Raw genomic sequence first — 56,427 nt, 5'->3', positions numbered from 1 at the left:
GGGCCCTGCTGGACCAGTCGTTGATCAGCGGAGTCGGCAACATCTACGCGGACGAGGCCCTTTGGCGGGCCCGCGTCCACTACGAACGCCCGACCGCGACCTTCACCCGCCCGCGCACCGCCGAACTCCTGGGCCACGCACGGGACGTGATGAACGCGGCCCTCTCGGTGGGCGGCACCAGCTTCGACAGCCTGTACGTCAACGTGAACGGGGAGTCGGGCTACTTCGACCGCTCGCTCGACGCCTACGGCCGCGAGGGCCTGCCGTGCCGGCGCTGCGGTACGCCGATGAAGCGCGAGGCGTGGATGAACCGGTCGAGCTACTTCTGCCCCAAGTGCCAGCGGGTACCGCGCGGTTAGGCGTCTAGAGGCCGGCGCGCGTCTCGTCGTAGCGCGTACGGGCCGTCATCACCTCGTCCATGCGGGCCTCCACGAAGTCGACGAGCCCCATCAGGCGTTCGGCGATGCCGTGTCCGAGCGGGGTGAGTTCGTAGTCCACGCGGGGCGGGTTCGTCGGCTGGGCCTCGCGGTGCACCAGGCCGTCGCGCTCCAGGGCGTGCAGGGTCTGCGAGAGCATCTTCTCGCTCACGCCGTCCACGCGCCGCCGCAGCTCGTTGAAGCGCAGCGAGCCCTCGTGCAGCGCGCACAGGGTGAGTCCGCCCCAGCGGCCCGTGACGTGCTCCAGGGTGACCCGGGACGGGCAGGCCCTCGCGAACACGCTGTACGGGAAGCTCTGCTCCTCCGTACGTTCCTGGGTGGTGTCCATTTCTTCAGCGTACGCGAACGCAGCGCTAACCAGAAGGGAGCACTAACCGTTGGTTAGCGCTCCCTGTCCGGGTCGGTCGGAGTCCTGGTCGGTCGGACTAGTACCCGAAGTCCTGCGTCCACCACGGGCCGCCGGTGCCGAAGTGCACACCGACACCCAGGGTCTTGAAGTCGCAGTTCAGGATGTTGGCCTTGTGGCCGGGGCTGTTCATCCAGGCGTCCATGACCGCGGCGGCGTCCGCCTGGCCGCGGGCGATGTTCTCGCCGCCGAGGTTGGTGATGCCGAGCTTCTCCGCGCGGTCCCACGGGGTGGCCCCGCTGGGGTCGGTGTGGTCGAAGAAGTCCTCGTCGGCCATCTGCTGGCTGAAGTTCTCGGCCAGCGTGGTCAGCGAGCTGTTGGCGGCCACCGGGCTGCATCCGGCGATGGCGCGCTGCTCGTTGACCAGCTTGAGCACCTCGGCCTCGGCGGCGGCCTGGGCGGAGACCGTGACCGGGGCGTCGGCGGACTGCGTGGGCGTCGGGGTGGCCTTCGCCGAGGGGGTCGAGGTCGTCGGCTCCTCGGTCGGGGTGGCCGCCGGCTTCTTCGCCGGGGCCTTGGTGGCGGGAGCCGTGGCGGACTTGGTCGGGGCCGCCGACGGCGAGGCCGGGCGGTCGGCGTCACGGCTCGTGGCCGAGCCGGAGTCGCGGGACTCCGCGCTGCCCGAGGTACCGCCCTGCTCGGTCGCCGAGTTGGACGGCGAACCGGCGGCCTGCACCTTGTCGCTGTTGCCACCGCCGCCGAGCTTGTAGTTGTCCAGTCCGGGCACCGCTCCCGTGGCGACCGCGACCGTGCCGATGGCGACGGCGGCGGAGACCCCGATCAGACCCGTCTTGACCGGCGTCACGCTCTTGCGCTTGCGACGGCGGCCCCGGCCCGGGCGTGAACCGTCACCACGGGAGGAGGCCCCCGCGGCCTCGGGGAAGACCACGGCGTAGTCCTCCTCGGTGGCGAAGAGATAGGCCTCGCTCCGCAGCCGGGAGTCGGACCGCAGCCGGCTCTCGGCCCGCAGCCGGGCCTCCGACTTCGGCGGGACCTCGTGCTCCGGCCGGGCGCCGGGGTTCACGCGGACCTGGCTCTCGGTGTGCACCTGGAAGTCCTGGGCCTGACGGCCGGGGTGGAACTCGGCCGGGCCCTCCGGGTGCAGATAGGGCGCCATGCCGATGGTCGAGCCGTCGGCGGCGCTCCAGCCGGAACCGTCGGCGCGGTCGTTCCAGTCGTACGAGTCGTGCGGGTCGTAGCCGCTCGTGTATGAGCCGTGCGTCTCTGTGACCCCCGTGGCGCGGCTCGTGGCGGCGCGGCCGGCGGCGGAGCGTCGGTGGCGTCCCATGTCCTTGCCTTTCGTCCTTGCGGTCAACTCGTCCGTGCGGTGACCCAGCTCACTCGATTGAGTGAGTTTCATATGAGATTCATTGGGGCGGACGGTACCGCATGGCGGGTGGGGAGCAAGTGTCCGGAGAGACATTGGCCGGTTAGGTTGCAGCCATGAGCGAGGATGTGCGGTTGGTCGCCTGGGTGCGAGGACGTGTGCAAGGTGTGGGTTTTCGGTGGTTTACCCGTGCCAAGGCCCTGGAGATCGGCGGCCTGAGTGGTTTTGCTCTCAATTTGGGCGACGGACGTGTGCAAGTGGTCGCGGAGGGCGCGCGCGAGGGCTGCGAAGGGCTCCTCGACTGGCTGCGCGGGCACGACACGCCCGGGCGCGTGGACGGCGTCACCGAGATCTGGGACACACCGCGCGGCGGCTACGACGGCTTCGCGATCCGCTGAGCACATTCTCCGAAAAGGTGTAAAGCGGCCCTGGCGGAAGCGGCGGGACATGCCGCCCGCACCTGCCCGAGGTGGAAAGCGCCTGGTGGTTGCCAAGAACGGTTCGCTCTGGCAGGCTCCGCAGCTAAGAATGATCGCCAGTCCCGTCAGGCCCCGCAGGAGCCGCAGCGCCGCCCGGTCAGGGCCGCGCAGCCCCGGGTTGCCCGCCAATACGGGGCGTGATCGTGTTGACCGTCAAACATTTTGGTGAGACGCTGAAAACCCCGCGCACCTTAGCTGTTTGGCATGGAAGAACAGCCAGAGCAACCCTCGAAGTGTGTCAAGCATCGCGGGTGCGATTCCCTCACGACCCACACCGCTTCGGTCGGTCACTCAGTGTGGAGGACCATCCATCATGGCAAAGGCGCTTCTCGGTTACGTCGGCGGCTCCGACCCGCGACTCCTCGCCGAGATGCGACGGCTCCAGCAGCGTGTCCAGGACCTGGAATCCGAACTCGTACGGATCCAGGAAGAGAACGACGCGCTGACGGCTGCCGCAACTCACGATTCGCTTCTTGAGCTCGACGCACGCCAGGCGGAGCCCGCGCTCACCTGATCACTGCACCGCATCATGACAAGCAGTGGTTGGGCGGCCTGTATCAACCGCTGAGTTGTCAGAGTTTGCAAGGGACGCTTCGGCGTCCCTTCTTTCTTTCCCCCGTAGGCCTCCACCCTCTTTAACGTTTGGTGTGCCCTGCACGTTCAATGACGAAACCGCGGGGAACCGGACGTTCATGGAGAGAGCGACCGGCGGAAGGTAGAGTCCAGCGGCGTGCACCTCAAGGCCCTGACCCTGCGGGGGTTCAAGTCGTTCGCCTCGGCGACCACGCTCCGGTTCGAGCCGGGCATCACGTGTGTCGTGGGACCGAACGGCTCGGGCAAGTCCAATGTGGTGGACGCGCTCAGCTGGGTCATGGGCGAACAGGGCGCCAAGTCGCTGCGCGGCGGCAAGATGGAGGACGTCATCTTCGCCGGCACCACCGGCCGCCCCCCACTGGGCCGCGCCGAGGTGTCCCTGACCATCGACAACTCCGACGGCGCGCTGCCCATCGAGTACGCCGAGGTCACCATCACGCGGATCATGTTCCGCAACGGCGGCAGCGAGTACCAGATCAACGGCGACACGTGTCGCCTCCTCGACATCCAGGAACTCCTCTCCGACTCCGGCATCGGCCGCGAGATGCACGTCATCGTCGGCCAGGGCCAGCTGGACTCCGTCCTGCACGCCGACCCCATGGGCCGCCGCGCCTTCATCGAGGAGGCGGCCGGCGTCCTCAAGCACCGCAAGCGCAAGGAGAAGGCGCTGCGGAAGCTGGACGCGATGCAGGCCAACCTCGCCCGCGTGCAGGACCTCACCGACGAACTCCGCCGCCAGCTCAAGCCCCTGGGCCGCCAGGCCGCGGTCGCCCGCAGGGCCGCCGTCATCCAGGCCGACCTGCGCGACGCCCGCCTCCGCCTGCTCGCCGACGATCTCGTACGACTGCGCCAGGCGCTGAACACCGAGATCGCCGACGAGGCCGCGCTGAAGGAGCGCAAGGAGGCCGCCGAACTGGAGCTGCGCAAGGCGCTCCAGCGCGAAGGCCTCCTGGAGGACGAGGTACGGCAGCTCACCCCGCGTCTCCAGCGCGCCCAGCAGACCTGGTACGAGCTGTCCCAGCTGGCCGAGCGGGTGCGCGGCACGGTCTCGCTGGCCGACGCGCGCGTCAAGAGCGCGACCTCGGCGCCCCCCGAGGAACGGCGCGGCCGTGACCCCGAGGACATGGAGCGCGAGGCCGCCCGTATCCGCGAGCAGGAGGCCGAGCTCGAAGCGGCCCTTGAGGCGGCCGAACACGCCCTGGAGGACACGGTCGCCCACCGCTCCGAACTGGAGCGCGAACTCACCGCCGAAGAACGGCGGTTGAAGGACGTGGCCCGCTCCATCGCCGACCGCCGCGAGGGCCTGGCCCGGCTCAACGGCCAGGTCAACGCGGCCCGTTCGCGCGCCGCCTCCGCCCAGGCCGAGATCGACCGCCTCGCCCTTGCCCGCGATGAGGCCCAGGAACGGGCCACGGCCGCACAGGAGGAGTACGAGACGCTCCAGGCCGAGGTCGACGGGCTCGACGCCGGCGACGAGGAACTCTCCGAGCGGCACCGGGCGGCCCGCGCCGCCCTGTCGGAGGCGGAGGCCGCCCAGTCCGCCGCCCGCGAGGCGTCCACGGCGGCGGAACGCCGGCGCGCCGCCACCCAGGCCCGCCGCGACGCACTGGCGCTGGGCCTGCGCCGCAAGGACGGCACCGGGATACTGCTGGGCGCCCGGGACAGACTCACGGGCCTGCTCGGCCCGGCGGCGGAACTCCTGACCGTGACCCCGGGCCACGAGGTCGCCCTCGCGGCGGCCTTCGGGGCGGCGGCCGACGCCATCGCCGTGACGACGCCGGGTGCCGCGGCGGACGCGATCCGCCTGCTGCGCAAGCAGGACGGGGGCCGGGCGGCCCTGCTGCTGGCCGCCGATTCCACTCCGCCCGCCGAGGCGCCTCAACGGGGCGCGGGGCAGCATCCGTTCGCGGCGGACCTGGTGCGCGCCCCCGCCGAGCTGATGCCCGCGGTCCGTCGCCTCCTGCGCGACGTCGTCGTAGTGGACACGCTCGAAGACGCCGAGCAACTCGTATATACGCACCCGGAGTTGACGGCTGTCACGGCCGAAGGGGATCTGCTGGGCGCGCACTTCGCGCACGGTGGTTCGGCCGGTGCTCCCAGTCTGCTCGAAGTGCAGGCCTCCGTGGACGAGGCCGCCGCCGAACTGGAGGAACTGGCGGTCCGCTGCGAGGAGTTGACCGCGGCGCAGCAGTCCGCGGCCGACCACCGCAAGGAATGTGCCGCGCTGGTCGAGGAGTTGGGGGAGCGGCGCCGTGCGGCCGAGCGCGAGAAGTCGGCCGTGGCGCAGCAGTTGGGGCGGCTCGCCGGGCAGGCGCGGGGGGCCGCAGGTGAGGCGGAACGGTCCGCCGCTGCCGCCGCGCGGGCACAGGACGCGCTCGACAAGGCCGTGGAAGAGGTCGAGATCCTGGCCGAACGGCTCGCTGTGGCCGAGGAGTTGCCCGTCGAGGAGGAGCCCGACACCTCCGTGCGGGACCGGCTGGCCGCCGACGGCGCCAACGCCCGGCAGACCGAGATGGAGGCGCGGCTCCAGGTCCGTACGCACGAGGAGCGGGTCAAGGGGCTTGCCGGGCGGGCCGATTCGCTGGACCGGGGGGCCAGGGCGGAGCGCGAGGCGCGGGCGCGGGCCGAGCAGCGGCTCGCGCGGCTGCGGCACGAGGCGGCCGTGGCGGAGGCGGTCGCCTTCGGGGCACGGCAGTTGCTCGCGCATGTCGAGGTGTCGCTGGGCCGTGCCGACGCGGAGCGGACCGCCGCCGACGCCGCCAAGGCGCGCCGCGAGCAGGAGTTGGCCGCCGCCCGCAACCAGGGGCGTGACCTCAAGGGCGAGCTCGACAAGCTGACCGACTCGGTGCACCGGGGCGAGGTGCTCGGCGCCGAGAAGCGGATGCGGATCGAGCAGCTGGAGACCAAGGCGCTGGAGGAGCTGGGGGTGGAGCCGGCCGGGCTGATCGAGGAGTACGGGCCGCATCAGCTCGTGCCGCCCTCGCTCGCCGCCGAGGGCGAGGTGCTGCCGGAGGACCCGGAGGACCCGCGCAACCAGCCCCGTACGTTCCACCGGGCCGAGCAGGAGAAGCGGCTCAAGTCCGCCGAACGGGCGTACCAGCAGCTGGGAAAGGTCAACCCGCTCGCGCTGGAGGAGTTCGCGGCGCTGGAGGAGCGGCACAAGTTCCTCAGCGAGCAGCTGGAGGACCTGAAGAAGACCCGCGCCGACCTGCTTCAAGTGGTGAAGGAGGTCGACGAGCGCGTCGAGCAGGTCTTCACTGAGGCGTACCGGGACACGGCCCTCCAGTTCGAGGGCGTCTTCAGCCGGCTGTTCCCCGGGGGCGAGGGCAGGCTGATCCTGACCGATCCCGACAACATGCTGACCACGGGTGTCGACGTCGAGGCCCGTCCGCCCGGCAAGAAGGTCAAGCGGCTCTCGCTGCTCTCCGGCGGTGAGCGGTCCCTGACCGCCGTGGCGCTGCTGGTGTCGATCTTCAAGGCGCGGCCCAGCCCGTTCTACGTGATGGACGAGGTCGAGGCCGCGCTCGACGACACCAACCTCCAGCGGCTGATCCGGATCATGCAGGAGCTCCAGGAGGCCTCGCAGCTGATCGTGATCACCCACCAGAAGCGCACGATGGAGGTCGCCGACGCGTTGTACGGCGTGTCGATGCAGGGTGACGGGGTGTCCAAGGTGATCTCTCAGCGGCTTCGCTAGCCAAGCTTCAACTCTTCAATAATTAACCGGGCTGTCGATCATTTTGATTTCATAACTTGAAGGCATAGTCTCGTGTGCGTTACAAGTACCTTCGAGTGGTGATCGGCCACGAGCTATGCGCCACTGGAAGGGTCGCCCCCCACCCGGCAGCGTTGCCGGTGGCCCGAGGAGTACACGTGACCGGCACAACGCAGGCGTCCCAGTCAGGAGCCCCGGCGGCTCATCCCGAACATCTCGGGCACGTCATCTTCATCGCGGCGGCCGCCGCGATGGGCGGCTTCCTCTTCGGCTACGACAGCTCCGTGATCAACGGCGCCGTCGAGGCGATCCGCAGCCGCTACGACATCGGCTCCGCCGCGCTCGCCCAGGTCATCGCGATCGCCCTGATCGGCTGTGCGATCGGTGCCGCGACCGCCGGCCGCATCGCCGACCGCATCGGCCGTATCCGCTGCATGCAGATCTCCGCCGTGCTGTTCACCATCTCCGCCGTCGGCTCGGCGCTGCCCTTCGCGCTCTGGGACCTCGCGTTCTGGCGGATCATCGGCGGCTTCGCCATCGGCATGGCCTCCGTCATCGGCCCCGCCTACATCGCCGAGGTCTCGCCGCCCGCCTACCGGGGCCGGCTCGGCTCCTTCCAGCAGGCCGCGATCGTCATCGGCATCGCGATCTCGCAGCTGGTCAACTGGGGCCTGCTCAACGCCGCCGACGGCGACCAGCGCGGGCAGCTCATGGGCCTGGAGGCCTGGCAGGTCATGCTCGGCGTGATGGTGATCCCGGCCGTCCTCTACGGCCTGCTCTCCTTCGCGATCCCCGAGTCCCCGCGCTTCCTGATCTCGGTGGGCAAGCTGGACCGCGCCCACACCGTGCTGCGCGAGGTCGAGGGCGACGACGTCGACCTGGACGCCCGGGTGGCCGAGATCGAGCACGCGATGAAGAGCGAGCACAAGTCGACCTTCAAGGACCTGCTCGGCGGGGGCGGCTTCTTCTTCAAGCCGATCGTCTGGGTCGGCATCGGCCTCTCGGCCTTCCAGCAGCTCGTCGGCATCAACGTCGCGTTCTACTACTCCTCGACGCTGTGGCAGTCGGTCGGCGTCGACCCCACGCAGTCGTTCTTCTACTCCTTCACCACGTCGATCGTGAACATCATCGGCACCGTGATCGCCATGATCTTCGTGGACCGTGTGGGCCGTAAGCCGCTGGCCCTCATCGGCTCGGTCGGCATGGTCGTCGGTCTCGCGCTGGAGGCCTGGGCCTTCTCCTACCACCTGGTCGACGGAAAGCTGCCCTCCGCGCAGGGCTGGACCGCGCTGATCGCGGCCCACGTCTTCGTCCTCTTCTTCGCCCTGTCCTGGGGTGTCGTGGTCTGGGTCTTCCTCGGCGAGATGTTCCCGAACCGGATCCGCGCCGCCGCCCTCGGTGTCGCCGCCTCCGCGCAGTGGATCGCCAACTGGGCCATCACCGCGAGCTTCCCGTCGCTGGCCGACTGGAACCTCTCCGCGACCTATGTGATCTACACGGTCTTCGCCGCGCTCTCCATCCCGTTCGTCCTGAAGTTCGTGCAGGAGACGAAGGGCAAGAAGCTGGAGGACATGGGCTGACCGCCCCCTCCCACAGACCCGGGGAGGCGGGCTCCATCCCCCGCCGCCCGCCTCCCCGAACCCCTCGCGTCCCTGGGCCGTGTCCGCGAAGTCCCGCCTGCCTCCGGGCGAACGACGGGACTTCGCGGACACGACCTACGGCGCCCAGCTCACCAGATGAGGACGCCGCCGCCGATCTCCCGGGCGCGCAGGGCGGCCGACTCGATGTTGTCGAGGCGGCTCCCCACGAGGTCGGACCGCTCCCCGGCCGCCGCGGCGACGGCGTCGAGATGCCCCCGCAGCAGCGCGACCTCGCGCAGGAACCCGGGCACCTCCGAGGCCTCGACGTACAGGTCGCCGGTGGCCAGCACGGGAAGATACGTGGCGCCGAGCGACCGTACGGCCGGCGAACCCCACACGGTCTCGCGCCAGTTCTCGAAGCCGGCCGAGTCGTTGCACCCCTCCGGAACGTCGAGCACGGTCCACTGGCCGTCCGCGTCACGCAGGAACACATCCACTGCCAAGGTCATGACCGCAGTGGACCACCGGTGGACCGGCCGGTCCACCGGTTACGGGTAAGAGTCACGCCGCGCTCAGTCCGCGAGCCTCGGCAGCACCCCCTCCGCGAACAGCCGCAGGCTGCGCCAGCCCTCCTCCACCGGCATCCCGCCCGCCAGCGGATGCAGTACGAGGTTGTCCAGGCCCAGCGCCACGCACTCGTCCGGCGTGAGGATGCGGTACACGCCCTCCGCGCGCAGCTCCGCCACGGTCGTGGCCCCCGACTTCACCGCCGAACGGATCTCCCCGGACTGCCACGACGCGTAGGTCCGCGCCTCGTGCAGGAAGTGCGCGCCGTACTCGGCCCAGGCCCGGTCCGGGTCCTCCGCGATGTGCAGCAGCGGTGTCTCGGCGCCCGGCATCATGGTCCAGCCCTCGGTGCCGTACTCGACGAGCCGGTCCTTGTAGTACGCCTCCAGGTCCGGCAGATGCGCGCTGGGGAAGAACGGCAGGCCCAGCCGGGCGGCCCGGCGCGCGGCGGCCTTGGAGGAACCGCCGACCAGCAGCAGGGGATGCGGATCGGAGAAGGGGCGCGGGGTGACCCGGACGGTACGGCCCCGGTACTCGAACGGGTCGCCGGACCACGCCTTCAGGACCGTCTCCAGCAACTCGTCCTGGAGCCTGCCGCGTTGCTTCCACTCCACGTCGAACTGGGCGTATTCCTCCGGGCGGTAGCCGATCCCGGCCACGGTCACCAGCCGGCCGCCGCTCAACAGGTCCAGTACGGCGATGTCTTCGGCCAGCCGGAGCGGGTCGTGCAGCGGCCCGATGACCGCCGAGACGGTCACCGCGATGTGCCGGGTCGCGCCGAAGACCGCGCCCGCGAAGGCGAACGGCGAGGGCAGCCAGTTGTTGGCGACGCCGTGGTGCTCCTCCGTCTGCACGGTGGTGATCCCGTGCTCGTCGGCGTACGCGGCCATCTCCAGGGCGGCCCGGTAGCGGGCGCTCAGCGAGGTGGGGGTGGCGCCGGGTTCGACGAGGTTGAAGCGGACGACCGAGACGGGCATGGGAGGTCCCCCTTCCGTGTGTGGTGGGGGACGTTAGCTGACGGTATGTCAGATGGCCATGGGCATGACCGCGACGGTTCGGGCCGGGAGCGGGGACGGCGACCACCCGGCCGCGCGCCCGCGCTGGGCCCCGGCGAGGCCCATGGCTGATACTGGGTGGGTTATGGAAACCGTCATCCTTGCTGTAGTCATCGCCGTGGTCGTGCTCGGTGCGCTCGGCGGGCTCGTCGTCGGCAGCCGGCGCAAGAAGCCGCTGCCCCCGCCGCCCACCTCCGTGCCCGACATCACCGCCCCGCCGGCCGAGCCGCACATCGGCGACGAGGCCGAGACGCCGCGCGACGAAGCGCGCCGGACGATAGAGGAGGTGGATCTTCCGGACGGTTCGGCCCCGGCCGCCGTCGAGGAACCCCCCGTACTGGAGGTCCCCGAGCCGACCGCCGGACGCCTCGTCCGGCTGCGCGCCCGGCTCTCCCGCTCGCAGAACGCGCTCGGGCAGGGGCTGCTCACCCTGCTCTCCCGCGAGCACCTCGACGAGGACACGTGGGAGGAGATCGAGGACACCCTCCTCACCGCCGACGTCGGCGTCGCACCGACCCAGGAACTCGTCGACGCGCTCCGCGAGCGGGTCAAGGTGCTCGGCACCCGGACCCCGCAGGAACTGCGCGCGCTGCTCCGCGAGGAACTGCTCAAGCTGGTCGGCACGGACGTCGACCGGACCGTGAAGACCGAGCCCGAGGACCGTAAGCCCGGCATCGTGATGGTCGTCGGGGTCAACGGCACGGGCAAGACCACGACCACCGGCAAGCTCGCCCGCGTCCTGGTCGCCGACGGCCGGACCGTCGTGCTCGGCGCGGCCGACACCTTCCGGGCCGCCGCCGCGGATCAGCTCCAGACCTGGGGCGAGCGGGTCGGCGCCCACACCGTGCGCGGGCCCGAGGCCGGCGACCCCGCCTCCGTCGCGTTCGACGCGGTCAAGGAGGGCAAGGAGATGGGGGTCGACGTCGTCCTCATCGACACGGCCGGGCGACTGCACACGAAGACCGGGCTCATGGACGAGCTCGGCAAGGTCAAGCGGGTCGTGGAGAAGCACGCGCCGCTAGACGAGGTGCTGCTCGTGCTCGACGCGACGACCGGGCAGAACGGCCTGGTGCAGGCGCGGGTGTTCGCCGAGGTCGTCGACATCACCGGCATCGTGCTGACCAAGCTGGACGGCACGGCCAAGGGCGGCATCGTGGTCGCGGTGCAGCGCGAACTCGGCGTACCGGTCAAGCTGATCGGTCTCGGCGAGGGCGCCGACGACCTGGCACCGTTCGAGCCGGAGGCGTTCGTTGACGCCCTTGTCGGAGACTGACCACCTACGAATTTTCGGAAGTGGTACGAGAAGTGCCCGCCCCCAAGGTGCAGTCGGGGACGGGCACTTCGTCATGTACGACCTGTGCCGCTAGGCGCGCGACCGGTGTGCCACATACGCCAGCGTGCCCAGCAGCAGCCGCGCGGCCGGTGGCCTCGTCGCCGAGTCCAGCGCGGGGGAGCGGAGCCAGCGGACCGGGCCCAGGCCGCCCCGGTCGGAGGGCGGGGCGGTGATGTGGCTGCCGGGACCCAGGCCCCGCAGGTCGAGCGAGGTGGGGTCGTCCCAGCCCATGCGGTAGAGGAGGGTGGGGAGTTCGGCGGCAGCGCCCGGGGCCACGAAGAACTGGGCGCGGTGGTCGGGGGTCGCCGCGACCGGGCCGAGCGGGAGGCCCATCCGCTCCAGGCGGGCGAGCGCGCGGCGGCCGGCGGGCTCGGCCACCTCGATCACGTCGAACGCGCGACCCACCGGCAGCATCACCGACGCGCCCGGCAACTCGGCCCAGGCCTCGGTGACTTCGTCCAGGGTCGCGCCGGCCCGCACCTCGGGCGCGAAGGCCAGCGGATGCGCGCCCGGCGTACGGCACGTGGTGTCGCCGCAGGAGCAGGCGCCGCCCGCGGCCCGTGCGCCCGCGACCACGTCCCAGCCCCACAGCCCGGTGAACTCGGCCACGGCCGTGCACTCCGAGGTGCGGGCGCGGCGGCGTGTGCCGGACCGGATGTCGCGGATGCCCCGGCTGCTGCCGATCGTGAAGCCCATGCCCCCTCCAACGGGTCCGACGCACCGGTGGTTACGAGACGGATGCGGATCGTCACTCTGCGTCCACGCCTACCCGGTGTCGCAGGATCCAGGCGGCGCTCAGGAGCGTCCCGGGTGGTGTGTTCAGTGGTACGCGCCCCTGCGTGCACCGCTGCGCCCACCTCCGGCCGTCCTATGTCAAGTGAATCGTGCGGAGGCAACCGTAGGTTCATTCGAAGGGGTGGCGAATGGTGGCGTTTCCCGGATCGCCGTGGCTGGACGGGTGATCGTAGGATTACTTTGAGTGCACAAGCCCCCGGGGCACATGCACTCGTGGGTATGCCGGAGGCAACTCGTCATCTCGTTCGAAGGGTGACAAGTGCGGGACGGGAAGCCGTATTTACCGGCATTCTGATAGGGCTTGGCGCACAGCGGCGACAAGTGGTTCCAGGGATGGGGGCGTTCCAGTGGGCGGCAACGGCGGAAGCGGGACGACCGCGGCCAGTACGGACAAGCGCCCCAATGAGCTGCTCGGCTCGTGGTTCGTGCGCAGCGGCTGGTCCAAGGGCGAGCTGGCGCGCCAAGTCAACCGCAGGGCCCGGCAGTTGGGGGCCAACCACATCTCCACGGACACCTCGCGCGTGCGCCGCTGGCTGGACGGCGAGAACCCGCGCGAACCGATCCCGAGGATCCTCTCGGAGCTGTTCTCCGAGCGCTTCGGCTGTGTCGTCTCGGTCGAGGACCTGGGACTGCGCGCCGCCCGCCAGGCGCCGTCCGTGTCCGGCGTCGACCTGCCCTGGACGGCCCCGCAGACAGTGGCCCTGCTCAGCGAGTTCTCGCGCAGCGACCTGATGCTGGCGCGGCGCGGCTTCCTCGGAACCTCGCTGGCCCTGTCCGCGGGGCCGACCCTCATCGAGCCCATGCAGCGCTGGCTGGTCCCCGGCACCGCGGCCCCCCGGCCGGAGCCCGAGCCCGTCGGCCCCGCCCGGCACGGCGGACGGCTCTCCAGGCCGGAGCTGGACCTGCTGGAGTCCACCACGGCGATGTTCCGCAAGTGGGACGCCCAGTGCGGCGGCGGCCTGCGCCGCAAGGCGGTCGTGGGCCAGCTGCACGAGGTGACCGACCTCCTCCAGGAGCCCCAACCCGAGTCCACCACCCGCAAGTTGTTCAAGGTCGCCGCCGAACTCGCCGAGCTGGCCGGGTGGATGTCGTACGACGTGGGCCTCCAGCCCACCGCGCAGAAGTACTTCGTCCTCGCCCTGCACGCGGCGAAGGAGGCGGGCGACAAGCCGCTCGGCTCGTACGTGCTGTCCAGCATGAGCCGGCAGATGATCCACCTGGGCAGGCCCGACGACGCGCTGGAGCTGATCCACCTCGCCCAGTACGGCAGCCGGGACTGCGCGAGCCCGCGCACCCAGTCGATGCTGTATGCGATGGAGGCCCGCGCCTACGCCAACATGGGGCAGCCCGGGAAGTGCAAGCGGGCCGTCCGGATGGCCGAGGACACCTTCGCCGACGTGCACGAGTGGGACGACCCGGACCCCGACTGGATCCGCTTCTTCTCCGAGGCCGAGCTGTACGGCGAGAACTCGCACTCCTACCGTGACCTCGCCTACGTCGCCGGCCGCAGCCCCGCCTACGCCTCGCTGGCCGAGCCCGTCATGCAGCGGGCGGTGGACCTCTTCGCCAAGGACGACGACCACAAGCGGTCGTACGCGCTCAATCTCATCGGGATGGCCACCGTGCACCTGTTGCAGCGGGAGCCGGAGCAGGGCGCGGTGCTCGCGGCCGAGGCGATGACCGTCGCGAAGAAGGTGCGCTCCGAGCGGGTGAACACCCGTATCCGCAAGACGATCGACACGGCGGTCCGCGACTTCGGCGAGCTGGCCGAGGTCATCGATCTCACCGACCGGCTCGCCATCGAGCTGCCGGAGACCGCCGAGGCGGTCTGACCACCCCGGACCCCGGCCGCGGCCGGCCTTCCCGAACAGCCCGACTCGGCTCCCCCATGCCAGGTCATCGGAAGGCCGACCGCGGCCGGTTTCATGCGCGTGTGCCGGCCGGGCGCGGCCGGTACGGCGGTGCGGGCCGGGCGCTCGCCGGACCGTCCGGCCCGCCGTGACTCGTATTCGAAAGACCGTCCGCGCGGTGGTGCGCGGCGCCGGTGGCGCGGCCGGAATCACCGACCCCGCCGACCGGCCCCCGGCCGGGCCCCGGAAGAGCGCCGAAGGGGCCCGGACCCCAAGCCCCGGCGCCCCCGCGCCGGACCGCCGCGCCCTCGGCCGCCGCCGGTTTCCCGCCGCCGGGGAAGGTTGCGCGGCGATAACGATCGCCCGGGCGGAGATCCGGCAGTTCATCGACGCGTAACACGTACGGCGCCTTCGTCACTCCGGCGAAACAACGAGGGGCTTCGACCGAAACCGCGCTGCGCCAATCTCATGGCGCATAACCGGACCCCCCGCCTTGACCGGACCGCATCCAGGCTTCGCCCGCACGGGGCCGTACAACCGACGAGGAGACGCCGATGGCATCAGCCGCCATCACGCTTGCCGCGGAGGCACCCAAACTGTCCTCCGCGAACACAGGCTTCATGCTCATCTGTTCCGCCCTGGTGTTGCTCATGACACCGGGACTCGCCTTCTTCTACGGCGGCATGGTCCGCGTCAAGAGCACCCTGAACATGCTGATGATGAGCTTCATCAGCATCGGGATCGTCACCATCCTGTGGGTGCTCTACGGCTTCTCGCTCGCCTTCGGCTCCAGCAACGGCTTCATCGGCTACGACTCCCACTGGCTGGGCATGAGCGATGTCGGCCTGACGGACCTGTGGCCCGGCTACACCATCCCGATCTTCGTCTTCATGGTCTTCCAGATGATGTTCGCCGTCATCACCCCGGCCCTGATAAGCGGTGCCATCGCCGACCGCGTGAAGTTCTCGGCCTGGTCCCTCTTCGTCGCCCTGTGGCTGACCGTCGTCTACGTCCCGGTCGCCCACTGGGTGTGGGGCGCCGACGGCTGGGCCTTCAAGCTCGGTGTGATCGACTTCGCCGGTGGTACCGCGGTCCACATCAACGCCGGTGCCGGCGCCCTCGGCGTCATCCTGGTCATCGGCAAGCGCGTCGGCTTCAAGCGTGACCCCATGCGCCCGCACAGCCTCCCGCTGGTCATGCTCGGTGCCGGTCTCCTGTGGTTCGGCTGGTTCGGCTTCAACGCCGGTTCCTGGCTCGGCAACGACGACGGCGTCGGCGCGCTGATGTTCGTCAACACCCAGGTCGCCACCGCCGCCGCCATGCTCGCCTGGCTCGCCTACGAGAAGATCCGCCACGGCGCCTTCACCACGCTCGGTGCCGCCTCCGGCGCCGTCGCCGGTCTGGTCGCCATCACCCCCTCGGGCGGCGCGATCTCCCCGCTCGGCGCCATCGCGGTCGGCGCCATCGCCGGTGTCGGCTGTGCCGCGGCCGTCGGCCTCAAGTACAAGTTCGGCTTCGACGACTCCCTCGACGTCGTCGGCGTCCACATGGTCGGCGGTATCCTCGGCTCCCTGCTCATCGGCTTCTTCGCCACCGGCAAGGGCCAGTCCACCGCGACCGGCGTCTTCTACGGCGACCACTCCTTCACCCAGCTGTGGAAGCAGTTCGCCGGTGTCGGCGCGGTCCTCGCCTACTCCCTGGTCGCCTCCGCGATCCTCGCCTTCCTCCTCGACAAGACCATCGGCATGCGGGTCACCGAGGACGAAGAGGTCGCCGGCATCGACCAGGCGGAGCACGCCGAGACCGCATACGACTTCAGCGGGGCCGGCGGCGGCCTCGGCAGCAGCTCCCTGGCCACCGCCACGGAGACGAAGAAGGTGGACGCATGAAGCTCATCACCGCCGTCGTGAAGCCCCACCGGCTCGACGAGATCAAGGAAGCCCTCCAGGCCTTCGGGGTCCACGGTCTGACGGTCACCGAAGCGAGCGGCTACGGTCGTCAGCGGGGACACACCGAGGTCTACCGGGGCGCCGAGTACACGGTCGACCTCGTCCCCAAGATCCGCATCGAGGTGCTCGCCGAGGACGACGACGCCGAGCAGCTGATCGACGTGATCGTCAAGGCCGCCCGCACCGGCAAGATCGGTGACGGCAAGGTCTGGTCCCTCCCGGTCGAGACGGCCGTCCGGGTCAGGACCGGCGAGCGCGGACCGGACGCGCTCTAAAAAGGAAACGAACAGGAGTCGCTGGGTGACGAGTACGGACGTGCGCAAGGATGCAGAGGACTCCGGACCCAGCGGCTACGCGGCGGCCCGGCTGCGCCTCCTCACCGAGGGGGCGCGGTCCGGGCCGCCGCGCCGTGCCGCCCTCGCCGAACTGACCGACGAATGGCTCACCGGCCTCTTCGCCGCCGGCAACGAAGCCCTCAAGGGCGTCTCCCTGGTGGCCGTCGGCGGCTACGGCCGCGGTGAACTCTCCCCGCGCAGCGACCTCGACCTGCTCCTGCTGCACGACGGCGGCGACTCCGGCGCGGTCGCCGCGCTCGCCGACCGCATCTGGTACCCGGTCTGGGACCTCGGCCTCGCCCTCGACCACTCCGTCCGCACCCCCGCCGAGGCCCGCAGGACCGCAGGCGAGGACCTCAAGGTCCAGCTCGGCCTGCTCGACGCCCGCCACATCGCCGGCGACCTCGGCCTGACCGCCTCCCTGCGCACCGCCGTCCTCGCCGACTGGCGCAACCAGGCCCCCAAACGCCTCCCCGAACTCCAGGAACTCTGCGCCGAACGCGCCGAGCGCCAGGGCGAGTTGCAGTACCTCCTCGAACCCGACCTCAAGGAGGCCCGCGGCGGCCTCCGCGACGCCACCGCGCTGCGCGCCGTAGCGGCCTCCTGGCTCGCCGACGCCCCGCGCGAGGGCCTCGCCGACGCCCGCCGCGCCCTCCTCGACGTCCGTGACGCCCTGCACCTCACCACCGGCCGCGCCACCGACCGGCTCGCCCTCCAGGAACAGGACCAGGTCGCCGCCGAACTCGGCCTGCTCGACGCGGACACCCTGCTGCGCCAGGTCTACGAGGCCGCCCGCGTCGTGTCGTACGCCAGTGACGTCACCTGGCGCGAGGTGGGCCGCGTGCTGCGGTCCCGTGCGGTACGGCCGAGGCTGCGCGCCATGCTCGGCGGGGGCGCCAAACCCGCCACCGAACGCTCCCCGCTCGCCGAAGGCGTCGTCGAGCAGGACGGCGAGGTGGTGCTCGCCCGCGCCGCCCGCCCCGAACGCGACCCCGTCCTGCCGCTGCGCGCCGCCGCTGCCGCCGCGCAGGCCGGACTCCCGCTCTCCCTGCACGCCGTACGGCGCATGGCGACCACCACCCGCCCGCTGCCCACGCCCTGGCCCGCCGAGGCCCGCGAACAGCTCGTGACGCTGCTCGGCTCCGGCCGGCCCACGGTCGAGGTGTGGGAGGCGCTGGAGGCGGAGGGCCTGATCACCCGCCTGCTGCCCGACTGGGAGCGGGTGCGCTGCCGGCCGCAGCGCAACGCCGTGCACATCTGGACCGTGGACCGGCACCTCATCGAAACCGCCGTCCGCGCCTCGGAGTTCACCCGCCGCGTCAGCCGCCCCGACCTCCTGCTGGTCGCCGCGCTGCTGCACGACATCGGCAAGGGCTGGCCCGGCGACCACTCGGTGGCCGGCGAGATCATCGCCAAGGACGTGGCCGCGCGCATCGGCTTCGACCGCGGGGACGTCGCCGTGCTCGCCACCCTCGTACGCCATCACCTCCTCCTCGTCGACACGGCCACCCGGCGCGACCTGGAGGACCCGGCGACGGTCCGCTCGGTCGCCGAGGCGGTCGGCACGACGGGCACGCTGGAGCTGCTGCACGCGCTGACCGAGGCGGACGCGCTCGCCACCGGACCGGCCGCCTGGTCGTCCTGGCGGTCCTCCCTCGTCACCGAACTGGTGAAGCGGGTCGCCGCCGTCCTCACCGGGGACGCCCCCGAGGAGCCCGAGGCGGGCGCGGCCACGGCGGAGCAGGAACGCCTCGCGATCGAGGCGGTGGCCACGGGCGGCCCGGTGCTGGCGCTGCGCGCGCAGACCGAACCCCCGTCCGAGGACGAACCCTCCGGCGACCCCGAACCCCTCGGCGTGGAACTCCTCATCGCCGTACCGGACCAGCCGGGCGTGCTCCCGGCGGTGGCGGGCGTCCTGGCGATGCACCGCCTGACGGTCCGCACGGCCGAACTGCGCGCGCTGGACCTCCCGGCCGGCGTGGACGGCTCGGTCCTGCTGCTCAACTGGCGGGTCGCCGCCGAGTACGGCTCCCTGCCCCAGGCGGCCCGGCTGCGCGCCGATCTGGTACGAGCCCTGGACGGCTCGCTGGACATCGCCGGACGGCTGGCGGAGCGGGACGCGGCATACCCGCGCCGCCGGGGCGTCGTGGCACCGGCGGCCCGCGTGACGGTCGCCCCGGCCGCCTCCCGGCACGCCACGGTCATCGAGGTCCGCGCCCACGACGCGCCCGGCCTCCTGCACCGGATCGGCCGGGCCCTGGACGAGGCGAAGGTACGGGTCCGGAGCATGCACGTCAGCACGCTCGGGTCGAACGCGGTGGACGCCTTCTATGTGACGGGTGCGGAGGGCGCGCCCCTGCCGGGCGACGAGGCCACCGCGGTCGCCCGCAAACTGGAGGAAACCCTGCGGGCCTGACCCGTGACCCGGTCTTGTGCGACCGGGATACCCTGGAGGGCGATTCCCCAACAGCCACCGACCCCGAGGACCGCGAGCGCCGTGTTCGATACTCTCTCTGATCGCCTCTCAGCCACTTTCAAGAACCTGCGCGGCAAGGGACGGCTCTCCGAGGCGGACATCGACGCCACCGCACGCGAGATCCGGATCGCCCTCCTCGAAGCGGACGTGGCCCTGCCGGTCGTCCGCGCGTTCATCAAGAGCGTCAAGGAGCGGGCCCTCGGTGCCGACGTCAACAAGGCGCTGAACCCGGCCCAGCAGGTCCTGAAGATCGTCAACGAGGAACTCGTCACGATCCTCGGCGGCGAGACCCGCAGGCTGCGCTTCGCCAAGAACCCGCCGACCGTGATCATGCTCGCGGGTCTCCAGGGCGCCGGCAAGACGACCCTCGCGGGCAAGCTCGGCAAGTGGCTCAAGGACCAGGGGCACTCGCCGCTGCTCGTCGCCGCCGACCTCCAGCGCCCCAACGCGGTGAACCAGCTGAGCGTCGTCGCCGAGCGCGCCGGTGTCGCGGTCTACGCGCCCGAGCCGGGCAACGGCGTCGGGGACCCGGTCAAGGTCTCCAAGGACTCCATCGAGTTCGCCAAGTCCAAGGTCCACGACATCGTGATCGTGGACACCGCGGGCCGCCTCGGCATCGACCAGGAGCTGATGCGGCAGGCCGCGGACATCCGGGACGCCGTGTCGCCGGACGAGATCCTCTTCGTCGTCGACGCCATGATCGGCCAGGACGCGGTCAACACCGCCGAGTCCTTCCGCGACGGCGTCGGCTTCGACGGCGTGGTGCTCTCCAAGCTCGACGGCGACGCCCGCGGCGGCGCGGCCCTGTCGATCGCCTCGGTCACCGGCAAGCCGATCATGTTCGCGTCGAACGGCGAGAAGCTGGAGGACTTCGACGCCTTCCACCCGGACCGGATGGCCTCCCGCATCCTCGACATGGGTGACCTGCTCACCCTGATCGAGCAGGCGGAGAAGACGTTCAGCCAAGAAGAGGCCGAGAAGATGGCCTCGAAGCTGGCGTCCAAGAAGGGCCAGGACTTCACCCTCGACGACTTCCTGTCCCAGATGGAGCAGGTCAGGAAGATGGGCAGCATCAGCAAGCTGCTCGGCATGCTGCCCGGGATGGGGCAGATCAAGGACCAGATCAACAACCTGGACGAGCGGGACGTCGACCGCACGGCCGCGATCATCAAGTCGATGACCCCGGCCGAGCGCGCCGAGCCGACCATCATCAACGGCTCGCGCCGCGCCCGTATCGCCAAGGGCTCCGGTGTCGAGGTCAGCGCCGTGAAGGGGCTGGTCGAGCGGTTCTTCGAGGCCCGCAAGATGATGTCCCGGATGGCTCAGGGCGGCGGGATGCCCGGCATGCCGGGGATGCCGGGCATGGGCGGCGGCCCGGGCCGTACGAAGAAGCAGCCCAAGCAGGCCAAGGGCAAGCAGCGTTCCGGCAACCCGATGAAGCGCAAGCAGCAGGAGCTGGAGGAGGCCCGCCGCCGCGAGGCCGGTGCCGCTCAGGGCGGCAACGCGTTCGGGCTGCCCGAGCAGGGCGGTCAGGACTTCGAGCTGCCGGACGAGTTCAAGAAGTTCATGGGCTGAGCCTTCACAGGGCCCACGCCCTGAGTTCACCCGCTGCGCATGCCAAGGGTCGGCCCATGTCGTAACGTCCCGATATGGCCAACCCTGCGCCGCCGCGCAAGTCCCCCGACCAGCCTTGGCGTACCGAAGGCACCCCTGACGAGCCCCCGAAGCCGTCGCCGGGCGGGAAGAAGATGCGCGGCGGCTGGTGGAGTCTGGTCCTGACCGCGCTGGTCGTGTACCTCGTCGCCAACCTCATCCTCTCCTTCTTCAACGAGGGCGACGAGCCGACGATCTCCTACACGGAGTTCAGCAAGCAGGTCGACGCGGGCAACGTCACCAAGATCTACGCCAAGGGCAACGCGATCCAGGGCCAGCTCAAGAAGGCCCAGGACAACCCGGACGGCGGCGGCAAGTACACCAAGTTCGACACCGAGCGGCCGACCTTCGCGGACGACCAGCTCTGGGAGGACCTGACCAAGCACGACGTCACGGTCACGGCGGAACCGGTCGTACAACACCGTAGTTTTCTGGCCAATCTCCTGATCTCGCTGGCCCCGATGCTGCTCCTGGTCGTCCTGTGGATCGTCATCGCGCGGCGGATGAGCTCGGGACTCGGCGGCGCGGGCGGCATGCTCGGCCGCAAGGCCCCGCCGAAACCCGTCGAGCTGGAGCCCGGCAAGCAGCGCACCACCTTCGAGGACGTCGCCGGCATCGACGAGGTCGAGGGCGAGCTGAACGACGTCGTCGACTTCCTCAAGAACCCCGACGACTACCGCAAGATGGGCGCCAAGATGCCCCGGGGCGTGCTCCTCGCGGGCCCGCCCGGCACCGGCAAGACACTGCTCGCGCGGGCGGTCGCGGGGGAGGCGGGGGTGCCGTTCTTCTCGGCCTCGGCCTCCGAGTTCATCGAGATGATCGTCGGTGTCGGCGCCTCCCGTGTGCGGGAACTCTTCGCGGAGGCCCGCAAGGTGGCCCCCTCGATCATCTTCATCGACGAGATCGACACCATCGGCCGCGCACGCGGCGGCGGTTCGGGAATGGGCGGTCACGACGAGCGCGAGCAGACCCTCAACCAGATCCTCACCGAGATGGACGGCTTCTCCGGCTCCGAGGGCGTCATCGTCATCGCGGCCACCAACCGCGCCGACGTCCTCGACCCGGCGCTCACCCGCCCCGGCCGCTTCGACCGGGTGGTCGTCGTCTCGCCGCCCGACCGCGGTGGCCGCGAGGCGATCCTGGAGATCCACACCCGGCAGATCCCGCTCGCGAAGGACGTGAACCTCGCCCAGGTCGCCCGCACGACCCCGGGCATGACCGGCGCGGAACTCGCCAACCTCGCCAACGAGGCCGCCCTCCTCGCCGTCAAGCGCAAGCAGAGCGAGGTCACGCAGTCCGACCTCTCGGAGGCCCTGGAGAAGGTCCAACTGGGCGCCGAACGCCCGCTGGTGATGCCCGAGGAGGAGCGCCGGCGCACCGCCTACCACGAGAGCGGCCACGCCCTCCTCGGCATGCTCCAGCCCGGCGCCGACCCGGTCCGCAAGATCACCATCGTCCCGCGCGGGAGGGCACTCGGCGTGACGCTCTCGACGCCGGACTCCGACAAGTACGCGTACACCGAGGAGTACCTGCGCGGCCGGATCATCGGCGCCCTCGGCGGCATGGCCGCGGAACAGGTCGTCTACGGAGTGATCACCACCGGCGCCGAGAGCGACCTCGAACAGGTCACCAACATCGCGCGCGGGATGGTCGCCCGCTGGGGCATGAGCGAGCGCGTCGGCCGCCTCTCCGCCCTCCCGAACGACGCCCAGCAGGCCTACGGCCTCGCCGCCGCGCCGCAGACCCTGGACGTGATCGACGGCGAGATGCGCCGCATCGTGGACGAGTGCTACGACGAGGCCTGCCGCAAACTCCGCGACCACCGCGGCCAGTTGGACGCGCTCGCCGAAGCCCTCCTGGAGAACGAGACGCTGGAGGAGACGGACGCGTACCGCATCGCGGGCGTCACACGCCTCTTCAAGGACGAGCCGTAGTCGTCCTCAGGTCGTACGCGCGATCACATACCGGAAGACGTTCGGCATCCATACCGTCCCGTCCTGCCGCCGATACGGATGCAGCGCTTCCGCCAACTCCTTCTCCACCTGCACCTGGTCGGTCGCCACGATCGCCGCGTCGAAGAGCCCCGTCGACAGCAGCCCTCGTACGGCGCTCTCCACATCGGCGTACCCGAAGGGGCACGACACCCGCCCGGAGCCGTCGGGCCGGAGCCCGGCGCGCTGGGCGACCTCCTCCAGGTCGTCGCGGAGGGCGGGGCGCCAACTGCCCGCGCCGCGCAGCGGATCCGCCATCCTGGCGGCCAGCCGCAGCACCGACGACGTGGCGCAGCGCTCCGGCGGACCCCAGCCGGCCAGGACCACCGGGGTGCTGTGTCCGGTCGACGGCACGGCGGACGCGAGCAGTTCACCCAGGCCCTCCGCGTCGCCCGCGAGACATCCGATGGGCTCGAAGGCGGTCACCAGGGTGTACGCGGCCGTCTCCGCGTCGGCCGCGTCCCTGGGAGAGCCGTAGACGAGCCGGGTGTGCGTGCGCGCGTGGGGCGACCACGGGTCCGGCAGCAGCCGTTCCCGGGCGAGGGCCAGCCGTTCGGGGGAGGAGCGCTCGACTCCGGTGACCGACGCGCCTCTGGAGGCCGCCATCAGCAGGGCGAGCCCGGAGCCGCAGCCGAGGCCGAGCAGCCGGGTGCCGGACCCCACTTCGAGTCGCTCGTAGACGGCTTCGTAGAGCGGTACCAGCATCCGCTCCTGGATCTCGGACCAGTCACGCGCGCGTGCACCCAGGTCCACACGGGGCGCGGGCCCCGTATGGGACAGGGGGTGCCGCACGAGCGTAGGTGTCATCGAAAGCGCCCCAATCCGCCGAGAGTTGTGGTCTTGCTGCCCGTTTCCGAGGCCCCCGTGATGTGCGCTCGCACTTCCCCCGTAAGCCAGCAAACTCCGCGCCCGCGACGGCGTCCAGAGGTTGTGGGGCCCGGCTTGTGGCTTCTCTGTGGGAGTGGCGAGAATTCACACGACGGCAACGTGGGCCCGTACCATCGCGCCATGGCGAAGGCACCCGTACTCACTCCCCGGGCGGACGATTTCCCCCGCTGGTACCAGGATCTGATCAGCAAGGCCGAGCTGGCCGACAACGGTCCGGTGCGCGGCTCCATGGTCATCCGACCGTACGGGTACGGCATCTGGGAGCGGATGCAGGCCGAGATGGACGCCCGGATCAAGGAGACGGGCACCGAGAACGCGTACTTCCCGCTGCTGATCCCGCAGTCCTACCTGGCTCGCGAGGCCGACCACGTGGAGGGCTTCGCGCCCGAGCTGGCCGTGGTCACGCACGGCGGCGGCAAGGAGCTGGAGGAGCCCGCGGTCGTCCGGCCCACCTCCGAGATGATCATCAACGAGTACTTCTCGAAGTGGGTGCAGAGCTACCGCGACCTGCCCCTGCTGATCAACCAGTGGGCGAACGTGGTCCGTTGGGAGCTGCGCCCCCGGCTCTTCCTCCGCACGAGCGAGTTCCTGTGGCAGGAGGGCCACACGGCGCACGCGACCTACGAGGAGGCGCGCGACTTCGCCGCGCACATCCACCGCGAGGTCTACCAGGACTTCATGGTGAACGTCCTCGCGATGGACGTCGTACCGGGCCGCAAGACGGAGAAGGAGCGGTTCGCGGGCGCGATCAACACCCTCACCCTGGAAGGGATGATGGGCGACGGCAAGGCGCTCCAGATGGCGACCAGCCACGAGCTGGGCCAGAACTTCGCCAAGGCCTTCAGCACGCAGTACCTCTCCAAGGAGGGCAAGCAGGAACTCGTCTGGCAGACCTCCTGGGGCTCCACCACCCGCATGATCGGCGCCCTGGTGATGATGCACGGCGACGACGACGGGCTCCGGGTGCCGCCGCGGCTGGCGCACATCCAGGCCGTCGTCCTCGCCATCAAGGGCGACGAGGCGGTTCTGGCCAAGGTCCGCGAGCTCGGGGCCCGGCTGAAGGCGGCGGGCGTCCGCGTCCGCGTCGACGACCGCACGGACATCCCCTTCGGGCGCCGGGCCGTCGACTGGGAGCTCAAGGGCGTACCGGTACGGATCGAGATCGGGCCCCGTGACCTGGAGAACGGCACCGCGATGCTGGCCCGCCGCATCCCGGGGGGCAAGGAGCCGGTGGCGATCGACTCCCTCGTGGAGCGGCTTCCCGTCATCCTTGAGGAGGACCAGGCGCTGCTGCTGACCCAGTCCCGCGAGCGGCGCGAGTCCCGCACCTCCGAGGTGTCCACGATCGCGGAGGCCGTCGAGGCCGTGACCGGCGGCGGCTGGGCGCGCATCCCCTGGGCGGCCCTCGGCGAAGAGGGTGAGGCCGAGCTGGCCGAGCACGCCGTGACCGTACGCTGTCTCGTCGGCGAGGACGGGTCGGTACCGGACGCCGACAAGGCACCCGGTAACGTCGCGATCGTCGCGCGCGCCTACTGAGGCGGCGGCCTCCGGCGGCAGAGCGACCGAAAGGCCTCTTGCGCAACGGCGGAGGACGGCTCCCCCGGCGCGCGGACAGCGTCTACGCGCCGGGTCGTACGGATGACTACGCACCACCTTGGTATGAGCTGTGAGGCTTCTCCGCAGATCAGCGCACCCGCCCTCGTCAGGACGCATCAGCGGCAACTGACGGGTACGTGCAAATTATTTGGGATGCCCCGGAATCGGAACACAGGGGCACTCCGGCTCGTTGTCATTACGTGAGCACGACACAGACACCACCTGTTCTCGCCGCAGAGCTGGCAGAGGCGTGGGCCGACATTCAGCGGTACCACCCCGAACTGCCCGATCTGGCCGCGCCCGAGTCCCTGATCGGAGAGTCGTCGTCCGCCTGCGGACACGAACTCTCCTTCGAGCGACTGCTCCATGAGGCAGTCCATGGCATCGCCGCCGCGCGCGGCGTGCGCGACACGTCCCGTGCCGGCCGGTACCACAACCGCAGATTCCTCGCGATCGCCGAGGAACTGGGTCTGGACCACCCCGACGAACCGCATCCCAGCAGCGGTTTCTCGCTGGTCCAGCTCAACCCCGAGGCCAAGCGGCGCTACCGGCCGACGATGGAGCGTCTCCAGCGCGCACTGAAGGCCCACACCGTCGCCACCTCGGCGGACACCTCCCGCACCTTCCGCGGCCCGGCCGCCCGGCACGGCTCGTCCGGTGGCGGGGTCCGCGTCAAGGCGGTGTGCGACTGCGGTCGTAACGTGCGGGTCGTCCCGTCGGTGCTGGCCCAGGCGCCGATCGTGTGCGGGGGCTGCGGCAAGCCCTTCCGCATCCCGGAGGTCGTGGGCGCGGCCTGAGGGCGCGGCTGCTCGTGGCAGCCGCATCCCGCAGGGCCGGGTTGCGTACACCCGCGCCGGTCACCTCCCGGCGCCGGGTGTCGCTTCCGCATGGCCGGGAGCATGCGGGGGCATGCTCCCCGGTCGGGCGAACCGCCAGGGTGTGGCACAATGGCTAGCTGTACTCGACAGCCGCACAGGAACCCTCTCGCCTCCGGCTGACGCGTCCATCGGGCACTCGGGTACCGCAACCCCACGCGGCCGTCCGCCGTGCCCAACCACGTCAAAACCAGGAGAACCCACTCCCGTGGCAGTCAAGATCAAGCTGAAGCGTCTGGGCAAGATCCGTTCGCCTCACTACCGCATCGTCGTCGCCGACTCCCGTACCCGCCGTGACGGCCGGGCCATCGAGGAGATCGGTCTGTACCACCCGGTGCAGAACCCCTCGCGCATCGAGGTCGACACCGACCGCGCGCAGTACTGGCTGGGTGTCGGCGCGCAGCCGACCGAGCCCGTCCTCGCCATCCTGAAGCTCACCGGCGACTGGCAGAAGTTCAAGGGCCTGCCGGCCCCGGCTCCGCTGCTCGTGGCCGAGCCGAAGGCCGCGCGCCCCGTCTTCGACGCCCTCGGTGGCGACGACTCGGGCAAGGGCGAGGCCATCACGCAGAAGAAGAAGGCTGAGAAGAAGGACGAGGCTGCCGCCGAGTCCGAGTCGACTGAGGCCTGAGCGTGCTTGAGGAGGCTCTTGAGCACCTCGTGAAGGGCATCGTCGACAACCCCGACGATGTGCAGGTCGCCTCGCGCGACCTGCGTCGCGGGCGCGTGCTGGAGGTCCGGGTGCACCCCGACGACCTCGGCAAGGTGATCGGCCGCAACGGCCGCACCGCTCGCGCGCTGCGCACCGTCGTGGGCGCCATCGGCGGCCGGGGCGTCCGCGTCGACCTCGTCGACGTGGACCACGTCCGCTGACGTTCATCGCGAACCGGCAGGGGCCGGGGAGGGCCTTCGGGCCGTCCCCGGCCCGTTGTCGTATGGGCCCGCGCTCGTCGCACCACCTCGTGCCCGTCGCACCACCTCGTCCCCGTCGTACTACAGGAGAGCAAGCACAGTGCAGCTGGTAGTCGCTCGCATCGGCCGTGCCCACGGCATCAAGGGCGAGGTCACCGTCGAGGTACGCACCGACGAGCCGGAACTCAGGCTCGCCCCCGGAGCCGTCCTGGCCACGGAACCCGCCGCCACCGGTCCCCTGACCATCGAGACCGGCCGGGTCCACAGCGGACGCCTCCTGCTGCGCTTCGCGGGCGTGAGCGACCGCACCGGCGCCGAGGCCCTGCGCAACACCCTCCTGATCGCCGAGGTCGACCCGGCGGAACTGCCCGAGGAGGAGGACGAGTACTACGACCACCAGCTCATGGACCTGGACGTCGTCACCCAGGACGGCACCGAGGTCGGCCGGATCACCGAGATCTCCCATCTGCCCTCCCAGGACCTCTTCATCGTCGAGCGTCCCGACGGCAGCGAGGTCATGATCCCGTTCGTCGAGTCGATCGTCGTCGAGATCGACCTTGAAGAACAGCGCGCGGTCATCGACCCGCCGCCCGGGCTGATCGACGACCGCGCGGAGATCGTGTCCTCCAAGGAGACCGACTCCGAGGAGGAGGCGTGATGCGGCTCGACGTCGTCACGATCTTCCCCGAGTACCTCGAACCGCTGAACGTCTCCCTCGTCGGCAAGGCACGCGCGCGTGGACAGCTGAATGTGCACGTGCATGATCTGCGCTCCTGGACGTACGACCGCCACAACACGGTCGACGACACCCCCTACGGCGGCGGCCCCGGCATGGTCATGAAGACCGAGCCCTGGGGCGACGCCCTGGACTCCGTTCTGGCCGACGGCTACGAGACGGGCTCCGGCACCCCCGCACTCGTCGTGCCCACGCCCAGCGGCCGGCCCTTCACCCAGGAACTCGCCGTCCAGCTCTCCGAGCGCCCCTGGCTGGTCTTCACACCCGCCCGCTACGAGGGCATCGACCGCCGGGTGATCGACGAGTACGCGACCCGGATGCCCGTCTACGAGGTGTCCATCGGCGACTACGTGCTCGCCGGCGGCGAAGCGGCCGTCCTGGTCGTCACGGAAGCCGTGGCCCGCCTCCTGCCGGGCGTCCTGGGCAACGCCGAGTCCCACCGCGACGACTCCTTCGCGCCCGGGGCCATGGCCAACCTCCTGGAGGGGCCGATCTACACCAAGCCGCCCGCCTGGCGCGGCCGGGAGATCCCGGACGTGCTGCTCAGCGGCCACCACAGCCGGATCGCCCGCTGGCGGCGCGACGAGGCGCTCAAGCGCACGGCCGCCCACCGGCCCGACCTGATCGAGCGCTGCGAACCCAAGGCCTTCGACAAGAAGGACCGCGAGATGCTCTCCATCCTGGGCTGGGCCCCGGACCCCGAGGGGGAGCCGTACGGCCGATTTTGGCGCAGGCCGGACGGCGTGGAAGAATAGACCGCTGTTGTGCGTCGTCCGGCGTGCGCCCCTGCCACAGGGGGACACGACGCCCGCCCCGGCACGGACAGCTTCCTTCCGAAAACCCAGCTCCCGCTGATGACCTGTGGCATCGGCGAAGAAAGCAGACGAAATGTCCCACCTGCTCGACATCGTCGACGGCGCCTCGCTGCGCACCGACATCCCGGCCTTCCGCCCGGGTGACACCGTCAACGTCCACGTCCGCGTCATCGAGGGCAGCCGCTCCCGTGTGCAGCAGTTCAAGGGCGTTGTCATCCGTCGCCAGGGCGCCGGTGTCCGCGAGACCTTCACGGTCCGCAAGGTCTCGTTCTCCGTCGGCGTCGAGCGCACCTTCCCGGTGCACACCCCGATCGTCGAGAAGATCGAGCTCGTGACCCGTGGTGACGTCCGCCGCGCCAAGCTCTACTACCTCCGTGACCTGCGCGGCAAGGCCGCGAAGATCAAGGAGAAGCGCGACAACTAGTCGCCCTACGGGGTTCTTATGGGGGCCGGATAATATCTGGCTCCGATGGACACCGAAGCACAGCCGACGGAGCGCGACCGCTCCTCCCGCCCTTCCCGCCCCGAGGACCCCTCGGACGCAGGAGGACCGGAGGAACGGTCGCGTTTCGCGTTGCTGTCGCGGTTCGTCGAGTGGCTGCCCGGCGGCCGGATCACCCTGACTGCCCTGATCTGTCTGGTGTTTCCGCTGCTGCTCAACACCTTCTTGGTCCAGCCTTTCCAGATTCCCAGCGGATCCATGGAATCCGGATTGAGGATCGGCGACCGCGTTCTCGTAAATAAGTTGGCGTACCGTTTTGGTGCCCGTCCGAGCCGCGGGGACATCGTTGTGTTCGACGGCACCGGCTACTTCGGGGACGCCGACTACATCAAGCGCGTTGTGGGTGTGGGGGGAGACCGCGTGGTCTGCTGCGACAAGAAGGGGAGGCTCCAGGTGAACGGGCGGTCGGTCGACGAGACGGCGTTCCTGTACCCCGGGGACTCCCCGTCCAGCGTCCCGTTCGACGTGGTCGTGCCCTCCGGCACCCTGTTCGTCCTCGGTGACCACCGCAGCGACTCAAGCGACTCCCGGGATCACCTGGGCGATCCGGGCGGAGGCATGATTCCCGTTGGTGACGTCATCGGACGGGCCGATTGGATCGTCTGGCCCGCCGGGCACTGGACCCACCTCGTCCGACCCGGTGCCTACGCGCGGGTACCCGCCGCGGACGGCGCCCATGGGTAACCGCGGCAAACCGCGCGGCGCGGCACCGGGCGGCAACTTCGGGAACGAGAACCTGCTGCCGACCGGCTTCCGGCGCGCGGGCGCGCTGGCCCCGGCCGGGGGCGCCGGCCGCAGCCGGGCCGACCGGCGCAAGTTGCAGCGCAAGGTCAAGCGGCGGCGCAGGCGCGGCGCGGTCCGTGAGATACCCCTCCTGGTGGGCGTCGCGGTCCTCATAGCCCTGGTCCTGAAGACCTTCCTCGTCCAGGCGTTCGTGATCCCGTCGGGCTCCATGGAGCAGACGATCCGGATCGGCGACCGGGTCCTGGTCGACAAGTTCACGCCATGGTTCGGCTCCGAGCCCAAGCGCGGCGACGTCGTCGTCTTCCACGACCCGGGCGGCTGGCTCGCGGACGAGCAGACCACCAAGAAGAACGACCCCGTGGTGATCAAGCAGGTCAAGGAAGGCCTCCAGTTCATCGGCCTGCTGCCGTCCGACAACGAGAAGGACCTCATCAAGCGGGTCATCGGCGTCGGCGGCGACCGCGTCAAGTGCTGCGACTCGCAAGGGCGGGTGACCGTCAACGGAGTCCCCTTGACCGAGGCCGACTACCTGTATCCCGGTAACGCGCCGTCCGAGACGCCGTTCGACATCACCGTCCCCAAGGGCCGGCTCTGGGTGATGGGCGACCACCGGGGCAACTCGGCCGACTCCCGGGCCCACCAGAACACCAGCTACGGCGGCACGGTGGCGCTCACCTCGGTGGTGGGGCGGGCCAAGGTGATCGCCTGGCCGATGGGCCACTGGACCAGCCTGAACGAACCTAAAACCTTCGCATCGGTTTCCAACTCCGTGTCGGGGACGACCGCCGGTCCCGAACTGTCGCATAGGGTTGCCCCGGTCGATCCGAACGGATCGGTCCAACTCCCGAGCCCTGCGGAACTCCCGCTCGTTATGGGAGTGGTGGGCCTGCGCCGAGGATGGGGCAGGCGGCGGCACAGAGTAAGGAGTTGGCGTGGGGGATGTGGCGGTTGGCGCACGGTCCGGACACGACGGCGAGGAGCACCAGGGACATCCCGTGGAAGCACCCGTCCCGGCCGCGGACAGCGCCGTGACCTCCGGGAGTGACGCCGGAGCGGACGAGGACGGTACGGCGGCGGGAGAGGCGACCCGCACCGAGGAGGTGGGGTCGGGCGACTCGGCCCCGCCGGTGAAGAAGCCGCGCTCCTTCTGGAAGGAGCTGCCGATCCTGATCGTCATCGCGCTCGTCCTGGCGCTGCTGATCAAGACCTTCCTGGTGCAGGCGTTCTCGATCCCCTCGGACTCGATGCAGAACACCCTCCAGCAGGGTGACCGCGTCCTGGTCGACAAGCTCACCCCGTGGTTCGGCTCCGAGCCGAAGCGCGGCGAGGTCGTCGTCTTCCACGACCCGGCCGACTGGCTGGCGGGTGAGCCGGCGGCGAACCCCAACGCCCTCCAGACGGTGCTCAGCTGGATCGGCCTGATGCCGTCCGCCCAGGAGAAGGACCTGATCAAGCGGGTCATCGGCGTCGGCGGCGACACGGTCTCGTGCAGTGGCACCGGCCCGCTGACGGTCAACGGCAAGGCGTTGAACGAGCCGTACGTCTACCCGGGCAACACCCCGTGCACCAACGACGACCAGGGCGGCCAGTTCACCGTCAAGGTCCCCAAGGGCGACATCTGGGTCATGGGCGACCACCGGCAGAACTCGCGGGACTCGCGATACAACCAGTCCGACAAGAACCACGGCATGGTCCCGGTCAAGGATGTCGTCGGCCGCGCGATCGTCAAGGCCTGGCCCATCAACCGCTGGGGCACGCTGCCGATCCCGGACACCTTCGACCAGACCGGCATCAACACCCGGGCGTCCGCGTCCCGGCTGCTCACGGCCGCACCGGAGGGCCTCGCGCTCGTCGGTGTGCTGCCGCTGGCGCTGTGGCGCCGCAGGCGGTCCGCCAAGGTCGGGTAAAGGCCTTGTAGAGCTTGTGACCCCGCTCCCGGAGGAAGGGCTGACCACCCTCGGTACCGCCGGGTAGGGTGCGGACCCATGGGTGGCGAGAGCGCAACACGTACGGCCCCGCGTACCGGCGGTGGCACTGGCAAGGGCCCGGTGGGCAGCCGGACCGGACAGCGGTTGTCCGGACTGGCCGTCGCACTGGGCCTTGTGCTGTTCCTCGGCGGATTCGGCTGGGGAGCGGTCGTCTACCGGCCGTACACGGTGCCCACCAGCTCGATGACACCGACCATCGACATGGGCGACCGGGTGCTGGCGCAGCGCATCGACGGCGGCGAGGTGCGCCGGGGCGATGTCGTCGTCTTCACGGACAAGTCGTGGGTGACGAACGCGCCCGTGGTCAAGCGCGTGGTGGCCGTCGGCGGCGACACCGTCTCCTGCTGCACGAACGGCAAGCTCGTCGTCAACGGCAAGGAGATCGACGAGGGTTACCTCAAGGGCGGCGCCGTCGAGGACAAGACGATCCCGACCGTGAAGGTCCCCAAGGGCCGGCTGTTCCTGCTCGGCGACGAGCGCCAGGGCTCCCTGGACTCCAGCGCCCACCTCACGGACGTCGCCAGCGGCACCGTCGCCAGCAGCGCCGTCAACGCCCGCGTGGACGCCGTCGTATGGCCCATGAAGGGCATGCTGAGCCGCCCGACCGGCTTCGAGGAACTCGGCTCCTTGTCCCACCCCGGTCCGCTGCGCACGATCGTCGCCCTGATCGTCGCGGGCGGGGTGCTCGTCCTCGGCGGCGGCGCCTACGGCCCCGTCGCCAAACTGCTGGCCGGCCGCCGCACCCGGACCCGGACGGAGCCCGCCGGTGCCCGCTGAGGCCACCGAGGAGGGCTCCTACGGAGACTCCTACGAGGGCGGGCTGCGCAGGGTCGCCCGGGTGATCCTCCTCGACCCGCAGGATCGCGTCCTGCTGCTGCACGGCCACGAGCCGGACGATCCGGCCGACGACTGGTGGTTCACGCCGGGCGGCGGCCTGGAGGGCGACGAGAGCCGCGAGGAGGCCGCGCTGCGGGAGCTCGCGGAGGAGACCGGGATCACCCGGGTGGAGCTCGGGCCGGTGCTGTGGACCCGGACCTGCTCCTTCCCGTTCGCGGGCCGCCGCTGGGACCAGGACGAGTGGTACTTCCTGGCCAGGACCTCCGTGACGGCCGAGGGGGTGCCCGGCGCCACGGCCCTCACCGAACTGGAGCGGCGCAGCGTCTCCGGAGCGCGTTGGTGGACGTGCCGGGAACTGGAGCGGGCGCATGAGACGGTGTACCCGACCAGACTCGCCGAGCTGCTCCGCAGGCTGATCGACGAAGGGCCCCCGGCCGGGCCGGTGACCCTTGACACGGAAATCGTCTAGGGGCGCACGGGACTGGCGCACAATGGTGGGATCGCACGGCTGAAGGGGAACATGCCATGAGCGCCGAGGACCTCGAAAAGTACGAGACCGAGATGGAGCTCAAGCTCTACCGGGAGTACCGCGATGTCGTCGGTCTGTTCAAATACGTGATCGAGACCGAACGGCGCTTCTACCTCACCAACGACTACGAGATGCAGGTGCACTCGGTCCAGGGCGAGGTGTTCTTCGAGGTGTCCATGGCGGATGCCTGGGTGTGGGACATGTATCGACCGGCCCGCTTCGTGAAGCAGGTCCGGGTCCTCACATTCAAGGACGTGAACATCGAGGAGCTGAACAAGAGCGATCTGGAGCTGCCGGGCGGCTGACGGCGGCTCCTCGCGGAGCACCCGTCGCTCGTGTGGGTGACGGAGTTCTCCACAACCACGGAACGGTCCACCAAGATCCACTCGGTGGGCCGTTCCGCGTGACGGTTGGCGCCGGAGGTGGTGCCGACATGAACGCACGCAGTGCACTCGGCAAGTACGGCGAGACGCTGGCCGCACGACGGCTGGTCGAGGCCGGGATGACGGTCCTGGAGCGCAACTGGCGCTGTGGCAGGACCGGCGAGATCGACATCGTGGCGCGGGACGGCGACGTCCTGGTGGTCTGCGAGGTCAAGACACGGCGGGCCGGTGCCTACGAGCACCCGATGGCCGCGGTGACCCCCGAGAAGGCGAAACGCCTGCGCGGCCTCGCCGCGTGCTGGATCCACGCCCACGGAGGGGCGCCACCGGGCGGGGTCCGCATCGACCTGGTGGGCGTGCTCCTGCCCGGCCGCGGCGCACCCGTCGTCGAGCACGCGCGGGGGGTGGTCTGACATGGCGTTCGCCCGTACGTGCTCGGTGGCGCTGGTGGGCGTCGAGGGCGTGGTCGTCGAGGTGCAGGCCGACCTCGAACCCGGAGTCGCCGCGTTCACCCTGGTGGGACTGCCCGACAAGAGCCTGACGGAGAGCAAGGACCGGGTGCGCGCCGCGGTCGTCAACTCAGGGGCGGCCTGGCCGCAGAAGAAGCTGACGGTGGGCCTGAGCCCGGCGTCCGTGCCCAAGAGCGGCAGCGGCTTCGACCTGGCCGTCGCCGCGGCGGTCCTCGGCGCGGCCGAACGGGTCGACCCCCGGGTGCTCGCCGACATCGTGATGATCGGGGAACTGGGACTCGACGGGAGGGTCCGCCCGGTCCGGGGGATCCTGCCCGCGGTGCTCGCGGCGGCGGAGTCGGGGTACGAGCAGGTGGTGGTGCCGGAGTGCGCCGCCGCCGAGGCGTCCCTCGTGCCCGGGGTGTCCGTGCTGGGCGTCCGCAGCCTGCGCCAGCTGATCGCCGTACTCGCGGACGAGCCCGTCCCCGACGAGGAACCGGACGAGCTGGGACGGCCCGATCCGCTCCTGGCCGGTCTGCGGGTGCCGGGCACCGGGGCCGCCACGGGCATGCACAGCGCGGGAGCGGCACATCACGACCCCGGTCACGACCTCGCCGACGTCGTCGGACAGGACGCGGCGCGCACGGCGGTGGAGATCTCCGCGGCGGGCGGACACCACCTCTTCCTCGAAGGGCCGCCGGGCGCGGGCAAGACGATGCTGGCGGAGCGGATGCCCGCGATCCTGCCCCGGCTCAGCCGGCAGGACTCACTGGAGGTCACGGCCGTCCACTCGGTGGCGGGCCTGCTGCCTCCCGGCAAACCCCTCATCGACGTCGCCCCCTACTGCGCCCCGCACCACTCGGCCACGATGCAGGCCCTGGTCGGGGGCGGACCCCACATGGCGCGGCCCGGAGCGGTGTCCCTGTCGCACCGCGGAATTCTCTTCCTCGACGAGACTCCGGAGTTCAGTGGCCAGGCCCTGGACGCGCTGCGGCAGCCACTGGAGTCGGGGTACGTGGTGATCGCCCGCAGCGCGGGCGTGGTGCGGTTCCCGGCGAGGTTCCAGATGGTCCTGGCGGCCAACCCGTGTCCCTGCGGCCGCTTCTCCCAGAAGGACGACTTCTGCGACTGCCCGCCCATGGCGATCCGCCGCTACCAGGCCCGCGTCTCCGGCCCCCTGCTCGACCGGGTGGACCTGCGGGTCACGGTGGACCGCGTCACCCGCGAAGAACTCGGCGCGTACGGGGCGCGCGGCGAGAGCACCGCTACCGTCGCGGACCGGGTGCGGGCCGCCAGGGAGCGGGCGGCGGCACGCCTCGCGGACACTCCCTGGCACACCAACAGCGAGGTCCCCGGCCGTGAACTGCGCAGCCGCTGGCACGCCGTGCGCGGGGCGATGGACGAGGCCGAACGCAGTCTGGAGCGGGGCGCGCTGACCGCGCGCGGGATCGACCGGGTCCTGCGGGTGGCCTGGACGGTCGCGGACCTCAAGGGCCACGACCGGCCCGACGAGACGGACGTGCTCCTCGCCCTGCAACTGCGCACCGGTGTCGCGCGCGGCGCGCTCAGCTCCACCCGGGTGCCGGTATGACCGCCCACGAGGACCCGGGCGACGAGGTCCACGCCCGCGCCTTCCTGGCCCGGGTCGTCGAACCGGGCGACGAGGTGGCCGGCCGGTGGATCCGTGAACTGGGCGCCGTCGAGGTGGCCCGGCGGCTGCGGGACGGGGGACCGCAGCTCGCCGGGGTCACCGACAAACGGTGGGCCGGAGCGTGCGCGCGGGCCGGGTCGGCCGAGCCGGGACGGGACCTGGAGGTCGCGCGGGAGGCCGGGGTGCGCTTCGTGTGCCCCGGCGACACCGAGTGGCCCGCTCAACTCGACGACCTCGGGGACGCGCGGCCCGTCGGACTGTGGGTGCGCGGTCGGCCCAGCCTGCGGATGTGGGCGCTCAAGTCGGTCGCCGTCGTCGGCGCCCGCGCCTGCACCGAGTACGGCGCCCACATGGCAGCCACCCTCGCCGCCGACCTCGCCGAGGACGGCTGGATCGTCGTGTCCGGCGGCGCCTACGGAGTCGACGGCGCCGCACATCGCGGCGCCCTCGGCGCGGGCGGTGCCACCGTCGCCGTGCTCGCCTGCGGAGTGGACCGGCCCTATCCGCGCGGCCACACCGAGTTGATCGGCAGGATCGCCGAACAGGGGCTCGTGGTGGGCGAGTTGCCACCCGGCGAGCATCCGACTCCGAGCAGGTTCATCCTCCGCAACCGGGTGATCGCCGCGCTCACCCGGGGCACCGTGGTGGTCGAGGCCGCGTATCGCAGCGGATCGCTCGTCACGGCCCGGGCGGCGCAGCGGCTGGGGCGCCACACCATGGGCGTGCCCGGCCCGGCCACCAGCGGACTGTCCGCCGGTGTGCACGAACTCCTGCGCGGCGACGCGGTGCTGGTCACCGATGCCGCCGAAGTCGTCGAACTGGTCGGCGGCATGGGCGAACTGGCCCCGGACCGGCGCGGACCGGTGCTCCCGCGCGACCTGTTGGAACCGGCCGCCCGCCGTGTCCTCGCCGCCCTCCCCGGCAACAGGACGGCGGCGGCAGGGGAGATCGCCCGGGGCGCGCAGACCACGGAGGACGACGCGGTCGCGAGACTGTACGAACTCCGAGCACTTGGTTACGTCGAACGACACGGCGACGGCTGGAAGTTGACACGCCAGGCGATGATCTCGGTCCGGCCCGGTCGGGGGCGCCGCTGACCGAGTGTGTTCGGCCGTCCGGGGGAACCCCGACACCCTTGGGAATTCCCGCAGTTGGCGCATTCCAGTGATCACACAGAGCGATCGGGGCGACCCTCCCGCGCACCCTGTCGAACGCGTCCGTGGCCGGTCCGGGCCCTTCCCTTCGCACACCGCGACGCCACAGTCACGCTACGCTCACGGGGATTCCGGCACAGACCGGCCAACAGGCTGGTAACTCCACACCACTCAGACAGCTCACCCAGGCAACCCCACTTCGCAGCAGAACGGCACAAGGCGACGAATGCCCCAGTACACCTCCGGGTCCGACCGGGCGGCGATCCCCCCAGCCGCCCGTGACGGTGGCAGCGTCCGGCCACCCGCTCCCTCGACGCTCGACGAGCTGTGGCGGTCGTACAAGACGACGGGTGATGAGCGGCTGCGTGAGCAGCTGATCCTGCACTACTCGCCGCTCGTGAAGTACGTCGCGGGACGGGTGAGCGTCGGACTGCCGCCCAATGTCGAGCAGGCGGACTTCGTGTCGTCGGGGGTGTTCGGACTGATCGACGCCATCGAGAAGTTCGACATCGAGCGGGAGATCAAGTTCGAGACGTACGCGATCACCCGCATCCGGGGCGCGATGATCGACGAGTTGCGTGCGCTGGACTGGATCCCGCGTTCGGTGCGGCAGAAGGCGCGGAACGTGGAGCGGGCGTACGCCACGCTGGAGGCGCGGCTCAGGCGCACCCCCAGCGAGGGCGAGGTGGCCGCCGAGATGGGCATCGCGGTGGAGGAACTCCACGCCGTTTTCAGCCAGTTGTCGCTGGCCAACGTGGTGGCGCTGGAGGAGCTGCTGCACGCCGGCGGCGAGGGCGGCGACCGGCTCAGCCTGATGGACACCCTGGAGGACACCGCCGCCGACAACCCGGTGGAGGTGGCGGAGGGACGGGAGCTGCGGCGGTTCCTGGCGCGGGCGATCAACACGTTGCCCGAGCGGGAGAAGACCGTCGTCACGCTCTACTACTACGAGGGCCTGACCCTCGCCGAGATCGGCAACGTGCTCGGGGTGACCGAGAGCCGGGTCAGCCAGATCCACACCAAGTCCGTGCTCCAGCTGCGCGCCAAACTGGCCAGTTTCGGCCGTTGAGCGAACGCCGTACCGCGTTCATGACCTCGCAGAATCGTGCCTGCATGGCCCGGGTCACTCCCGCCCGGGGTGGAGCGTCCGTAGAGTGGTTGACGTGCCAAGGATTCGAGCGGCCTCCGTGGCCGAGCACCGGTCGATGCAGCGAGCCGCCCTGCTGGACGCGGCTCGTTCCCTGCTGTCCGAGGGCGGGACGGAGGCGCTGACCTTCCCGGCCCTGGCCGAGCGGACGGGTCTCGCGCGGTCCTCCGTGTACGAGTACTTCCGCTCGCGGGCCGCCGTCGTTGAGGAACTCTGCGAGGTCGACTTCCCCGTCTGGGCGGCGGACGTGTCGGCGGCGATGGAGCGGGCGGACTCGGCGCAGGGCAAGGTCGAGGCGTACGTGCGCCAGCAGCTCGCCCTGGTCGGGGACCGGCGGCACCGGGCCGTCGTCGCCATCTCCGCGAGTGAACTGGACGCCGGGGCGCGGGAGAAGATCCGGGCCGCGCACGGCGGGCTGGTCGCGATGATCGTCGAGGCCCTGGCCGAGATGGGGCACGGAGAGCCGCGACTGGCGGCGATGCTGTTGCAGGGCGTTGTCGACGCGGCTGTGCGGCGGATCGAGCTGGGGGCCGCGGAGGACCCCTCGGTGATCACCGAGGCCGCGGTACGCATGGCCCTGCGGGGCGTGGAGGGCTGAGGGCCGGCGAGCGGGCCGGAGCGGGCCGGCTCCGCCCCCCTGCGGCGGAGCCGCACATCGACGCGGCCCGCCCCGCGCTCCTAAGGAGCGCCGAGCACCGGCAGCAACCGGGACGGCCCCCTGTTCAGCAGCCACGGCGGCAGCAGCTCCAGCGGGTCCAGGTACACCTCCCCTCTCAGCAGGCCCCAGTGCACGCACGACGTCGTACCGCAGTGCGAGCCGGTGAGCTCCACCGTCCCCACCACCCCGCCCGCCTCCACCTCGTCCCCCTTCTTCACCGACGCGGTCACCGGCTCGTAGGTCGTGCGGAGGTCGGTGCCCGTCAGTTCCACCGCGACCACGCCCCGCCCCGCCACCCGCCCCGCGAAGGACACCCGGCCCGGTGCCACCGCCCGCACCGGAGCGCCGGCCGGGGCCGCCAGGTCCACGCCCCGGTGGCCGCGGGCGTAGCGCGTCGCCGGGGGCTCCCAGCCTCGTAGGACCAAGGGGTGGGAGCCGACGGGCCAGGCGCGGGCGACGGCCGGGACCGAGGGGGCGGACGGGACGGACGGGGGCGGGACGCCCGGGTCGGGAGGGGCGTCGTCCGCCCGGGCCGCGCAGGTGAGGAGAACGAGGAAGAGGGCCAGTACCGAGGCGAGTGCCGTGTGCCGGTTTCGTCGTGTTCGCATGGCACAAACCGTGCCGTACCCGTGGCGATCATGGCCGGGACCTGTGGACCGACGAGGGCCTGTGGACAACGGCGTCACCCGGTACCTCGCGGGTCCCGTACACTTCCTTTGGCGATCCGGGTCACCGGGTCGACTTCGCACGCCCCGACATCCGGTCCTCCGTCGAGAGACGAAACCGATGTCAGCGCTCCTCGGTCCTCTGGGCACGCGCACGTGGGCGTCAGGCGCGAGTGCCGTCCCGGCACCCGCGGCACAACCGAGAAAATCAAGGAGAACGGCCATGGCCGTCGTCACGATGCGGGAGCTGCTGGAAAGCGGCGTCCACTTCGGTCACCAGACCCGTCGCTGGAACCCGAAGATGAAGCGCTTCATCTTCACCGAGCGCAACGGCATCTACATCATCGACCTGCTCCAGTCGCTGTCGTACATCGACCGCGCCTACGAGTTCGTCAAGGAGACCGTCGCCCACGGCGGCACGGTCATGTTCGTCGGCACGAAGAAGCAGGCGCAGGAGGCCATCGCCGAGCAGGCCACCCGCGTCGGCATGCCCTACGTCAACCAGCGCTGGCTGGGCGGCATGCTCACCAACTTCTCGACCGTCTACAAGCGCCTCCAGCGTCTGAAGGAGCTTGAGCAGATCGACTTCGAGGACGTCGCCGCGTCCGGTCTCACCAAGAAGGAGCTTCTCGTGCTCTCGCGCGAGAAGGCCAAGCTGGAGAAGACCCTCGGTGGTATCCGCGAGATGTCCAAGGTCCCCAGCGCCGTCTGGATCGTGGACACCAAGAAGGAGCACATCGCGGTCGGCGAGGCCCGGAAGCTCAACATCCCGGTCGTCGCCATCCTCGACACGAACTGCGACCCCGACGAGGTCGACTACAAGATCCCGGGCAACGACGACGCGATCCGCTCCGTCACCCTGCTCACCCGCGTGATCGCCGACGCCGTCGCCGAGGGCCTCATCAGCCGCTCCGGTGTCGCCGCCGAGGCCAAGGGTGACAAGGCCGCCGGCGAGCCGCTCGCCGCCTGGGAGCGCGACCTGCTCGAAGGCGAGAAGAAGGCCGACGAGGCCCCCGCCGCCGACGCCGAGGTCCAGGCCTCCGCCGAGACGGAGAAGGTCGCCGACGCCGAGCAGGCCGAGGCTCCGGTCGCCGTCGAGGAAGCCGCCGCCGAGGCGCCCGCCGCCGAGCAGGCCTGATCCTCCGGCCAACGGCCTGACCTTCCGGGCCAAAGGGCTGAGCCGAAGTGACGGCGGGTGGTGCCGACCGCGCCACCCGCCGTTCACTCGCAGCCCCTAGATCTTCGTAGCCCGTAGATCTTTGGCGGAAGCCCGCTCACCAGGGGGTCGCCGCCGACTTCGAGACTTCGAACTCCGAGAAGAGATTTCCAGATCATGGCGAACTACACCGCCGCCGACGTCAAGAAGCTCCGCGAGCTCACCGGCGCCGGCATGATGGACTGCAAGAAGGCGCTGGACGAGGCCGAGGGCAACGTCGAGAAGGCCGTCGAGGCGCTCCGTATCAAGGGCCAGAAGGGCGTCGCCAAGCGCGAGGGCCGCTCCGCCGAGAACGGCGCCGTGGTCTCCCTCATCGCCGACGACAACACCTCCGGTGTCCTGGTCGAGCTGAAGTGCGAGACGGACTTCGTCGCCAAGGGCGAGAAGTTCCAGGCCGTCGCCGGCCAGATCGCCCAGCACGTCGCCGCCACCGCCCCGGCCGACATCGAGGCGCTGCTCGCGTCCGAGATCGAGCCCGGCAAGACGGTCCAGGCATTCGTCGACGAGGCCAACGCGAACCTGGGCGAGAAGATCGTCCTCGACCGCTTCGCCCAGTACGCCGACGGCTACGTGTCCGCGTACATGCACCGCACGATGCCCGACCTGCCCCCGCAGATCGGTGTCCTCGTCGAGCTGGACAAGCCGAACGCCGAGGTCGCCCGCGGTGTCGCCCAGCACATCGCCGCCTTCGCGCCGAAGTACCTGGCCAAGGACGACGTGCCGGCCGAGGTCGTCGAGTCCGAGCGCCGCATCGCCGAGGAGACCACCCGCGCCGAGGGCAAGCCCGAGGCCGCGATCGCCAAGATCGTCGAGGGTCGCGTCAACGGCTTCTTCAAGGACGCGACGCTGCTCGGTCAGCCGTACGCGCTCGACCCCAAGAAGTCCGTCCAGAAGGTTCTGGACGAGGCGGGTGTCACCCTGAAGCGCTTCACGCGCATCAAGGTCGGCATCTGAGTCCGTACCGCGATCGACGCGCGGCGCCCGGTGGAATCCCGCTAGGGTCGTCAGCAGTCGGCCGGGTACGCCGTCGCGCACGCGCGCGTGGCGGACGACAGCAGATCTGACGAGGAGGCCATTGCCGAGCATGGGTTGCGACAGACACCCCACCGGCAGTGGCCTTCTTCGTGTGTGCGACCACGTAAAAGAGGCGAGAACGTCATGACCACCAAGCCCCAGAAGAGCGACGACGGCAAAGTACGCGGCCGGTTTCTGCTGAAGCTGTCCGGAGAGGCCTTCTCCGGAGGCGGTGGCCTGGGCGTCGACCCCGACGTGGTGCACAAGATCGCCCGCGAGATCGCGGCCGTCGTACGGGACGGCGCGGAGGTCGCCGTCGTCATCGGCGGCGGCAACTTCTTCCGCGGCGCCGAACTCCAGCAGCGCGGCATGGACCGGGCCCGCTCCGACTACATGGGCATGCTCGGCACGGTGATGAACTGCCTCGCCCTCCAGGACTTCCTGGAGAAGGAGGGCATCGACAGCCGCGTCCAGACCGCCATCACCATGGGCCAGGTCGCCGAGCCGTACATCCCGCTGCGCGCCGTGCGCCACCTGGAGAAGGGCCGTGTGGTCATCTTCGGCGCCGGTATGGGCATGCCGTACTTCTCCACCGACACCACCGCCGCCCAGCGCGCCCTGGAGATCAACGCCGAGGCGCTGCTGATGGGCAAGAACGGTGTCGACGGGGTCTACGACTCCGACCCGAAGACCAACCCCGCGGCCGTCAAGTTCGACTCGCTGAGCTACGGCGAGGTCATCACCCAGGACCTCAAGGTCGCCGACATGACCGCCATCACCCTGTGCCGCGACAACAAGCTTCCGATCCTGGTCTTCGAGCTTCTGGCGGAGGGCAATATCGCCCGCGCCGTCAAGGGTGAGAAGATCGGCACGCTTGTGGGTGACCAAGGCAGCCAGGGCTGATGACCCTGACCGGGGGATGGACAATGTCCTGCCGGTCGGGAACCGTGCAGGAAGAAGACGCGACGCAGCCGGCCGCCGACGCCGACACAGCACAGCAGCCGGGCCTACTCAAGACACGCAGGAGCAAGTGGTGATCGAAGAGACCCTCCTCGAAGCCGAGGAGAAGATGGAGAAGGCCGTCGTGGTCGCCAAGGAGGACTTCGCCGCGATCCGCACCGGCCGTGCGCACCCGGCGATGTTCAACAAGATCGTGGCCGACTATTACGGCGCACTGACACCGATCAACCAGCTGGCTTCGTTCTCCGTGCCGGAGCCGCGCATGGCCGTGGTGACCCCGTTCGACAAGAGCGCGCTGCGCAACATCGAGCAGGCGATCCGTGACTCGGACCTCGGCGTCAACCCGAGCAACGACGGCAACATCATCCGTGTGACGTTCCCGGAGCTGACCGGGGAGCGCCGCAAGGAGTACATCAAGGTCGCCAAGACCAAGGCCGAGGACTCCAAGATCTCGATCCGCTCCATCCGCCGCAAGGCCAAGGAAGCGATCGACAAGGCGATCAAGGACGGCGACATCGGCGAGGACGAGGGCCGTCGCGCGGAGAAGGAGCTCGACGACACCACGGCGAAGTACGTCGCCCAGGTGGACGAACTCCTCAAGCACAAGGAAGCGGAGCTGCTAGAGGTCTGATGAACGACTCTTCCTGGGGGGCACCGCCACAAGCCGGGTACTGGGGGCCGTCCGACGAGGGGCCTGTCCAGGGGGCTGCCCCGGCGGGTCCCACGTACGATGCGCCCAAGGCGCAGCAGACTCGCCCCATGCCCATCGTGCCCGACGAGCCCGCATACGGCGGACACCAGGATGACGACCGGGGGGCCGCTCGGCTGAGCGGCCCCTTGTTCCGCGACGAGACGTTCCGCGACGAGACGCGGCAGCCGCCGTACGACGTACGGCAGTCGCCGTCGTACGACCCGCGGACACCGACCTCTGACATGCCGCAGGCGCTCCCCTACGGGGTGGGGCCGCAGAATCCGGAGCCCATGCCCGACGTCCCGCCATCGGCGCCCGCCCCGCAGAAGAAGAGCGCGGGCCGGGACCTGGGTGCGGCCATAGGGGTCGGGGTCGGACTCGGCGCGGTGATCGCCGCGTCCCTGTTCGTCGTCAAGGCCGTGTTCGTCGGCGTGATAGCGGTCGCCGTCGTGGTGGGTCTGTGGGAGCTGACCTCGCGGCTTCAGGAGCGCAAGGGCATCAAGGCGCCCCTCGTGCCCCTCGCGGTCGGCGGTGCGGCGATGGTCGTCGCCGGTTACGTCCGGGGCCCTGAGGGCGCCTGGGTCGCCATGGCGCTCACGGCGCTCGCCGTCCTGGTCTGGCGGATGACGGAACCGCCGGAGGGCTACCTCAAGGACGTCACGGCGGGCGTCTTCGCGGCGTTCTACGTGCCGTTCCTGGCCACGTTCGTCGCCCTGATGCTCACCGCCGACGACGGCGCCTGGCGGGTGCTGACGTTCCTGCTGCTGACCGTCGTCAGCGACACCGGGGCGTACGCCATCGGCTGGCGCTTCGGCAGGCACAAGCTCGCCCCGCGCATCAGCCCCGGCAAGACCCGCGAGGGCCTGTTCGGGGCGGTGTCCTTCGCGATGGTGGCGGGCGCGCTGTGCATGCAGTTCCTGATCGACGACGGCAGCTGGTGGCAGGGCCTCGTCCTGGGCCTCGCGGTCGCGGCCAGCGCCACGCTGGGCGACCTCGGCGAGTCCATGATCAAGCGGGACCTCGGCATCAAGGACATGGGCACGCTGCTGCCGGGTCACGGCGGCATCATGGACCGGCTGGACTCCCTGCTGCCCACGGCTCCCGTGGTGTGGTTGATGTTCGTGCTGTTCGTCGGCTCCGGCTGACCGGCGGGGATACCCGCTGACCTGCGGTTTCGCGGAGGAGGGGCTCGTTGTCCACAGGGCGGCGAGTCCCTCTTCGTATGTCTGCGACACTGGTAGGGCCATGCCTAAGCCCGGAGAACTCACATTCGTCGCCCCGCGCGGAGCCCAGAAGCCGCCGCGGCACCTCGCCGATCTCACGCCCGCCGAGCGCAAGGAAGCCGTCGCGGCGGTCGGCGAGAAGCCGTTTCGCGCCAAGCAGCTCTCGCAGCACTACTTCGCGCGTCTCGCGCACGACCCGGAGCAGTGGACCGACATCCCCGCCGGTTCGCGCGCCAAGCTCCAGGAGGCGCTGCTCCCTGAGCTGATGACGGTCGTACGGCATCTGTCGACCGACCAGGACACCACCCGCAAGACGCTGTGGCGGCTGTTCGACGGGACGCTCGTCGAGTCCGTGCTGATGCGGTACCCGGACCGGGTCACCATGTGCATCAGCTCGCAGGCCGGCTGCGGGATGAACTGCCCGTTCTGCGCGACGGGCCAGGCCGGCCTCGACCGGAACCTCTCCACCGGTGAGATCGTGCACCAGATCGTGGACGGCATGCGCGCGCTGCGCGACGGCGAGATCCCGGGGGGTCCCGCCCGGCTCTCCAACATCGTCTTCATGGGCATGGGCGAGCCCCTCGCCAACTACAAGCGGGTCGTCCAGTCCATCCGTGCCCTCACCGACCCCGAGCCGGACGGCCTCGGCCTCTCGCAGCGCGGGATCACCGTCTCGACGGTCGGACTCGTGCCGGCGATCCACCGTTTCGCGGACGAGGGCTTCAAGTGCCGGCTCGCGATCTCGCTGCACGCGCCGGACGACGACCTGCGCGACACCCTGGTCCCCGTGAACACCCGGTGGAAGGTCCGCGAGGTCCTCGACGCCGGCTGGGAGTACGCGGCGAAGTCCGGGCGCCGGCTGTCCATCGAGTACGCGCTGATCCGGGACATCAACGACCAGGCGTGGCGCGGCGACCGGCTCGGCCGGCTCCTCAAGGGCAAGCCCGTGCACGTCAACCTGATCCCGCTGAACCCGACGCCGGGCTCCAAGTGGACGGCCTCCCGCCCCGAGGACGAGAAGGCGTTCGTCGAGGCCATCGCGGCCCATGGGGTGCCGGTCACCGTCCGGGACACCCGTGGCCAGGAGATCGACGGAGCGTGCGGTCAGCTGGCGGCCACCGAGAGGTAACCTTCACCCGTACCACCTGTACGTACACCTTCATATCCGACAGGGGAGCGCGCAGCGCTGAGAGTGCGGCAATCGGGCCGCAGACCCTCTGAACCTCGCCCAGGTCATTCTGGGTAGGAAGTTCGGTCATCACCGTGAACACCAAGAAGTACTGTGCTGTCCTCGTGGGCCTCGGCCTGGTCACGCTCTCCGCGTGCGGGTCGGGCTCGGACGGCAGCGGCGGCTCCGGCTCCAAGACCGTCACGCTCGTCAGCCACGACTCGTGGGCCGTCTCCAAGAGCGTCCTCAAGGACTTCGAGAAGCAGTCCGGCTACACCGTCAAGGTCCTCAAGGACGGCGACGCCGGACAGGCCGTCAACAAGGCGATCCTGACCAAGGACAACCCCCAGGGAGACGTCTTCTTCGGCGTCGACAACACCCTGCTCTCCCGCGCGCTCGACAACGGCCTCTTCCAGTCCTACGACGCGAAGGGCTCCGCGACCGTCAAACCCGCCTACCGCGTCGACGAGTCCAAGCACCGGGTCACGCCCATCGACACCGGCGACATCTGCGTCAACTACGACAAGGCCTACTTCAGCAAGCACAAGCTGACCCCGCCCACCTCCTTCGCGGACCTGGTCAAGCCCGAGTACAAGAACCTCCTGGTCACCGAGAACGCGGCCACCTCCTCGCCCGGCCTCGGCTTCCTGCTCGGCAGCGCGGCCCAATTCGGGGACGACGGCTGGCAGGCGTACTGGAAGCAGCTCAAGGCCAACGGCGTGAAGGTCGTCGACGGCTGGGAGCAGGCCTACGACCAGGAGTTCTCCGGGTCGGCCGGTGGCAGGAAGGCGGGCGGCGACCGGCCCCTCGTCGTCTCGTACGCTTCCTCGCCGCCCGCCGAGGTCATCTACGGCGACCCGAAGCCGACCACCGCGCCCACCGGGGTGGCGTACGGCACCTGCTTCCGGCAGACCGAGTACGCGGGACTGCTCAGCAACGCGAGGAACACCAAGGGCGGCAAGGCCTTCATCGACTTCCTGCTCACCAAGGAGTTCCAGGAGGACATGCCGCTCAACATGTTCGTCTACCCGGTGATCGAGGGCGCGACCGTGCCGGCCGAGTTCACGAAGTACGGTCCGCAGGCCAAGGACCCCGAGACCATGGCCCCCGCGAAGATCGCCGCCGACCGGGACCAGTGGGTCAAGTCGTGGACCTCGCTCGTACTGAAGTAGCCCCCCGGCGGACCCACCGGGGCAGCGTGACGCGGCTCGGTCTCATGGCCGTGCCCGTCGCGTTCTTCGCGGTGTTCTTCGCCTATCCGGTCGCCGCGATCGTCGCGCGCGGCCTGAAGGTGGACGGCGCCTGGCAGTTGGGCCGCATCGCGGACGTGCTGGCCCAGTCGGACATCCGGCACGTCCTGTGGTTCACCACCTGGCAGGCGCTCGCCTCCACCGCGCTCACGCTGCTCATCGCGCTCCCCGGCGCGTATGTCTTCGCGCGCTTCGACTTCCCGGGCCGGCACGTGCTGCGGGCGGTCGTGACGGTCCCCTTCGTGCTGCCCACGGTCGTCGTCGGTACGGCCTTCCTCGCGCTCGTCGGCCGCGGCGGACTCCTGGACGACCTGTGGGGCGTACGGCTGGACACCACCGTGTGGGCCATCCTGCTCGCGCACGTCTTCTTCAACTACGCGGTCGTCGTCCGGACGGTGGGCGGCCTCTGGGCCCAGCTCGACCCGCGTCAGGAGGAGGCCGCGCGGATGCTCGGCGCCTCCCGGCTGCGGGCCTGGCGGCAGGTGACGCTGCCCGCGCTCGCGCCCGCCGTGGCCGCCGCCGCGCTGATGGTCTTCCTGTTCACCTTCACCTCGTTCGGTGTGGTGCAGATCCTCGGCGGCCCGACCTTCTCGACCCTCGAAGTGGAGATCTACCGCCAGACCTCCGAGATCTTCGACCTCTCCACGGCGGCCGTGCTGACGATCGTCCAGTTCGCCGCGGTGGGCACGATCCTCGCCGTCCACGCCTGGACGGTACGGCGACGGGAGACGGCCCTGCGGCTGGTGGACCCGGCGGTGACCGCACGCCGCCCGCGCGGGGCCGGCCAGTGGTCCCTGCTGGCCGGAGTCCTCGTCTCGATCCTCCTGCTGCTCGTACTGCCGCTCGCGGTGCTGGTCCAACGGTCGCTCGGCACAGCGCACTTCGGCTACTACCGGGCGCTGACCCACGACGACGGCGGCACCTTCCTGGTCCCGCCGATCGCCGCGATCGGCAACTCGCTGGAGTACGCCGTCGCCGCCACCGCCATCGCCGTGCTGATCGGCGGCCTCGCCGCCGCGGCCCTGACCCGGCGCGACGCGGGACGGCTGGTACGCGGCTTCGACGCGCTGCTGATGCTGCCGCTCGGGGTGTCGGCGGTGACGGTCGGCTTCGGCTTCCTGATCTCGCTCGACAAACCCCCGGTGGATCTGCGGAGTTCATGGATCCTGGTGCCGCTCGCGCAGGCGCTGGTCGGTGTCCCCTTCGTCGTACGGACCATGCTGCCCGTGCTGCGGGCGGTGGACGGGCGGCTGCGGGAGGCGGCGGCCGTGCTCGGGGCGTCGCCGTGGCGGGTGTGGCGCGAGGTCGATCTGCCGTTGGTGCGGCGGGCGTTGCTGATCGCCGCCGGGTTCGCGTTCGCGGTGTCGCTGGGGGAGTTCGGGGCGACCGTGTTCATCGCGCGGCCCGACAACCCGACGCTGCCGGTCGCGGTGGCCCGGCTGCTGTCCCGGCCCGGGGATCTCAACTACGGCCAGGCGATGGCCCTTTCGACGATTCTGATGGTGGTGTGCGCGGTGGCCCTGCTGGTCCTTGAGCGGCTGCGCACCGACCGGACGGGGGAGTTCTAGATGCCGTCGGACCTGCTGCTGGGCCTTGAGGACGCGACCGTACGGTTCGGCGGGCGCCCGGTGCTGGACGCCGTCGACCTGGGTGTCGCCGAGCACGAGATCGTGTGTGTGCTCGGGCCGAGCGGCAGCGGCAAGTCGACGCTGCTGCGGGCGGTGGCCGGGCTGCAAGCCCTGGACTCCGGGCGGGTGCTGCTCGACGGACACGACCAGGCCGGGGTGCCCGCGCACCGGCGCGGGGTGGGTCTGATGTTCCAGGACCATCAGCTGTTCCCGCAGCGGGACGTGGCCGGCAACGTGGCCTTCGGACTGCGGATGCGCGGCGCGTCGAAGGGACAACAGAAGGACCAGGTGGGGGAGTTGCTCGACCTGGTCGGACTGCCGGGTGCCGCCCGGCGGGCCGTCGCCGGGCTGTCCGGCGGTGAGCAGCAGCGGGTCGCGCTCGCCCGCGCTCTCGCGCCCCGCCCCCGGCTCCTCATGCTCGACGAACCGCTCGGCCAGCTCGACCGGTCGCTGCGGGAGCGGCTGGTCGTCGAACTCCGGGAGCTGTTCGGGGTGTTGGGCACGACCGTGCTGGCGGTCACGCACGACCAGGGCGAGGCGTTCGCGCTGGCCGACCGGGTCGTGGTGATGCGGGACGGGCGGATCGCCCAGTCCGGTACGCCACTTGAGGTCTGGCAGCGCCCCGCCGACGAGTTCGTGGCCCGTTTCCTCGGCTTCGACAACGTGGTCGCGGCGACCGTCACGGGCGAGGCCGCGGACACCCCCTGGGGCAAGGTGCCGGTCCCCGAGGCGGCCCCTCAGGGCTCCCGCACACTCCTCGTACGCCCGGCGGGCGTACGCCTGTTGCCCGCCGACGAGGGCCTGCGCTGCACGGTCGCCGCGCGCACCTTCCGGGGCACCCATGTCGCCGTGCGACTCCAGCCGGAGGGCGCGCCGCGCCTGGAGGCGGCGTGCGCGCTGCGGGCGGCGCCGGAGGTCGGGGACACGGTCGGGGTGGAGTTCGACGCGGCCGAGACCGTCGTACTCGACGGCTGAGGGCCGGGCGGACATGCGTGTGGCCCGCCCCCACGAACCGGGCGGGCCACAACAGTGGTTCGATCAGCGGCCGTTGGCCGCACCGCGGCGACGCATGCCGTAGTAGACGGCTCCGCCGCCCACGAGGACGAACGCGCCCGCGATACCGGCGATCATGCCGGTGTTGGAGTTGGCACCGGTCTCGGCGAGGTTCGAGGTACCGGCCGCCGGGGACGGCTCGTTGTCCGTCGTCGTCGCGGGAGCGGTGCTGCTGCTCTCCGAGGCGGACGGGGTCGGGGTGTCGGACTCGGCCGGGGTGGTGGCGGTCTCCGACGGGGTCGGGGAGGCCTCGGTCGGGGTCGGGGTGGGCGACTCCGACTGGCAGGCCTTGGACGGGGTGGTCAGGTTCGGGGAGATGTTCTTGTTGAGGCCGTTGGTGGCCGTGACGTGGACGCGGTACGTCGCGTTCGGCTGCCAGTCCTCGGAGAAGGTGACGGTTTCACCCTTGGCGGAGCCCTTGACGGTCTGAGCGTCGCCGACCTGCCTGGCGTCGGAACCGTTGTTCTCCAGGAACACCGTGATGGTCGCCTCGGTGGCCGAGGCGTCCTTGTCGGTGACGATGATGACGCCCTTGGCGCCGTCACACGTGGCTTCGGCGGAGAACTCGCTGATGTTGCAGGCGAGCGCGTTGCCCGCGAAGCCGAGCGCGAGTGCGGCCGAGGCGGACGCGACACCGAGGATGCGTACGGTACGTCGAGATATGGACACGTTTGCCCTTCACGGGATGTGCAACTGCGGGGGGTTCAGGGGGAGATGGAGCGGTATGCGGGGTGAGGCACCACCACCCCCAGGCGTCTCACTGGTCTATAAGTGCTGCGTAAGCAGTGTCAATGCATATGCGATGTACAGCAGTTGGCTTTACCTGCCCTTTAATCAGAGAGACGTTTCAGCGCCTCCGGAGCCTCCTCGATCCGGTCAACGAGGGCGATACGGGCCGCCATCGGCCGTTCCCGGGCAAGTGCGCGCAGCAGCGGCCAGGCCGGCAGCCGCTCCGTCCAGTGCTCCCGGTCCACCAGCACCATCGGCGTGGGCTCCCCGCGCGACCCGTAGTAGTTCGGTGTCGCGTTGTCGAAGATCTCCTGTACGGTCCCGGCCGCGCCCGGCAGGAACACCACCCCCGCGTTGGAGCGGGCCAACAGACCGTCCTCGCGGGTGGCGTTGGCGAAGTACTTGGCGATGTGCGAGGCGAAGGCGTTCGGCGGCTCGTGGCCGTAGAACCAGGTGGGGATGCCCACCGAGTGGTTGCCCTCGGGCCAGCGCTCGCGGACCTGGAAGGCGAGTTCGGCCCACGCGGTGACGGAGGGGCTGAACGACGGCGCGGCGGCGAGGAGTTCGCAGGCCTTGTCCAGCATCGCGTCCTCGTACGGCGCCGCGTACGCACCCAGGTTGGCCGCCTCCATCGCGCCGGGACCGCCGCCGGTCGCCACCGTGAACCCCGAGCGGCTCAACTCCCGGCCCAGGCGCGCGGCACCGCCGTAGGCCTCCGTCCCGCGCGCCGTCGCGTGGCCGCCCATGATGCCCACCACCCGTGCCCCGCGCAGGAGTTCGTCGAGGGCGTCGGAGATCGAGTCGTCGTGGACGGCGCGCAGCATCGAGGCGTAAATGTCGCCGTCCGCCTTGGTCCGCTGGAACCAGTCGTACGCGAGCGCGTCCGGCGTCCCCTCGTAGCCCTGGTCGAGCGAGGCGAACAGCTCGGCCGGCGTGTAGAGACGACCGCGGTAGGGGTCGAAGGGCAGATGCGGGACCGGCGGGAAGACCAGCGCGCCGTCGGCCCGCACCTTCGCGACGGCCTCGTCGCGCATCGCGCAGCCGAGGAAGACGGCGCCCGAGGTGTCGGTGCCGAGCAACTCCTTTGTACGGTCCGTCAGATCGACGGCCTGGACGCGATGCCCACCGAGTGAGCCGCGCGCCGCGACCACCTCGTCGAACTCGGCGAGGGACTCGATCTCACGGTCACCGGAGGCGGGGGGAAGGGTGGGCAGCACGCGCCCATGCTAGGTCGTGGCGGCGAAGTCCCTTTCTCCGCCGCCAGCATCGTCCGCCGGTGGGCCCGGCGGTCGACGAACACCCCGGCCGCCGGACCGGCCGGCAGCGTGCCCGCGGCGACCGCCGCGATCAGCCCTGGACCGCCGCCGGGTCCATCCACACGACCTCCCAGGAGTGGCCGTCGAGGTCGTCGAAGGAGCGGCCGTACATGAAGCCCTGGTCGATGGCGTCCGTGCTGCCCGTGGCGCCGGCGGCGAAGGCCTTGTCGACCAGCTCGTCGACCTTCTCGCGGCTCTCGGCGCTCAGACACAGCAGGACCTCGCTGGTCGTCGTCGAGTCGGCGATCTCCTTCTTGGTGAAGTCGCGGTACCGCCCCTTGCTGAGCAGCATCGCGACGATCGTGTCACTGATCACGACACACGCGCACTCCTCGGTGCTGAACTGCGGGTTGATCGAGTAGCCCAGCTCCGTGAAGAACTTCCTCGACGCGTCGACGTCGTTCACGGCCAGGTTCACGAAGATCATCTGCTGATACATGCGGGGTCTCTCCCATCGGGCGTGTGTGCTGTTCGGTGGGTAGACCGGCCGTCCGTGCGAAACTCATCGGCCGGCCAGCGGGAGCGCCGCCAGCTCGGCCACGGACAGGGTCAGCGGGAGGAACAGGGCCAGCAGCGCGCCCGCCCGCAGGGCCGCCGCGCTGCGCAGCATCGTGGCGGGGGCGCCCAGGCGGAGCAGCGCGGCCGTGGTGTCGGCGCGGGCGTGCTTGGCCTCCAGCGCGGCGGTGAACAGGGTCGCCACCGTGCAGCCGGTGACCAGGAGCAGGCCGAGGGTGGTCAGGGGGCCGAAGGCCGGGGCGTCCGCGTCGTAGAGCGCCGTCATCGCGAAGCCGCCGGAGGCCACCGCGCACACCACGCCCAGCGGGCGGCCGATCCGGGTCGCCTCCTCCATCAGGACCCGGCCGGCCAGCAGCCGGAGCGCGCCGGGGCTGACGGACTGGAGCAGCCGGCCGCAGAGGTGGGTGAGTCCGGGGCCCGCCAGCGCGAGGCCGATCGCGGTCAGCACCCAGCCGGCCAGGACGCTCGCCGGGCCGTCGGAGAGTCCGCCGGGCAGGGACAGCCCGCCGGCGTCCCGCATCCGGTTCGCGTACGCCTCCACCGCGAGCCCGGCAGCCAGGACCGCGATGCCCCAGGGGAGGCCACGCGGGGCTTCCCGGGGAGCGGCCGGGCGCGAGGGGTCGGGGTGGTCGCCGGGGGCGCCGCCGCTCGTGGCCGCCAACTGCTCGGCCTGTACCGGCTGTTCGGCCGGTTCGGGCTCCCGCCCGCCGGCCCGGCCCGCGCCGCGCAGGTGCGCGCCGAAGCGGCCGTACGCCCCGAAGGTCTCGCGGGACGCCGGGCGGCCCTGCGCGCCGAAGCGGCCGTAGGACCGTGCCGGGCCCTGTTCCGAGGCGGGGCGGAGGTCGCGGGGGCGCAGGGTGAGGGCCACCGCGACGGAGGCGGTCACCGGGACGAGGGCGAGGAGGGTCAGTGCGGCGGGGAGGGGGAGCGGCTGGTCCGAGGCGAGGAACTCGGCCGCCGCGCCGTCGAAGGGCATGCCGGTGAGGTCGCCGCGCAGGTGCAGGAAGAAGAGGAGCGCCAGCATGGAACCGAGGGTGCAGGCCAGCGCGGTGGTGGTCGCCGAGATGGCCATCAGGCGGCCGGGGCCGAGGCCGATCGCGGAGAGGCCGGGGCGGGGTCTGGTCGCCGGGTCGGTGCGGGAGACGGCCACCGCGAAGTAGACGGTGGCGGCCAGCGGGGTCAGGCACCAGCCGAGGCGCAGGGCCGAGGCGGCGGGGGAGTCGGGGTGGCTCATCGCGTAGCCGAGGGTGCACAGCAGGAGGAAGCCCGTGCCCGCCGAGGCCACCGCGACCAGCAGACGGCGCAGTTGGACGGCGGGGTGCGAGCCGCGGGTCAGACGGAGAGCGAGCACGCGGCCCGGCCTTCCGTCTCGGTGACCGGGGGGAGGTGGACGGTGTTGACCCGGCGTCCGTCCAGGAGCGACACCGTGCGGTCCGCGAGGGCCGCGGTCTCCGTCTCGTGGGTGGCGAGGACGACCGTGATGCCGTGCGAGCGGGCCGCCGTGGTGAGCGTGCGCAGGACGTGGGCGCGGTCGGCGCGGTGCAGCGGGGCGGTCGGCTCGTCGGCGAACAGGACCGTCGGCGCCGGGGCCAGCGCGCGGGCGATGGAGACGCGCTGGCGCTCCGCCTGGCGCAGTTCGTGCGGGCGCTTGCGGGCGTGCTCGCCGATGTCGAGGCGGTCCAGCCACTCCAGTGCGGCGGTCTTCGCGCGGCGGCGGCTGGTGCCGCGCAGCATCAGGGGCAGGGCCGCGTTCTCCCAGACGTTCAGCTCGGGGACGAGCACGGGCGCCGGGTCGATCCAGCCGAAGCGGTCGCGGCGCAGCCGTTCGCGGGTCATCGGGCCCATGGTGTGCACGGGCACGCTGTTGAACCAGACCTCGCCCTGGCCGGGGCGCTCCAGTCCCGAGAGGCAGCGCAGCAGGGTCGTCTTGCCGCTGCCGCGCGGGCCGCAGACGGCGAGGATCTCGCCCTCCCGGACACCGAGCGAGACACCGCCGAGGGCGGGTGTTCCGTCGTGGTGCTGGAAGTGCAGGGCACGTGCCCAGAGCACGTCGTTGTCCGGCGGGGCCACCATGCGCGTACACCTCGTTCTGATCCGTTTTCCCGTGTCGCATCCCCCGTCCGGGGGAACGAAGAGGGGGCCGATCGGTCACTGGCACGCTAAGGAGCGGTCTGCGGGAGCCCGGACAGCACACGGCCCCGGGCCGCCGTTTCTCACTCGAACGGCGGCCCGGGGCCGGTGTTGATCATCCAGGCGGAAGATCCCTCTGAACGATCAGAGCTTTGTCCAGGCCTCCGTCAGCACCTGGCGGACGATGGACTCGATCTCGTCGAAGGTGGACTGGTCGGAGACCAGCGGCGGCGACAGCTGGATGACCGGGTCACCGCGGTCGTCGGCGCGGCAGTAGAGGCCGTACTCGAAGAGCTTCTTGGAGACGAAGCCGTAGAGCACGCGCTCCGACTCCTCGTCCGTGAAGGTCTCCTTGGTGGCCTTGTCCTTGACCAGCTCGATGCCGTAGAAGAAGCCGTTGCCGCGGACGTCGCCGACGATCGGGAGGTCATGCAGCTTCTGGAGGGTCTGGAGGAAGTTCGCCTCGTTGTCGAGGACGTGCTGGTTGAGGTTCTCGCGCTCGAAGATGTCGAGGTTGGCGAGGCCGACCGCGGCGGAGACCGGGTGGCCGCCGAAGGTGTAGCCGTGCAGGAAGGTGTTGTCGCCCTTGTAGAAGGGCTCGGCGATCCGGTCGGAGACGATGCACGCGCCGATCGGGGAGTAGCCCGAGGTCATTCCCTTGGCGCAGGTGATCATGTCCGGTACGTAGCCGAACTTGTCGCAGGCGAACATCGTGCCCAGGCGGCCGAAGGCGCAGATGACCTCGTCGGAGACCAGGAGGACGTCGTACTGGTCGCAGATCTCGCGGACCCGCTGGAAGTAGCCGGGCGGGGGCGGGAAGCAGCCGCCCGCGTTCTGCACGGGCTCCAGGAAGACCGCGGCGACCGTCTCCGGGCCCTCGAACAGGATCTGCTGCTCGATCTGGTCGGCGGCCCAGCGGCCGAAGGCCTCCGGGTCGTCGCCGTGGATCGGGGCGCGGTAGATGTTGGTGTTCGGGACCTTGTGCGCGCCGGGGACCAGGGGCTCGAAGGGTGCCTTCAGCGCCGGCAGGCCGGTGATGGACAGGGCGCCCTGCGGGGTGCCGTGGTAGGCGACCGCGCGCGAGATGACCTTGTACTTGGTGTGCTTGCCCTGGAGCTTGAAGTACTGCTTGGCGAGCTTCCAGGCGGTCTCGACGGCCTCGCCGCCGCCGGTGGTGAAGAAGACCTTGTTCAGGTCGCCGGGCGCGTGGTGGGCGAGACGCTCCGCCAGCTCGACGGCCTTGGGGTGGGCGTACGACCAGATGGGGAAGAAGGCCAGCTCCCGCGCCTGCTTGGCGGCGGTCTCGGCCAGTTCGGCGCGGCCGTGACCGGCCTGGACCACGAACAGCCCCGCGAGACCGTCGAGGTAGCGCTTGCCCTGGTCGTCGTAGATGTAGGTGCCCTCGCCACGGACGATCGTGGGAACGGGCGCGTTCTCGTACGAGGACATGCGGGTGAAGTGCATCCACAGGTGGTCGTACGCGGTGCGGCTGAGGTCCTTGCTCACGGTTATCGGGTTCCCCACATGTAGGTCTGCTTCTTGAGCTTCAGATAAACGAAGCTCTCGGTGGAGCGCACGCCGGGCAGCGCCCGAATGCGTTTGTTGATGACGTCCAGCAGGTGGTCGTCGTCCTCGCAGACGATCTCGGCGAGGAGGTCGTACGAGCCCGCGGTCATCACCACGTACTCCACTTCCGGCATGGCCGTCAGCGCGTCCGCCACGTTCTCGACATCGCCCTCGACGTTCACCCCGACCATCGCCTGTCTGCGGAAGCCCACGGTGAGCGGGTCCGTGACGGCGACGATCTGCATGACGCCCTGGTCCAGCAGCTTCTGGACGCGCTGGCGCACGGCCGCCTCGGAGAGGCCGACCGCCTTGCCGATCGCGGCGTACGGCCGGCGGCCGTCCTCCTGGAGCTGCTCGATGATGGCGAGGGAGACGGAATCCAGATGCGGAGTCCCGTTCCTGGACTCGCGGGAGTCCCTGTGTTCTGCGCTACGACTGGCCACGGCTTCACTGTGCACGACGTCTCGACCGTTCCGCAAGGCCGCTTCGATGAAATTCGTTGTTTACGTGGTCGAGACTTGCGGATTTCGTAGTCTTGATGCGATCAGGGGTGTTGAAAACGTGGGCCGGGCGATTAGGGTGGGTGTCTCAGTGATTGGACACCCGAACTGGAGGGCCGGCAGTGAGCACCGAGCTGCGTCGTCTGCGCAATTACATCGACGGTGAGTTCCGGGACGCCGCCGACGGACGGACCACCGAGGTGGTCAATCCCGCGACGGGGGAGGCGTACGCGACCGCTCCGCTGTCCGGGGCGGCCGACGTCGACGCCGCGATGGTGGCCGCCGCCGCCGCGTTCCCGGCCTGGCGGGACGAGACCCCGGCGGCGCGGCAGCGGGCCCTGCTGAAGATCGCGGACGCGTTCGAGGAGCGGGCCGAGGAGCTGATCGCGGCCGAGGTGG

At 70.7% G+C, this 56,427-nt stretch carries 55 protein-coding genes and 1 riboswitch (2 of these 56 running past the window's edge); of the genes, 41 read left to right on the top strand and 14 right to left on the bottom strand.

From position 1 onward, the window contains the following. Positions 1-359: the end of a bifunctional DNA-formamidopyrimidine glycosylase/DNA-(apurinic or apyrimidinic site) lyase gene (gene mutM / locus ACIQPR_RS37085; protein WP_403657740.1), read on the top strand. It extends 496 nt beyond the left edge of the window; 359 of the gene's 855 nt are visible here — the last part of the coding sequence; the start codon falls outside the window, past its left edge; it ends in the stop codon at positions 357-359. Positions 360-363: 4 nt separating this feature from the next. Here mutM and ACIQPR_RS37080 read toward each other — a convergent pair whose 3' ends face one another. Beyond that, positions 364-765: a winged helix-turn-helix transcriptional regulator gene (locus tag ACIQPR_RS37080; protein WP_403657737.1), complete on the bottom strand. Its 402-nt coding sequence runs from the start codon at positions 763-765 to the stop codon at positions 364-366. Between the two features lie 97 nt (positions 766-862). Further along, positions 863-2,131, bottom strand: coding sequence for a CAP domain-containing protein (locus tag ACIQPR_RS37075; protein ID WP_403657734.1), 1,269 nt, complete (start codon positions 2,129-2,131; stop codon positions 863-865). A 155-nt stretch (positions 2,132-2,286) separates the two neighbouring features. Here ACIQPR_RS37075 and ACIQPR_RS37070 point away from each other — a divergent pair, with 155 nt between their 5' ends. The 4 genes from ACIQPR_RS37070 (at position 2,287) to ACIQPR_RS37055 (ending at position 8,538) form a co-directional block, all read left to right on the top strand. Next, positions 2,287-2,568 carry an acylphosphatase gene (locus ACIQPR_RS37070; RefSeq protein ID WP_403657732.1) on the top strand — a complete coding sequence of 94 codons (282 nt, stop codon included), beginning with the start codon at positions 2,287-2,289 and terminating at the stop codon, positions 2,566-2,568. A 394-nt stretch (positions 2,569-2,962) separates the two neighbouring features. Further along, the gene (locus ACIQPR_RS37065; RefSeq protein WP_019068749.1) at positions 2,963-3,163 is read left to right on the top strand and encodes a hypothetical protein; all 201 of its coding nucleotides are present in this window, start codon (positions 2,963-2,965) and stop codon (positions 3,161-3,163) included. Positions 3,164-3,379: 216 nt separating this feature from the next. Then, positions 3,380-6,940: a chromosome segregation protein SMC gene (smc, locus tag ACIQPR_RS37060; RefSeq protein WP_403657729.1), complete on the top strand. Its 3,561-nt coding sequence runs from the start codon at positions 3,380-3,382 to the stop codon at positions 6,938-6,940. A 176-nt stretch (positions 6,941-7,116) separates the two neighbouring features. Continuing rightward, positions 7,117-8,538: a sugar porter family MFS transporter gene (locus ACIQPR_RS37055; RefSeq protein ID WP_403657726.1), complete on the top strand. Its 1,422-nt coding sequence runs from the start codon at positions 7,117-7,119 to the stop codon at positions 8,536-8,538. 149 nt (positions 8,539-8,687) lie between these two features. Here ACIQPR_RS37055 and ACIQPR_RS37050 read toward each other — a convergent pair whose 3' ends face one another. Both ACIQPR_RS37050 and ACIQPR_RS37045 read right to left on the bottom strand, forming a co-directional pair. Continuing rightward, positions 8,688-9,047 carry a hypothetical protein gene (locus tag ACIQPR_RS37050; RefSeq protein WP_403657723.1) on the bottom strand — a complete coding sequence of 120 codons (360 nt, stop codon included), beginning with the start codon at positions 9,045-9,047 and terminating at the stop codon, positions 8,688-8,690. Between the two features lie 63 nt (positions 9,048-9,110). Further along, positions 9,111-10,082 (bottom strand): LLM class flavin-dependent oxidoreductase, encoded by a 972-nt coding sequence (locus tag ACIQPR_RS37045; RefSeq protein ID WP_403657720.1) that lies wholly within the window; start codon positions 10,080-10,082, stop codon positions 9,111-9,113. Between the two features lie 163 nt (positions 10,083-10,245). Here ACIQPR_RS37045 and ftsY point away from each other — a divergent pair, with 163 nt between their 5' ends. Next, entirely contained in the window at positions 10,246-11,433 is a 1,188-nt protein-coding gene (gene ftsY, locus ACIQPR_RS37040) for a signal recognition particle-docking protein FtsY (RefSeq protein WP_403657717.1), read from the top strand. A 90-nt stretch (positions 11,434-11,523) separates the two neighbouring features. On the opposite strand, the gene ACIQPR_RS37035 is transcribed toward ftsY, so the two are convergent. Continuing rightward, positions 11,524-12,189: a bifunctional DNA primase/polymerase gene (locus ACIQPR_RS37035; protein WP_403657714.1), complete on the bottom strand. Its 666-nt coding sequence runs from the start codon at positions 12,187-12,189 to the stop codon at positions 11,524-11,526. Positions 12,190-12,635: 446 nt separating this feature from the next. On the opposite strand from ACIQPR_RS37035, the gene ACIQPR_RS37030 reads away from it, so the two are divergent. From ACIQPR_RS37030 to ftsH, 7 genes are all read left to right on the top strand, one after another. Further along, positions 12,636-14,120 carry a hypothetical protein gene (locus ACIQPR_RS37030; RefSeq protein WP_403657711.1) on the top strand — a complete coding sequence of 495 codons (1,485 nt, stop codon included), beginning with the start codon at positions 12,636-12,638 and terminating at the stop codon, positions 14,118-14,120. Positions 14,121-14,286: 166 nt separating this feature from the next. Beyond that, positions 14,287-14,535 carry a hypothetical protein gene (locus ACIQPR_RS37025; RefSeq protein WP_403657708.1) on the top strand — a complete coding sequence of 83 codons (249 nt, stop codon included), beginning with the start codon at positions 14,287-14,289 and terminating at the stop codon, positions 14,533-14,535. Between the two features lie 157 nt (positions 14,536-14,692). Next, the gene (locus ACIQPR_RS37020) at positions 14,693-16,027 is read left to right on the top strand and encodes an ammonium transporter (RefSeq protein WP_403657705.1); all 1,335 of its coding nucleotides are present in this window, start codon (positions 14,693-14,695) and stop codon (positions 16,025-16,027) included. Continuing rightward, positions 16,024-16,362 carry a P-II family nitrogen regulator gene (locus ACIQPR_RS37015; RefSeq protein WP_003997576.1) on the top strand — a complete coding sequence of 113 codons (339 nt, stop codon included), beginning with the start codon at positions 16,024-16,026 and terminating at the stop codon, positions 16,360-16,362. Before ACIQPR_RS37020 ends, ACIQPR_RS37015 begins: the two co-directional genes overlap by 4 nt. A gap of 25 nt (positions 16,363-16,387) precedes the next feature. Then, positions 16,388-18,838 (top strand): [protein-PII] uridylyltransferase, encoded by a 2,451-nt coding sequence (locus tag ACIQPR_RS37010; protein WP_403657702.1) that lies wholly within the window; start codon positions 16,388-16,390, stop codon positions 18,836-18,838. A gap of 81 nt (positions 18,839-18,919) precedes the next feature. Then, the gene (gene ffh, locus ACIQPR_RS37005) at positions 18,920-20,473 is read left to right on the top strand and encodes a signal recognition particle protein (RefSeq protein WP_403657699.1); all 1,554 of its coding nucleotides are present in this window, start codon (positions 18,920-18,922) and stop codon (positions 20,471-20,473) included. A 74-nt stretch (positions 20,474-20,547) separates the two neighbouring features. Beyond that, positions 20,548-22,485: an ATP-dependent zinc metalloprotease FtsH gene (gene ftsH, locus ACIQPR_RS37000; RefSeq protein ID WP_403657696.1), complete on the top strand. Its 1,938-nt coding sequence runs from the start codon at positions 20,548-20,550 to the stop codon at positions 22,483-22,485. A 6-nt stretch (positions 22,486-22,491) separates the two neighbouring features. On the opposite strand, the gene ACIQPR_RS36995 is transcribed toward ftsH, so the two are convergent. After that, positions 22,492-23,349, bottom strand: a complete 858-nt coding sequence (locus ACIQPR_RS36995) for an SAM-dependent methyltransferase (protein ID WP_403657693.1) — start codon at positions 23,347-23,349, stop codon at positions 22,492-22,494. Between the two features lie 201 nt (positions 23,350-23,550). Between ACIQPR_RS36995 and proS the strand changes: the two genes are divergently transcribed. The 18 genes from proS (at position 23,551) to ACIQPR_RS36905 (ending at position 38,343) form a co-directional block, all read left to right on the top strand. Beyond that, positions 23,551-24,966 (top strand): proline--tRNA ligase, encoded by a 1,416-nt coding sequence (proS, locus tag ACIQPR_RS36990; protein WP_403657690.1) that lies wholly within the window; start codon positions 23,551-23,553, stop codon positions 24,964-24,966. Positions 24,967-25,226: 260 nt separating this feature from the next. Next, a complete protein-coding gene (locus ACIQPR_RS36985; protein ID WP_019068763.1) occupies positions 25,227-25,823 on the top strand; it encodes a hypothetical protein in 597 nt (198 codons plus the stop codon). A gap of 286 nt (positions 25,824-26,109) precedes the next feature. Then, positions 26,110-26,529, top strand: a complete 420-nt coding sequence (rpsP, locus tag ACIQPR_RS36980) for a 30S ribosomal protein S16 (RefSeq protein ID WP_403657687.1) — start codon at positions 26,110-26,112, stop codon at positions 26,527-26,529. Between the two features lie 2 nt (positions 26,530-26,531). Next, entirely contained in the window at positions 26,532-26,771 is a 240-nt protein-coding gene (locus ACIQPR_RS36975; RefSeq protein ID WP_005479813.1) for an RNA-binding protein, read from the top strand. Positions 26,772-26,910: 139 nt separating this feature from the next. After that, positions 26,911-27,468 (top strand): ribosome maturation factor RimM, encoded by a 558-nt coding sequence (gene rimM, locus ACIQPR_RS36970; RefSeq protein WP_403657684.1) that lies wholly within the window; start codon positions 26,911-26,913, stop codon positions 27,466-27,468. Next, positions 27,468-28,301 (top strand): tRNA (guanosine(37)-N1)-methyltransferase TrmD, encoded by an 834-nt coding sequence (gene trmD, locus ACIQPR_RS36965; protein ID WP_403657681.1) that lies wholly within the window; start codon positions 27,468-27,470, stop codon positions 28,299-28,301. Before rimM ends, trmD begins: the two co-directional genes overlap by 1 nt. Before the next feature lie 133 nt (positions 28,302-28,434). After that, positions 28,435-28,785 (top strand): 50S ribosomal protein L19, encoded by a 351-nt coding sequence (gene rplS, locus ACIQPR_RS36960; RefSeq protein WP_403657678.1) that lies wholly within the window; start codon positions 28,435-28,437, stop codon positions 28,783-28,785. 45 nt (positions 28,786-28,830) lie between these two features. Further along, positions 28,831-29,547 carry a signal peptidase I gene (gene lepB, locus ACIQPR_RS36955; RefSeq protein ID WP_403657675.1) on the top strand — a complete coding sequence of 239 codons (717 nt, stop codon included), beginning with the start codon at positions 28,831-28,833 and terminating at the stop codon, positions 29,545-29,547. Next, positions 29,540-30,652, top strand: coding sequence for a signal peptidase I (gene lepB / locus ACIQPR_RS36950; RefSeq protein ID WP_403657672.1), 1,113 nt, complete (start codon positions 29,540-29,542; stop codon positions 30,650-30,652). Before lepB (ACIQPR_RS36955) ends, lepB (ACIQPR_RS36950) begins: the two co-directional genes overlap by 8 nt. Next, positions 30,540-31,514: a signal peptidase I gene (gene lepB, locus ACIQPR_RS36945; RefSeq protein WP_403657670.1), complete on the top strand. Its 975-nt coding sequence runs from the start codon at positions 30,540-30,542 to the stop codon at positions 31,512-31,514. The genes lepB (ACIQPR_RS36950) and lepB (ACIQPR_RS36945) overlap by 113 nt, the downstream gene beginning before the upstream one ends. Positions 31,515-31,592: 78 nt before the next feature. Next, positions 31,593-32,372 carry a signal peptidase I gene (gene lepB, locus ACIQPR_RS36940; RefSeq protein WP_403657667.1) on the top strand — a complete coding sequence of 260 codons (780 nt, stop codon included), beginning with the start codon at positions 31,593-31,595 and terminating at the stop codon, positions 32,370-32,372. Further along, on the top strand, positions 32,362-32,901 hold the full coding sequence (locus ACIQPR_RS36935; RefSeq protein WP_403657664.1) for an NUDIX hydrolase: 540 nt from the start codon (positions 32,362-32,364) through the stop codon (positions 32,899-32,901). The genes lepB (ACIQPR_RS36940) and ACIQPR_RS36935 overlap by 11 nt, the downstream gene beginning before the upstream one ends. A 56-nt stretch (positions 32,902-32,957) precedes the next feature. After that, complete coding sequence (locus ACIQPR_RS36930) at positions 32,958-33,266, top strand: DUF2469 domain-containing protein (RefSeq protein WP_003965949.1); 309 nt, start codon at positions 32,958-32,960, stop codon at positions 33,264-33,266. Positions 33,267-33,394: 128 nt separating this feature from the next. Further along, positions 33,395-33,757: a YraN family protein gene (locus ACIQPR_RS36925; protein WP_403657661.1), complete on the top strand. Its 363-nt coding sequence runs from the start codon at positions 33,395-33,397 to the stop codon at positions 33,755-33,757. A 1-nt stretch (position 33,758) separates the two neighbouring features. Further along, positions 33,759-35,384 carry a YifB family Mg chelatase-like AAA ATPase gene (locus ACIQPR_RS36920; RefSeq protein ID WP_403657658.1) on the top strand — a complete coding sequence of 542 codons (1,626 nt, stop codon included), beginning with the start codon at positions 33,759-33,761 and terminating at the stop codon, positions 35,382-35,384. Continuing rightward, positions 35,381-36,541, top strand: coding sequence for a DNA-processing protein DprA (gene dprA / locus ACIQPR_RS36915; RefSeq protein ID WP_403657655.1), 1,161 nt, complete (start codon positions 35,381-35,383; stop codon positions 36,539-36,541). The genes ACIQPR_RS36920 and dprA overlap by 4 nt, the downstream gene beginning before the upstream one ends. Before the next feature lie 283 nt (positions 36,542-36,824). Then, positions 36,825-37,667, top strand: coding sequence for an RNA polymerase sigma factor WhiG (gene whiG / locus ACIQPR_RS36910; protein WP_403657652.1), 843 nt, complete (start codon positions 36,825-36,827; stop codon positions 37,665-37,667). 118 nt (positions 37,668-37,785) lie between these two features. After that, on the top strand, positions 37,786-38,343 hold the full coding sequence (locus ACIQPR_RS36905) for a TetR/AcrR family transcriptional regulator (protein WP_403658163.1): 558 nt from the start codon (positions 37,786-37,788) through the stop codon (positions 38,341-38,343). 80 nt (positions 38,344-38,423) lie between these two features. Here the strand turns inward: ACIQPR_RS36905 and ACIQPR_RS36900 are convergent, their stop codons facing one another. Next, the gene (locus ACIQPR_RS36900; protein WP_403657649.1) at positions 38,424-39,011 is read right to left on the bottom strand and encodes a murein hydrolase activator EnvC family protein; all 588 of its coding nucleotides are present in this window, start codon (positions 39,009-39,011) and stop codon (positions 38,424-38,426) included. Positions 39,012-39,291: 280 nt separating this feature from the next. Between ACIQPR_RS36900 and rpsB the strand changes: the two genes are divergently transcribed. The 9 genes from rpsB to ACIQPR_RS36855 all read left to right on the top strand — a co-directional run bounded on the left by rpsB (position 39,292) and on the right by ACIQPR_RS36855 (position 49,193). Next, on the top strand, positions 39,292-40,206 hold the full coding sequence (gene rpsB, locus ACIQPR_RS36895) for a 30S ribosomal protein S2 (protein WP_403657646.1): 915 nt from the start codon (positions 39,292-39,294) through the stop codon (positions 40,204-40,206). A 195-nt stretch (positions 40,207-40,401) separates the two neighbouring features. Next, positions 40,402-41,238, top strand: a complete 837-nt coding sequence (gene tsf, locus ACIQPR_RS36890) for a translation elongation factor Ts (protein WP_403657643.1) — start codon at positions 40,402-40,404, stop codon at positions 41,236-41,238. A 204-nt stretch (positions 41,239-41,442) separates the two neighbouring features. Further along, on the top strand, positions 41,443-42,201 hold the full coding sequence (gene pyrH, locus ACIQPR_RS36885; protein WP_403657640.1) for a UMP kinase: 759 nt from the start codon (positions 41,443-41,445) through the stop codon (positions 42,199-42,201). A gap of 130 nt (positions 42,202-42,331) precedes the next feature. Continuing rightward, complete coding sequence (frr, locus tag ACIQPR_RS36880; protein ID WP_200716139.1) at positions 42,332-42,889, top strand: ribosome recycling factor; 558 nt, start codon at positions 42,332-42,334, stop codon at positions 42,887-42,889. Next, complete coding sequence (locus ACIQPR_RS36875) at positions 42,889-44,094, top strand: phosphatidate cytidylyltransferase (RefSeq protein ID WP_403657636.1); 1,206 nt, start codon at positions 42,889-42,891, stop codon at positions 44,092-44,094. Before frr ends, ACIQPR_RS36875 begins: the two co-directional genes overlap by 1 nt. Positions 44,095-44,194: 100 nt before the next feature. After that, on the top strand, positions 44,195-45,301 hold the full coding sequence (gene rlmN / locus ACIQPR_RS36870; RefSeq protein WP_403657633.1) for a 23S rRNA (adenine(2503)-C(2))-methyltransferase RlmN: 1,107 nt from the start codon (positions 44,195-44,197) through the stop codon (positions 45,299-45,301). A gap of 31 nt (positions 45,302-45,332) precedes the next feature. Further along, positions 45,333-45,439, top strand: a riboswitch (TPP riboswitch). After that, positions 45,436-46,512 (top strand): thiamine ABC transporter substrate binding subunit, encoded by a 1,077-nt coding sequence (locus tag ACIQPR_RS36865; RefSeq protein WP_403657630.1) that lies wholly within the window; start codon positions 45,436-45,438, stop codon positions 46,510-46,512. Its footprint overlaps the riboswitch before it by 4 nt. Positions 46,513-46,556: 44 nt before the next feature. Next, positions 46,557-48,158, top strand: a complete 1,602-nt coding sequence (locus ACIQPR_RS36860) for an ABC transporter permease (RefSeq protein ID WP_403657627.1) — start codon at positions 46,557-46,559, stop codon at positions 48,156-48,158. Next, the gene (locus tag ACIQPR_RS36855; RefSeq protein ID WP_403657624.1) at positions 48,159-49,193 is read left to right on the top strand and encodes an ABC transporter ATP-binding protein; all 1,035 of its coding nucleotides are present in this window, start codon (positions 48,159-48,161) and stop codon (positions 49,191-49,193) included. A gap of 63 nt (positions 49,194-49,256) precedes the next feature. Here the strand turns inward: ACIQPR_RS36855 and ACIQPR_RS36850 are convergent, their stop codons facing one another. The 7 genes from ACIQPR_RS36850 to ACIQPR_RS36820 form a co-directional block, all read right to left on the bottom strand. Beyond that, positions 49,257-49,940, bottom strand: a complete 684-nt coding sequence (locus ACIQPR_RS36850) for an LAETG motif-containing sortase-dependent surface protein (RefSeq protein ID WP_403657621.1) — start codon at positions 49,938-49,940, stop codon at positions 49,257-49,259. 161 nt (positions 49,941-50,101) lie between these two features. Next, positions 50,102-51,217: an LOG family protein gene (locus ACIQPR_RS36845; RefSeq protein WP_403657618.1), complete on the bottom strand. Its 1,116-nt coding sequence runs from the start codon at positions 51,215-51,217 to the stop codon at positions 50,102-50,104. Between the two features lie 130 nt (positions 51,218-51,347). Continuing rightward, the gene (locus tag ACIQPR_RS36840; RefSeq protein WP_403657615.1) at positions 51,348-51,755 is read right to left on the bottom strand and encodes a VOC family protein; all 408 of its coding nucleotides are present in this window, start codon (positions 51,753-51,755) and stop codon (positions 51,348-51,350) included. A gap of 63 nt (positions 51,756-51,818) precedes the next feature. Continuing rightward, positions 51,819-53,183 (bottom strand): hypothetical protein, encoded by a 1,365-nt coding sequence (locus ACIQPR_RS36835; protein WP_403657613.1) that lies wholly within the window; start codon positions 53,181-53,183, stop codon positions 51,819-51,821. After that, positions 53,165-53,905, bottom strand: a complete 741-nt coding sequence (locus ACIQPR_RS36830; RefSeq protein ID WP_403657610.1) for an ABC transporter ATP-binding protein — start codon at positions 53,903-53,905, stop codon at positions 53,165-53,167. The genes ACIQPR_RS36835 and ACIQPR_RS36830 overlap by 19 nt, the downstream gene beginning before the upstream one ends. 201 nt (positions 53,906-54,106) lie before the next feature. Then, positions 54,107-55,486: an aspartate aminotransferase family protein gene (locus ACIQPR_RS36825; RefSeq protein ID WP_403657607.1), complete on the bottom strand. Its 1,380-nt coding sequence runs from the start codon at positions 55,484-55,486 to the stop codon at positions 54,107-54,109. Beyond that, positions 55,471-55,986: an Lrp/AsnC family transcriptional regulator gene (locus ACIQPR_RS36820; protein WP_026178557.1), complete on the bottom strand. Its 516-nt coding sequence runs from the start codon at positions 55,984-55,986 to the stop codon at positions 55,471-55,473. Before ACIQPR_RS36820 ends, ACIQPR_RS36825 begins: the two co-directional genes overlap by 16 nt. Positions 55,987-56,150: 164 nt before the next feature. On the opposite strand from ACIQPR_RS36820, the gene ACIQPR_RS36815 reads away from it, so the two are divergent. Further along, positions 56,151-56,427 carry the 5' portion of a gamma-aminobutyraldehyde dehydrogenase gene (locus tag ACIQPR_RS36815; RefSeq protein WP_403657604.1) on the top strand. The gene runs 1,163 nt beyond the window's last position, so 277 of the gene's 1,440 nt are visible here — the first part of the coding sequence; the start codon lies at positions 56,151-56,153; the stop codon falls past the right edge of the window.

The organism is Streptomyces sp. NPDC091280 (genome assembly GCF_044768565.1).
GTDB lineage: Bacteria > Actinomycetota > Actinomycetes > Streptomycetales > Streptomycetaceae > Streptomyces.
This window is presented reverse-complemented; position numbering and strand designations above follow the sequence as displayed.

What these genes read in the sequence shown, in the direction of transcription:
- ftsH (WP_403657696.1), top strand. Translation starts at nt 20,548, where the DNA reads ATGGCCAACCCTGCGCCGCCGCGCAAGTCCCCCGACCAGCCTTGGCGT.
- ACIQPR_RS36855 (WP_403657624.1), top strand. Translation starts at nt 48,159, where the DNA reads ATGCCGTCGGACCTGCTGCTGGGCCTTGAGGACGCGACCGTACGGTTC.
- rpsB (WP_403657646.1), top strand. Translation starts at nt 39,292, where the DNA reads ATGGCCGTCGTCACGATGCGGGAGCTGCTGGAAAGCGGCGTCCACTTC.
- lepB (WP_403657672.1), top strand. Translation starts at nt 29,540, where the DNA reads ATGGGTAACCGCGGCAAACCGCGCGGCGCGGCACCGGGCGGCAACTTC.
- lepB (WP_403657675.1), top strand. Translation starts at nt 28,831, where the DNA reads ATGGACACCGAAGCACAGCCGACGGAGCGCGACCGCTCCTCCCGCCCT.
- lepB (WP_403657667.1), top strand. Translation starts at nt 31,593, where the DNA reads ATGGGTGGCGAGAGCGCAACACGTACGGCCCCGCGTACCGGCGGTGGC.
- ACIQPR_RS37065 (WP_019068749.1), top strand. Translation starts at nt 2,963, where the DNA reads ATGGCAAAGGCGCTTCTCGGTTACGTCGGCGGCTCCGACCCGCGACTC.
- ACIQPR_RS36860 (WP_403657627.1), top strand. Translation starts at nt 46,557, where the DNA reads ATGGCCGTGCCCGTCGCGTTCTTCGCGGTGTTCTTCGCCTATCCGGTC.
- ACIQPR_RS37035 (WP_403657714.1), bottom strand. Translation starts at nt 12,189, where the DNA reads ATGGGCTTCACGATCGGCAGCAGCCGGGGCATCCGCGACATCCGGTCC.
- ACIQPR_RS36930 (WP_003965949.1), top strand. Translation starts at nt 32,958, where the DNA reads ATGAGCGCCGAGGACCTCGAAAAGTACGAGACCGAGATGGAGCTCAAG.
- tsf (WP_403657643.1), top strand. Translation starts at nt 40,402, where the DNA reads ATGGCGAACTACACCGCCGCCGACGTCAAGAAGCTCCGCGAGCTCACC.
- rlmN (WP_403657633.1), top strand. Translation starts at nt 44,195, where the DNA reads ATGCCTAAGCCCGGAGAACTCACATTCGTCGCCCCGCGCGGAGCCCAG.
- ACIQPR_RS36875 (WP_403657636.1), top strand. Translation starts at nt 42,889, where the DNA reads ATGAACGACTCTTCCTGGGGGGCACCGCCACAAGCCGGGTACTGGGGG.
- rplS (WP_403657678.1), top strand. Translation starts at nt 28,435, where the DNA reads ATGTCCCACCTGCTCGACATCGTCGACGGCGCCTCGCTGCGCACCGAC.
- ACIQPR_RS36840 (WP_403657615.1), bottom strand. Translation starts at nt 51,755, where the DNA reads ATGTATCAGCAGATGATCTTCGTGAACCTGGCCGTGAACGACGTCGAC.
- ACIQPR_RS36920 (WP_403657658.1), top strand. Translation starts at nt 33,759, where the DNA reads ATGGCGTTCGCCCGTACGTGCTCGGTGGCGCTGGTGGGCGTCGAGGGC.
- whiG (WP_403657652.1), top strand. Translation starts at nt 36,825, where the DNA reads ATGCCCCAGTACACCTCCGGGTCCGACCGGGCGGCGATCCCCCCAGCC.
- ACIQPR_RS37045 (WP_403657720.1), bottom strand. Translation starts at nt 10,082, where the DNA reads ATGCCCGTCTCGGTCGTCCGCTTCAACCTCGTCGAACCCGGCGCCACC.
- ACIQPR_RS37015 (WP_003997576.1), top strand. Translation starts at nt 16,024, where the DNA reads ATGAAGCTCATCACCGCCGTCGTGAAGCCCCACCGGCTCGACGAGATC.
- ACIQPR_RS36830 (WP_403657610.1), bottom strand. Translation starts at nt 53,905, where the DNA reads ATGGTGGCCCCGCCGGACAACGACGTGCTCTGGGCACGTGCCCTGCAC.
- ACIQPR_RS36900 (WP_403657649.1), bottom strand. Translation starts at nt 39,011, where the DNA reads ATGCGAACACGACGAAACCGGCACACGGCACTCGCCTCGGTACTGGCC.
- dprA (WP_403657655.1), top strand. Translation starts at nt 35,381, where the DNA reads ATGACCGCCCACGAGGACCCGGGCGACGAGGTCCACGCCCGCGCCTTC.
- pyrH (WP_403657640.1), top strand. Translation starts at nt 41,443, where the DNA reads ATGACCACCAAGCCCCAGAAGAGCGACGACGGCAAAGTACGCGGCCGG.
- ACIQPR_RS37050 (WP_403657723.1), bottom strand. Translation starts at nt 9,047, where the DNA reads ATGACCTTGGCAGTGGATGTGTTCCTGCGTGACGCGGACGGCCAGTGG.
- ACIQPR_RS36925 (WP_403657661.1), top strand. Translation starts at nt 33,395, where the DNA reads ATGAACGCACGCAGTGCACTCGGCAAGTACGGCGAGACGCTGGCCGCA.
- proS (WP_403657690.1), top strand. Translation starts at nt 23,551, where the DNA reads ATGGCGAAGGCACCCGTACTCACTCCCCGGGCGGACGATTTCCCCCGC.
- ACIQPR_RS37075 (WP_403657734.1), bottom strand. Translation starts at nt 2,131, where the DNA reads ATGGGACGCCACCGACGCTCCGCCGCCGGCCGCGCCGCCACGAGCCGC.
- ACIQPR_RS37020 (WP_403657705.1), top strand. Translation starts at nt 14,693, where the DNA reads ATGGCATCAGCCGCCATCACGCTTGCCGCGGAGGCACCCAAACTGTCC.
- ACIQPR_RS37070 (WP_403657732.1), top strand. Translation starts at nt 2,287, where the DNA reads ATGAGCGAGGATGTGCGGTTGGTCGCCTGGGTGCGAGGACGTGTGCAA.
- ftsY (WP_403657717.1), top strand. Translation starts at nt 10,246, where the DNA reads ATGGAAACCGTCATCCTTGCTGTAGTCATCGCCGTGGTCGTGCTCGGT.
- trmD (WP_403657681.1), top strand. Translation starts at nt 27,468, where the DNA reads ATGCGGCTCGACGTCGTCACGATCTTCCCCGAGTACCTCGAACCGCTG.
- ACIQPR_RS37080 (WP_403657737.1), bottom strand. Translation starts at nt 765, where the DNA reads ATGGACACCACCCAGGAACGTACGGAGGAGCAGAGCTTCCCGTACAGC.
- ACIQPR_RS36995 (WP_403657693.1), bottom strand. Translation starts at nt 23,349, where the DNA reads ATGACACCTACGCTCGTGCGGCACCCCCTGTCCCATACGGGGCCCGCG.